This is a genomic window from Paraburkholderia nemoris, from assembly GCF_905221015.1.
Classification (GTDB): domain Bacteria; phylum Pseudomonadota; class Gammaproteobacteria; order Burkholderiales; family Burkholderiaceae; genus Paraburkholderia; species Paraburkholderia nemoris.
On sequence record NZ_CAJNBO010000029.1, the window covers coordinates 1 to 57671 of the forward strand.

Annotated in this window: 50 protein-coding genes (1 of these 50 running past the window's edge); 36 read left to right on the top strand and 14 right to left on the bottom strand. The window is 62.3% G+C overall.

Annotation, left to right across the window (positions count from 1 at the left end; all coding sequences use genetic code 11):
- Positions 1 to 983: 983 nt before the first annotated feature.
- The 7 genes from KHO33_RS33150 (at position 984) to KHO33_RS33180 (ending at position 8622) form a co-directional block, all read left to right on the top strand.
- A complete protein-coding gene (locus KHO33_RS33150) occupies positions 984 to 1502 on the top strand; it encodes a (2Fe-2S)-binding protein (protein ID WP_200566989.1) in 519 nt (172 codons plus the stop codon).
- A gap of 10 nt (positions 1503 to 1512) precedes the next feature.
- Entirely contained in the window at positions 1513 to 3891 is a 2379-nt protein-coding gene (locus tag KHO33_RS33155) for a xanthine dehydrogenase family protein molybdopterin-binding subunit (RefSeq protein WP_200566990.1), read from the top strand.
- A 22-nt stretch (positions 3892 to 3913) separates the two neighbouring features.
- Entirely contained in the window at positions 3914 to 4711 is a 798-nt protein-coding gene (locus tag KHO33_RS33160) for an FAD binding domain-containing protein (RefSeq protein ID WP_200566991.1), read from the top strand.
- Positions 4712 to 4881: 170 nt separating this feature from the next.
- Positions 4882 to 5769, top strand: coding sequence for an AAA family ATPase (locus tag KHO33_RS33165; protein WP_054037965.1), 888 nt, complete (start codon positions 4882 to 4884; stop codon positions 5767 to 5769).
- Positions 5770 to 5774: 5 nt separating this feature from the next.
- Positions 5775 to 7037 (top strand): vWA domain-containing protein, encoded by a 1263-nt coding sequence (locus KHO33_RS33170; RefSeq protein ID WP_200566992.1) that lies wholly within the window; start codon positions 5775 to 5777, stop codon positions 7035 to 7037.
- The gene (locus tag KHO33_RS33175) at positions 7028 to 7624 is read left to right on the top strand and encodes a CoxG family protein (protein WP_200566993.1); all 597 of its coding nucleotides are present in this window, start codon (positions 7028 to 7030) and stop codon (positions 7622 to 7624) included. Before KHO33_RS33170 ends, KHO33_RS33175 begins: the two co-directional genes overlap by 10 nt.
- Entirely contained in the window at positions 7597 to 8622 is a 1026-nt protein-coding gene (locus KHO33_RS33180; protein WP_200566994.1) for an XdhC family protein, read from the top strand. Before KHO33_RS33175 ends, KHO33_RS33180 begins: the two co-directional genes overlap by 28 nt.
- 816 nt (positions 8623 to 9438) lie before the next feature.
- On the opposite strand, the gene KHO33_RS33185 is transcribed toward KHO33_RS33180, so the two are convergent.
- Positions 9439 to 10179 carry a PepSY-associated TM helix domain-containing protein gene (locus KHO33_RS33185; protein WP_200566995.1) on the bottom strand — a complete coding sequence of 247 codons (741 nt, stop codon included), beginning with the start codon at positions 10177 to 10179 and terminating at the stop codon, positions 9439 to 9441.
- Positions 10180 to 10511: 332 nt separating this feature from the next.
- On the opposite strand from KHO33_RS33185, the gene KHO33_RS33190 reads away from it, so the two are divergent.
- Positions 10512 to 12413, top strand: a complete 1902-nt coding sequence (locus KHO33_RS33190; protein WP_200566996.1) for a DUF3857 domain-containing transglutaminase family protein — start codon at positions 10512 to 10514, stop codon at positions 12411 to 12413.
- Between the two features lie 12 nt (positions 12414 to 12425).
- Here the strand turns inward: KHO33_RS33190 and KHO33_RS33195 are convergent, their stop codons facing one another.
- Together KHO33_RS33195 and KHO33_RS33200 are read right to left on the bottom strand one after the other, a co-directional pair.
- Positions 12426 to 13454, bottom strand: coding sequence for a serine/threonine protein kinase (locus KHO33_RS33195; RefSeq protein WP_200566997.1), 1029 nt, complete (start codon positions 13452 to 13454; stop codon positions 12426 to 12428).
- Between the two features lie 100 nt (positions 13455 to 13554).
- On the bottom strand, positions 13555 to 13767 hold the full coding sequence (locus KHO33_RS33200) for a hypothetical protein (protein ID WP_035554043.1): 213 nt from the start codon (positions 13765 to 13767) through the stop codon (positions 13555 to 13557).
- 415 nt (positions 13768 to 14182) lie between these two features.
- On the opposite strand from KHO33_RS33200, the gene KHO33_RS33205 reads away from it, so the two are divergent.
- The 5 genes from KHO33_RS33205 (at position 14183) to KHO33_RS33225 (ending at position 22151) form a co-directional block, all read left to right on the top strand.
- Positions 14183 to 17365, top strand: coding sequence for an efflux RND transporter permease subunit (locus KHO33_RS33205; protein WP_200566998.1), 3183 nt, complete (start codon positions 14183 to 14185; stop codon positions 17363 to 17365).
- Between the two features lie 76 nt (positions 17366 to 17441).
- Complete coding sequence (locus tag KHO33_RS33210) at positions 17442 to 18749, top strand: efflux RND transporter periplasmic adaptor subunit (RefSeq protein WP_200566999.1); 1308 nt, start codon at positions 17442 to 17444, stop codon at positions 18747 to 18749.
- Positions 18746 to 20266, top strand: coding sequence for an efflux transporter outer membrane subunit (locus KHO33_RS33215; protein WP_407946209.1), 1521 nt, complete (start codon positions 18746 to 18748; stop codon positions 20264 to 20266). The genes KHO33_RS33210 and KHO33_RS33215 overlap by 4 nt, the downstream gene beginning before the upstream one ends.
- 137 nt (positions 20267 to 20403) lie before the next feature.
- Complete coding sequence (locus KHO33_RS33220) at positions 20404 to 21615, top strand: MFS transporter (RefSeq protein WP_236074746.1); 1212 nt, start codon at positions 20404 to 20406, stop codon at positions 21613 to 21615.
- Between the two features lie 350 nt (positions 21616 to 21965).
- Positions 21966 to 22151, top strand: a complete 186-nt coding sequence (locus KHO33_RS33225; protein ID WP_007179669.1) for a hypothetical protein — start codon at positions 21966 to 21968, stop codon at positions 22149 to 22151.
- A 175-nt stretch (positions 22152 to 22326) separates the two neighbouring features.
- Here the strand turns inward: KHO33_RS33225 and mgrA are convergent, their stop codons facing one another.
- The gene (gene mgrA, locus KHO33_RS33230; protein ID WP_054037171.1) at positions 22327 to 23370 is read right to left on the bottom strand and encodes an L-glyceraldehyde 3-phosphate reductase; all 1044 of its coding nucleotides are present in this window, start codon (positions 23368 to 23370) and stop codon (positions 22327 to 22329) included.
- Between the two features lie 219 nt (positions 23371 to 23589).
- Here mgrA and KHO33_RS33235 point away from each other — a divergent pair, with 219 nt between their 5' ends.
- Positions 23590 to 23796 (top strand): DUF3185 family protein, encoded by a 207-nt coding sequence (locus KHO33_RS33235; RefSeq protein ID WP_054037169.1) that lies wholly within the window; start codon positions 23590 to 23592, stop codon positions 23794 to 23796.
- Between the two features lie 61 nt (positions 23797 to 23857).
- Here the strand turns inward: KHO33_RS33235 and KHO33_RS33240 are convergent, their stop codons facing one another.
- Complete coding sequence (locus KHO33_RS33240; RefSeq protein ID WP_200567001.1) at positions 23858 to 24619, bottom strand: phytanoyl-CoA dioxygenase family protein; 762 nt, start codon at positions 24617 to 24619, stop codon at positions 23858 to 23860.
- 463 nt (positions 24620 to 25082) lie between these two features.
- On the opposite strand from KHO33_RS33240, the gene KHO33_RS33245 reads away from it, so the two are divergent.
- Positions 25083 to 25451, top strand: a complete 369-nt coding sequence (locus KHO33_RS33245; RefSeq protein WP_200567002.1) for a hypothetical protein — start codon at positions 25083 to 25085, stop codon at positions 25449 to 25451.
- 202 nt (positions 25452 to 25653) lie between these two features.
- On the opposite strand, the gene metK is transcribed toward KHO33_RS33245, so the two are convergent.
- Complete coding sequence (gene metK / locus KHO33_RS33250; protein WP_054037192.1) at positions 25654 to 26844, bottom strand: methionine adenosyltransferase; 1191 nt, start codon at positions 26842 to 26844, stop codon at positions 25654 to 25656.
- A 278-nt stretch (positions 26845 to 27122) separates the two neighbouring features.
- On the opposite strand from metK, the gene KHO33_RS33255 reads away from it, so the two are divergent.
- The 9 genes from KHO33_RS33255 (at position 27123) to hslU (ending at position 36725) form a co-directional block, all read left to right on the top strand.
- Positions 27123 to 28007, top strand: a complete 885-nt coding sequence (locus KHO33_RS33255) for a lipid A biosynthesis lauroyl acyltransferase (protein ID WP_200567003.1) — start codon at positions 27123 to 27125, stop codon at positions 28005 to 28007.
- A gap of 81 nt (positions 28008 to 28088) precedes the next feature.
- Complete coding sequence (dapF, locus tag KHO33_RS33260; protein WP_200567004.1) at positions 28089 to 28952, top strand: diaminopimelate epimerase; 864 nt, start codon at positions 28089 to 28091, stop codon at positions 28950 to 28952.
- A 198-nt stretch (positions 28953 to 29150) separates the two neighbouring features.
- On the top strand, positions 29151 to 29870 hold the full coding sequence (locus tag KHO33_RS33265) for a DUF484 family protein (RefSeq protein WP_200567005.1): 720 nt from the start codon (positions 29151 to 29153) through the stop codon (positions 29868 to 29870).
- Between the two features lie 34 nt (positions 29871 to 29904).
- On the top strand, positions 29905 to 30828 hold the full coding sequence (gene xerC, locus KHO33_RS33270) for a tyrosine recombinase XerC (RefSeq protein ID WP_054037162.1): 924 nt from the start codon (positions 29905 to 29907) through the stop codon (positions 30826 to 30828).
- Between the two features lie 109 nt (positions 30829 to 30937).
- Positions 30938 to 32140, top strand: a complete 1203-nt coding sequence (locus KHO33_RS33275; protein WP_200567006.1) for a class I SAM-dependent rRNA methyltransferase — start codon at positions 30938 to 30940, stop codon at positions 32138 to 32140.
- Between the two features lie 199 nt (positions 32141 to 32339).
- A complete protein-coding gene (locus KHO33_RS33280) occupies positions 32340 to 33437 on the top strand; it encodes a CobW family GTP-binding protein (RefSeq protein WP_093634649.1) in 1098 nt (365 codons plus the stop codon).
- 659 nt (positions 33438 to 34096) lie between these two features.
- Entirely contained in the window at positions 34097 to 34516 is a 420-nt protein-coding gene (dksA, locus tag KHO33_RS33285) for an RNA polymerase-binding protein DksA (protein WP_054037155.1), read from the top strand.
- 316 nt (positions 34517 to 34832) lie between these two features.
- A complete protein-coding gene (gene hslV, locus KHO33_RS33290; RefSeq protein ID WP_028197737.1) occupies positions 34833 to 35369 on the top strand; it encodes an ATP-dependent protease subunit HslV in 537 nt (178 codons plus the stop codon).
- 9 nt (positions 35370 to 35378) lie between these two features.
- The gene (gene hslU, locus KHO33_RS33295) at positions 35379 to 36725 is read left to right on the top strand and encodes an ATP-dependent protease ATPase subunit HslU (RefSeq protein WP_054037153.1); all 1347 of its coding nucleotides are present in this window, start codon (positions 35379 to 35381) and stop codon (positions 36723 to 36725) included.
- A 162-nt stretch (positions 36726 to 36887) separates the two neighbouring features.
- On the opposite strand, the gene KHO33_RS33300 is transcribed toward hslU, so the two are convergent.
- The gene (locus KHO33_RS33300) at positions 36888 to 37430 is read right to left on the bottom strand and encodes a response regulator transcription factor (RefSeq protein ID WP_200567007.1); all 543 of its coding nucleotides are present in this window, start codon (positions 37428 to 37430) and stop codon (positions 36888 to 36890) included.
- Positions 37427 to 38737: an ATP-binding protein gene (locus tag KHO33_RS33305; protein WP_054037151.1), complete on the bottom strand. Its 1311-nt coding sequence runs from the start codon at positions 38735 to 38737 to the stop codon at positions 37427 to 37429. Before KHO33_RS33305 ends, KHO33_RS33300 begins: the two co-directional genes overlap by 4 nt.
- Before the next feature lie 128 nt (positions 38738 to 38865).
- On the opposite strand from KHO33_RS33305, the gene KHO33_RS33310 reads away from it, so the two are divergent.
- The gene (locus KHO33_RS33310; RefSeq protein ID WP_200567008.1) at positions 38866 to 40503 is read left to right on the top strand and encodes a tetratricopeptide repeat protein; all 1638 of its coding nucleotides are present in this window, start codon (positions 38866 to 38868) and stop codon (positions 40501 to 40503) included.
- Positions 40504 to 40546: 43 nt separating this feature from the next.
- Here KHO33_RS33310 and KHO33_RS33315 read toward each other — a convergent pair whose 3' ends face one another.
- Complete coding sequence (locus KHO33_RS33315; protein ID WP_200567009.1) at positions 40547 to 40768, bottom strand: cysteine-rich CWC family protein; 222 nt, start codon at positions 40766 to 40768, stop codon at positions 40547 to 40549.
- A gap of 264 nt (positions 40769 to 41032) precedes the next feature.
- On the opposite strand from KHO33_RS33315, the gene argB reads away from it, so the two are divergent.
- The 7 genes from argB (at position 41033) to KHO33_RS42300 (ending at position 48384) form a co-directional block, all read left to right on the top strand.
- Positions 41033 to 41932, top strand: coding sequence for an acetylglutamate kinase (gene argB / locus KHO33_RS33320; RefSeq protein ID WP_054037147.1), 900 nt, complete (start codon positions 41033 to 41035; stop codon positions 41930 to 41932).
- Between the two features lie 209 nt (positions 41933 to 42141).
- A complete protein-coding gene (locus tag KHO33_RS33325; RefSeq protein ID WP_054037146.1) occupies positions 42142 to 42894 on the top strand; it encodes a pyrimidine 5'-nucleotidase in 753 nt (250 codons plus the stop codon).
- A 17-nt stretch (positions 42895 to 42911) separates the two neighbouring features.
- Complete coding sequence (slmA, locus tag KHO33_RS33330) at positions 42912 to 43616, top strand: nucleoid occlusion factor SlmA (RefSeq protein WP_200567010.1); 705 nt, start codon at positions 42912 to 42914, stop codon at positions 43614 to 43616.
- Between the two features lie 301 nt (positions 43617 to 43917).
- On the top strand, positions 43918 to 45063 hold the full coding sequence (gene metX / locus KHO33_RS33335) for a homoserine O-succinyltransferase MetX (RefSeq protein ID WP_054037139.1): 1146 nt from the start codon (positions 43918 to 43920) through the stop codon (positions 45061 to 45063).
- Positions 45060 to 45668 (top strand): methionine biosynthesis protein MetW, encoded by a 609-nt coding sequence (gene metW / locus KHO33_RS33340; RefSeq protein ID WP_054037137.1) that lies wholly within the window; start codon positions 45060 to 45062, stop codon positions 45666 to 45668. The genes metX and metW overlap by 4 nt, the downstream gene beginning before the upstream one ends.
- Before the next feature lie 14 nt (positions 45669 to 45682).
- Positions 45683 to 47077, top strand: a complete 1395-nt coding sequence (locus KHO33_RS33345; protein ID WP_054037135.1) for an AmpG family muropeptide MFS transporter — start codon at positions 45683 to 45685, stop codon at positions 47075 to 47077.
- 50 nt (positions 47078 to 47127) lie between these two features.
- Positions 47128 to 48384 (top strand): M48 family metallopeptidase, encoded by a 1257-nt coding sequence (locus KHO33_RS42300; protein WP_234480748.1) that lies wholly within the window; start codon positions 47128 to 47130, stop codon positions 48382 to 48384.
- A gap of 60 nt (positions 48385 to 48444) precedes the next feature.
- Here KHO33_RS42300 and KHO33_RS33355 read toward each other — a convergent pair whose 3' ends face one another.
- From KHO33_RS33355 to gatC, 5 genes are all read right to left on the bottom strand, one after another.
- On the bottom strand, positions 48445 to 49224 hold the full coding sequence (locus tag KHO33_RS33355; protein ID WP_200567011.1) for an exodeoxyribonuclease III: 780 nt from the start codon (positions 49222 to 49224) through the stop codon (positions 48445 to 48447).
- A gap of 54 nt (positions 49225 to 49278) precedes the next feature.
- A complete protein-coding gene (locus KHO33_RS33360) occupies positions 49279 to 50118 on the bottom strand; it encodes a PPK2 family polyphosphate kinase (protein WP_200567012.1) in 840 nt (279 codons plus the stop codon).
- 121 nt (positions 50119 to 50239) lie between these two features.
- On the bottom strand, positions 50240 to 51715 hold the full coding sequence (gene gatB / locus KHO33_RS33365; RefSeq protein ID WP_200567013.1) for an Asp-tRNA(Asn)/Glu-tRNA(Gln) amidotransferase subunit GatB: 1476 nt from the start codon (positions 51713 to 51715) through the stop codon (positions 50240 to 50242).
- Between the two features lie 5 nt (positions 51716 to 51720).
- Positions 51721 to 53208, bottom strand: coding sequence for an Asp-tRNA(Asn)/Glu-tRNA(Gln) amidotransferase subunit GatA (gatA, locus tag KHO33_RS33370; RefSeq protein ID WP_054037128.1), 1488 nt, complete (start codon positions 53206 to 53208; stop codon positions 51721 to 51723).
- A gap of 43 nt (positions 53209 to 53251) precedes the next feature.
- Positions 53252 to 53551 (bottom strand): Asp-tRNA(Asn)/Glu-tRNA(Gln) amidotransferase subunit GatC, encoded by a 300-nt coding sequence (gene gatC / locus KHO33_RS33375; RefSeq protein ID WP_097390900.1) that lies wholly within the window; start codon positions 53549 to 53551, stop codon positions 53252 to 53254.
- 380 nt (positions 53552 to 53931) lie between these two features.
- Between gatC and KHO33_RS33380 the strand changes: the two genes are divergently transcribed.
- From KHO33_RS33380 to mrdA, 4 genes are all read left to right on the top strand, one after another.
- Positions 53932 to 54975 carry a rod shape-determining protein gene (locus KHO33_RS33380; protein ID WP_004189550.1) on the top strand — a complete coding sequence of 348 codons (1044 nt, stop codon included), beginning with the start codon at positions 53932 to 53934 and terminating at the stop codon, positions 54973 to 54975.
- A 153-nt stretch (positions 54976 to 55128) separates the two neighbouring features.
- Complete coding sequence (gene mreC, locus KHO33_RS33385) at positions 55129 to 56229, top strand: rod shape-determining protein MreC (protein ID WP_054037126.1); 1101 nt, start codon at positions 55129 to 55131, stop codon at positions 56227 to 56229.
- Positions 56226 to 56738, top strand: a complete 513-nt coding sequence (gene mreD / locus KHO33_RS33390; RefSeq protein WP_054037125.1) for a rod shape-determining protein MreD — start codon at positions 56226 to 56228, stop codon at positions 56736 to 56738. The genes mreC and mreD overlap by 4 nt, the downstream gene beginning before the upstream one ends.
- A gap of 141 nt (positions 56739 to 56879) precedes the next feature.
- Positions 56880 to 57671 carry the start of a penicillin-binding protein 2 gene (gene mrdA / locus KHO33_RS33395; RefSeq protein WP_054037123.1) on the top strand. Its footprint extends 1539 nt past the window's final position, so 792 of the gene's 2331 nt are visible here — the first part of the coding sequence; it begins with the start codon at positions 56880 to 56882; its stop codon lies beyond the right edge, outside the window.

Genomic DNA, 57671 nt, shown 5'->3' on the forward strand with positions numbered 1-57671 from the left:
TGCCCATTCCCGGGTTTCCGCTGAATAGCGTTTCATCTTCCACTCGCTGTCCGCCCCCCATCTTTACATCAATCGGTTCGGGTGAGGCGACAACTAGCCTGACATGGAGGGGCCGCCGCAAAGAGAAGTAAGCAAGAGAAAGCGGCTCAAACCGCTAATGCTAAGTGGGCACCGTGGTCTGCTACCGGTAGTGGTGCATCTGGAATCTGTGTTCGTGCACGTTCAAGCGTCAGTGACAAGGGCGTCATACTTCCGGCGGCGCTGCGCGCGCCGAAGAGTAATTCATAAAACCGATCGCTGCGTTTTGGCGCTCGCGTCTCGCCACTGAACCGTGCCTCGTCATTGCACCGCCGCCACCGCAGCTGCGACTGCGGCGGTGATTGCGGCACACCAAAAAATCATTTGAAGTGGGGTTTCCGGGTGAGTGCAGAGGCGCCTCGCCGAGGCGAAGCCGACGGCCTCCAAACCTCAACCGAAGCCGGTGGTTTCCCCTGCAGACCCGTCCGCGACGCACGCAGTGCGGAGTGGGAGCTGATGACTCCTTTGTCACTAACGCGGAGTGTGCGAGAACACGGATTCCAGTCGCACCACTACCCCTGGCAAAGCACGAGACCCGCTTAGCAGGGGCTTCTAGCCGCTTTCTCTTGCTTACTTCTCTTTGCGGCGGCAAAGAGAAGTAAGTGCCGCCCCGCACAGGGGCAACGCTAATAGACCACTAACAAAACAAGGAAAGGCCAAAGCCCCAGGAACACTGACAAACAAGCGCCGCGCAGGCAATCCCCCAGCTCAAACGGGCAAAAACCACCCCAAAACCCGCCGAGCAGGCACACAACCCAATAGCGCCCCCACCCGATTTGTGCTTTACTTTTCGGCAGACCCATAAAAAAAAGTAAACCCGCAGCACCCTAATCGGACCCCACGAGCAGGCAGCTGAAAGCAGGAAAAAACAAAGGTCCGGTTTCACCCCATAAGGAGACAACTTCATGGCGATCAGCATCAGTCTGACGGTGAACGGCGCGCCCATCAGCGCCTCAATCGACCCGAACACCCTGCTTGTCCAGTTCCTGCGCGATCAACTTCGCTTAACAGGAACGCACATCGGCTGCGACACAGCCCAGTGCGGCGCATGCACGGTCCACCTGAACGGCCGCGCAGTCAAATCCTGCAACATCCTCGCGGTCCAGGCCGAAGGCGCAACCATCACCACCATCGAAGGACTCGCCAAAGACGGCGCCCTGCACCCGATGCAAGCCGCCTTCAAACACTGCCACGGCCTGCAGTGCGGTTTCTGTACGCCCGGCATGGTGATGAGCGCGGTCTCGCTCGTCGAGCGCCAACCCAATCTCACCGGCGACGACGTGCGCGCCCAGCTCGACGGAAATCTCTGCCGCTGTACGGGCTATCACAACATCGTCAAAGCAGTGCTCGAAGGCGCCGAAGGCATGAAGTCCGCCGGCACGGCCAACGCCACCGCCGCGGCCACTGCGCCAGCCACCGCCTGAGGAGCCGACGATGAACGCACCCGACACCCACCTCATCGGCACTTCCGTCGAACGTAAGGAAGACTATCGTTTCCTCACCGGCAACGGTCAGTACACCGACGACATCGTCCTGCCGCAGCAAACCTACGCGATTTTCCTGCGCTCGCCGCACGCACACGCAAAAATCAACAGCATCGACACCACCGCGGCCAAACAATCGCCCGGCGTCGTCGCGATCTTCACCGGCGCGGACATGGCCGCGGACAACGTCGGCGGACTGCCGTGCGGCTGGCTGATCCACAGCACCGACGGCAAGCCGATGAACGAGCCGCCGCATCCGATCATCGCGCACACGAAAGCACGCCACGTCGGCGATCAGGTCGCGCTCGTCATCGCCGATTCGATCAAGGCCGCGAAAGACGCCGCCGAACTGATCGAGGTCGATTACGACGTGCTGCCGGCCGTGGTCGACACGGCGCACGCGTCCGATCCGGGCCAGGCCGCAGTGCACGACGACGTGCCGGACAACGTCTGCTACAACTGGGGCCACGGCGACAAAGCCGCGACCGACGCCGCCTTCGCCAAAGCCGCGCACGTCACCACGCTCGACATCGTCAACAACCGCCTGATCCCGAACGCGATCGAACCGCGCGCGGTCAACGCAAGCTACTCAGTGCAGGATGACAGCTACACGCTCTACGTCGCGAACCAGAATCCGCACGTGGAACGCCTGTTGATGGCCGCGTTCGTGCTGTCGCTGCCGGAATCGAAACTGCGCGTGATCGCGCCGGATGTCGGCGGCGGCTTCGGGTCGAAGATCTTTCTGTACGCCGAAGACGTTGCGCTGACGTGGGCATCAAAGAAGATTCGCCGTCCGGTCAAATGGACCGCCGAGCGCTCGGAAGCCTTCGTGTCCGACGCGCATGGCCGCGATCACGTGACCAAAGCCGAACTGGCCATGGACGCCGACGGCAAGTTCCTCGCGATGCGCATCCACACGATCGCCAACATGGGCGCGTATCTGTCGACCTTCGCCTCGAGCGTGCCGACCATTTTGTACGCGACGCTGCTCGCCGGTCAGTACGCGACGCCCGCCATTTACGCGGAGGTGAAAGCGGTCTTCACCAACACCGTCCCGGTCGACGCGTACCGCGGTGCCGGCCGTCCGGAAGCGACGTACGTGGTCGAGCGTCTGGTCGAAACCGCCGCACGCGAGATGAAGATCGATCCGGCCGAAATCCGCCGTCGCAACTTCATCCGCGAGTTTCCGTACGCGACGCCGGTCGGCCTCACCTACGATACCGGCGACTACGAGGCCACGCTGAGCCGTGCGCTCGAACTAGCGGACGTGAAGGGCTTCGCCGCGCGCAAGCAGGAATCCGAAAAGAACGGCAAGCTGCGCGGCCTCGGCTACTCGTGCTACATCGAAGCCTGCGGTTTGGCGCCGTCGAACATTGCCGGTGCATTGGGCGCACGCGCCGGACTCTTCGAAGTCGGCCAGATTCGCGTGCATCCGACAGGTTCGGTCACCGTGTTCACCGGCTCTCACAGCCATGGCCAGGGGCATGAGACAACCTTCGCGCAAGTGGTCGCGGACCGGCTCGGCATCGCGCTGGAAAGCGTGGAGATTGTTCACGGCGACACCGGCCGCATTCCGTTCGGCATGGGCACGTACGGCTCGCGCTCGATCGCAGTCGGCGGCTCGGCGATCATGAAGGCGCTCGACAAGATCGAAACCAAGGCGAAGAAAATCGCCGCGCACCTGCTCGAAGCCGCGGCCGAAGACATCGAGTTCAAGGACGGCGTGTTTCGCGTCGCGGGCACCGATCGCACCAAAGCGTTTGCCGAGATATCGCTCGCCGCCTACGTGCCGCACAACTATCCGCTCAACGTGCTCGAACCGGGTCTCGAAGAAAGCGCGTTCTACGATCCGACCAACTTCACGTATCCGGCCGGCTCGTACATCTGCGAAATCGAGATCGATCCGGAGACCGGTGTCTGCCGTATCCAGCAGTTCACCGCGGTCGACGATTTCGGCAATGTGATCAATCCGATGATCGTCGAAGGCCAGGTGCATGGCGGGCTCGCTCAGGGCATTGGGCAGGCGATGCTGGAGCGCTGCGTGTACGACAACGAGAGCGGCCAGTTGCTGTCCGGCTCCTATATGGACTACGCGATGCCGCATGCGTCCGATCTGCCGAACTTCACCGTCGAAACCGCGAAGGGCACACCGTGCACGCACAATCCGCTCGGCGTGAAAGGCTGCGGCGAGGCAGGCGCAATCGGCTCTCCGCCGGCCGTGATCAACGCGATCCTCGATGCACTCGCACCGCTCGGCGTGACCGATCTGCAAATGCCGGCAACGCCGCATCGCGTATGGTCCGCGATCCACGCAGCCAAACCCCACTAAGATCCTGAGCGGAGCATTCGACATGTATTCATTCGAGTATCAACGCGCGACGGATCCGAAAGCGGCCGCCGCAGCCATCGCCGCCGACAGTGACGCAAAGTTCATCGCCGGCGGACAAAGCCTGTTACCCACCATGCGTCTGCGGCTCGCGCAGCCGTCGCAACTGATCGACGTGACGCGAATTCCCGCGCTCAAATCGATCACCGTCGATGCCGGCAAGGTGACGATCGGCGCAGCCGTATGCCATGCGGACGTCGCGGACCATGCGGAGCTTCGGCGCGTGCTGCCGGCGCTCGCGGACCTCGCCGGGCACATCGGCGATCGCCAGGTGCGCGCGCTCGGCACCATCGGCGGTTCGCTCGCGAACAACGATCCGGCCGCCTGCTATCCGGCTGCTGCGATGGCCTTGGACGCGACCATCGTCACCGATCGGCGACGAATCTCATCACGCGACTTCTTCGTCGGCATGTATGAGACCGCACTGGCGCCCGACGAGTTGATCGTGGCCGTCGAGTTTCCCGTGCCCGAGCGCGCCGCTTACGAGAAATTCCGTAACCCGGCGTCGCACTTTGCAATGGTCGGCGTGTTCGTCGCGAAGTTCGCGAGCGGCGTGCGTGTCGCAGTGACAGGAGCGGCGTCTTCGGTATTTCGCGTGCCGGAACTGGAAAGCGCACTGACGGCGAATTTCACGCCCGAGGCCGCGCGAGGGGTAACCGTATCCGACGCCGACCTGAACACCGATATGCACGCGAGCGCCGAATATCGCGCGCATCTGATCCCTGTGTTAGCCGGGCGAGCGGTGACGAAGGCAAACGGTTAGCGATCCTTGCAGTTTGCGGCTGGCGTGTCTCGGCGGAGCGCGTCAGCCGTGTTCGATCACGCACGCGGTGTGGCGCGACGCTCGCGTTCATCCGCTCCGTTCCGCCGACGGTATGAGTGACACGGACGAGCGCGCCGTTTTGCTCTTCACCATGCAGAGTCAGGAACACCATGCAGCCTGCTTCCATCGACGACACTCTCGCGCAACTCGCCGCCCAAAACTACTTCGCCAGTCGCGAACTCGCGACCGCGTTGTATCTCGCCCTGCGCATGGAGCGGCCGTTGTTCGTCGAAGGCGAGCCGGGCGTCGGCAAGACCGAACTCGCCAAAGCCGCGGCGGGGATGCTCGGCACGTCGATGCTGCGGCTGCAATGCTACGAAGGACTCGACACCGCCAGCGCGCTCTATGAGTGGGACTACCCGCGCCAGATCATGGCGCTGCGTCTGGCCGAAGCTGCCGGCGAACGACCCGGCAACGACACGCTGTATCGCAGTGAATTCCTGTTGAAGCGTCCGCTGCTGCAAGCGCTGATGCCCGACGAAAATCATCCGGGCGCGCGGCGCGTGCTGCTGATCGACGAGATCGACCGCGCCGACGAACCGTTCGAGGCGTTTCTGCTGGAACTACTGTCGGACTTCCAGGTATCGATTCCCGAATACGGCACGGTGCGCGCGGAACAGCCACCGCTCGTCGTGATGACGTCGAATCGGACACGCGAAGTGCACGACGCGTTGAAACGCCGGTGCCTGTATCAATGGATCGGCTATCCCGAGCGCGATCGTGAACTGGAGATCGTCGCCGCGCGCGCGCCGCAGACGTCGGTTGAATTGCAGCGCCGTGCGGTCGATTTCGTGCATCGGCTGCGCGGCATGGATCTGTTCAAGGCGCCCGGCATAGCCGAAACGATCGACTGGTGCCGCGCTTTGGAAGCGTTATCGGTAACGGAGCTCGATCCGCAATCGGTACAGAACACCCTTGGTGTGCTGCTCAAGTATCAGGACGATCTGGCGCGCATCGACGCCGCGCAGATCGCGCAATGTCTCGCGACGCCGGGATAACGGCGATGACCACCTTCGCCGATACTTCGAGCGCCTCGGCCGCACCGATCGATACGCCCACGCTCGCCCACAACGTCGTCCACTTTGTGCGCGTGCTGCGCGGCGCGGGCTTGCCGATGTCACCGGCGCAAGCCGTCGATACACTCGCTGCGTTGCACTGGATCGACCTCGGCCGCCGCGACGATGTGCGCGCCGCGCTCGCCACGTTATTGGTCTCCGCGCCGGACGAACGCGACCTCTTCAACGCCGCCTTCGATCTGTTCTGGCGCGACCCGGATTGGGAAGGCAAGCTGCGCGCGCTGCTGCTGCCAAAAGTCCGCGATGGCTTGCCGCCCCCCAAACGCAACAACCGTCTCGCCGACGCGCTTGCCGTGCGCACGCCGCCCTCGCCGCACAGCAAGGCGCCACAGGAAACCGAACAACACGAACTACGCGCGCACGTTACCTTTAGTGCGGAAGAGCGGTTACGTCATCGCGATTTCGAAACGCTTTCCGCTGACGAATGGCGGACGTTGCGGCATCTGATTCGCGGCCAGCGTCTGCCGCTTGCCACCGAGCCGACGCGCCGCCTGAAGGCCGCGTCGCACGGCACACATGCCGATTTGCGCGCGAGCGCACGACAAGCGGTGCGCGCCGGTGGCGACTGGACAGTGTGGAAGTATCGCGCGGTGGTGGAACGCAAACCGCCGCTCGTGCTGCTGCTGGATATCTCCGGCTCGATGAGCAGCTATTCGCGCGCGGTCCTGTACTTCTGCCACGCGCTTCTGCAATCGCGTGAGCGCCTGCAGGTGTTCCTTTTTGGCACGCGCCTGACCAACGCGACGCGCGCGCTGCGCGAGCGCGATCCCGACGTGGCGATCGCGACGCTCACCGATCAGGTGGTCGACTGGTCGGGTGGCACACGGATCGGCGCGGCGCTCGCCGAATTCAACCGGCGCTGGGCACGTCGCGTGCTGACCGGCAGAGCCACGGTGCTGCTCGTCACCGACGGTCTCGATCACGAAGCGATCGACGTGCTCGATACCGAAATGGCCCGCTTGCGCCGCTTCGCACACCGTATCGTGTGGCTCAATCCGCTGTTGCGTTTCAGCGGTTTTTCACCGAAAGCGCGCGGCGTGCAGGCTATTCTGCCGTACGTCGACGCACATCGCCCGGTTCATAATCTGGACAGTCTCACGGCGTTCGGCCGCGACCTCGCGCAACTCACACGCGCGCCTCGTTCGACCGTCTCCGCGACGACACCTGCAGGAGCAACGCCATGGAATTAAGTGAAACCCATACGCTGCCGGTTTCCCAGCAGCGCGCGTGGGATGCGCTAAACGATACCGAAATCTTGCGCGCGTGCATTCCCGGCTGCGAAAGCATCGACCCGGATGGCGAAAACGCGTATGCGGTGGTGTTGAGCGCATCGGTCGGTCCGGTGAAGGCGCGCTTCAAAGGGCGTATGCTGCTGACCGATATCGAGGCGCCGAACAGCTACACCATCGTTTTCGAAGGTCAAGGTGGTGCGGCGGGCTTCGGCAAGGGCAATACGCACGTCACGCTCGAACCCGAGGGCGACACCGCGACGAAGCTTTCGTACACGGCGACGGCACAGGTCGGCGGCAAGCTCGCGCAGATCGGTTCACGGCTGGTCGACGGTGCTGCACGTAAAATCGCGGGCGAATTTTTCAAGCGCTTCGGCGCGCAGGTCGGCGGCGACGCTGACGGCGCGACGGCCCCGGATGTCGGCGACGCTGCAGCCGGCGACGCGGCGGTGCAGAATACAGAATCGAATGAGGCCGCGGACACCGAGTCCGGCGGCGACGGAACGAAAAGGAAGAAATCATGGACAGCGTGGATCTCGAAGTCCTGAAGTCCAGCGCACGTTGGCTGGAAGAGGGACATCGCGCGCTACTGGTGACGGTGGTGAAGACGTGGGGTTCGTCGCCGCGTCCCGAGGGCGCGATGCTCGCGGTGCGTGACGACGGCCTTGTGGTGGGTTCGGTCTCGGGTGGTTGCATCGAAGACGACCTGATCGACCGCGTGCGGCAAAAGGGGATTGAGCAGACCCGCCCGGAGGCGGTGAAATACGGCATTACCGCGGAAGAAGCGCACCGCTTCGGCCTGCCTTGCGGCGGCACGATCCAGTTGGTGCTGGAGCCTTTGACGCCGCAAAGCGGCATAGCCGATCTGTGCCATGCGGTGGAGGACGGCCGCCTGGTGGCGCGCGAAGTCGACATGGTGACGGGCGCGGTACGGCTCGACGCGGCGCTGGCAACCGACGGCGTGCATTTCGACGGCGAGCGTCTGCTGACGATTCACGGCCCGCGCTACCGGATGCTGGTGATCGGTGCGGGGCAGTTGTCGCGGTATCTGTGCAACATCGCGGTTGGGCTCGATTACCAGGTGACCGTATGCGATCCGCGCGAGGAGTACACCGAGGAGTGGAGTATTCCCGGCACGAAGATCGTGCGGACGATGCCGGACGATACGGTGATCGAGATGAAGCTCGACGAGCGGTGTGCGGTGATTGCACTGACGCATGATCCTAAGCTGGATGATCTCGCGCTGATGGAGGCGTTGAAGACGCCGGCTTTTTATGTGGGCGCTTTGGGGTCGAGAAGGAATAATCAGGCGCGGCGCGAGCGGTTGAAGGAGTTTGATCTGAACGATACTGAATTGGCCCGGTTGCATGGGCCGGTTGGGATTTATATTGGCAGCCGGACGCCGCCTGAGATTGCTGTTTCTATTCTTGCTGAGGTTACTGCGGCTAAGAATGGGGTTTCGTTGCCGACTCTATTACAGGTTGAGGGCGCTAAGGCCGCGCGGGAGATTGCTGCTTCTGGTGGTGGGGCTGCTTGTAGTGTTTAGGTTTTTTGCCTTCGCGGCGCTTGTTGTTCGTGTTCTTGGCGCTTTGACCTTTCCTTGAATTGTTAGTGGTCTATTAGCGTTGCCCCTGTGCGGGGGCGGCACTTACTTCTCTTTGCCGGCTGCAAAGAGAAGTAAGCAAGAGAAAGCAGCTCAAACCGCTAATGCTAAGCGGGCACCGTGGTCTGCTACGGGTAGTGGTGCATCTGGAATCCGTGCTCTCGCACATTCGGCGCTAGTGACAAAGGTGTCATCAGCTCCCACTCCGCACTGCGTGCGTCGCGGACGGGTCTGCAGGGGAAACCACCCGCTTCGGTTCAAGTCTGTGGGAGCCATCGGCTTCGCCTCGGCGAGGCGCCTCTCCACTCACCCGGAGACCCCCACTTAAAAATAATATTTCGGTGTGCTGCAATCACCGTCGCGGTCGCAGTTGCCGTTCCAATCAAAATCGCGGTAGCCGTGGACATGCAATGACGAGCCGCAACCCGTTAGCGAGGCGGGAGCGTCAAAACGTAGCGATTGGTTTCATGAACGGCTCTTCGGCGCGCGCAGCGCCGCCGGAAGTATGACGCCCTTGTCACAAGTGCATGCAGGTGCACGAACACAGATTCCAGTCGCACCACTACCCCTGGCAAACCGCGAGACCCGCTTAGCAGGGGCTTCTAGCCGCTTTCTTTTGCCTACTTTTCTTTGCGGCGGCAAAGAAAAGTAGGTGCCGCCCCGCACAGGGGCAACGCTAATAAACCACTAACAATTCAAGGAAAGGCCAAAGCCCCAAGAACACTGACAATAAGCGCCGCGCAGGCAAAAAAACCCAAGTCACATTAACCCACAAACCACAGCGGCAACCACCGAGCCGCCAACCAACAAAACCCCGACAATCCGCCGCTTATTCAACTCAGTCCACAACAAGACCCCGGTCAGGGACAGCAGGATCATCCCCCCAGCAATCGTATCGATCAACAAAACCCACCCAACACTCAACCCCACACCACGATGCAAATTATTCATCGTAGTAAGAAACGAATTCTGCGTGCGTTTCACCGCCACAAACCCATTCCCAACCCAATACTCGGCCTGCACATTCTGACCAGGCCCAAAAATCCCGACTTGCCAGAATTCCGGCTGCATCGCGCTGCGATCGCCCCACGCCACCGCATGCGCCGGCTCGCGTTTCACCCGCCCCGGCTTGCCGTCGATCTTTAATTCGCCCTTGAGCCACTTCGCCATCTCCATCGGCGAACCCAGCTTCTTCTGCGGCACAGGAATCTGCATCTCCTCGACCTGCGGCTCACCCGACGACACCTTCAACGGCCCGCCCCGATGATTCAGCAAAAACCCAGTCGCGCCAAACATCAACCCCAACACCGCGCCCCACAGCCCAACCCAGCCGTGCACCTTGCGCAACCACTTGATGAAATTCGCCCGCCGCGAACGCTGGCGCCGCGCCGCCTGCTCGGCGTCGTCCATCAGATGATGACCGCGCTCCGGCCTATGTGCCGTGTATTGCGTACCGGCACCAGCAGCAGGTTTCATATCGATCGATTCAGGCGCGTTCACATCCATGCTCCAGGCGCAGCAAGTTAAACCCCCGCCGACAGGCAGCGCCAAGGCGCTCGCTCTCACCAGCGGTAACGGAAAGTTCGAAAAGAAGGGCCGGACAGACCCGGCTTGCGGTCCAGGCCGTCCGGCTGAGAGGCTTGGCTGGCAGTCACAGAGGAGGAGAAATGTGACAGAAAGCTGGCGATGCCTTTCAATTGAGAATGGCTATCATTACACAATTAGGGCATTTGCTCAATCGCAATGCTCGGTATCCGCTTGACATCCGGGCGGCGCAAACCGACTCTAACTGGCGATCCCGTCAACGTTGCCGTTCCGGATACCTGCCCGCCATGCGCCTCACCTCTTTGGTCTGTCTTGCCTCTCTCGGCTGGCTTGCCGGTGTCCATGGCGCGAGCGCGAGCATCTCGGCCAAGCTGGACGATCCCTATACCAACGAAGGCGAAACGCAGACCTTCACCGTCAACGCCGACGGCTCCTTCTCGAAGCTCGATTCGATGACGCTGCACGTGAACAACGAAGCAGGCGTCGCGCGCGTGGCGCAGCAATACGTCTGGTTCAACCGCAATATGGCGGACGTGCAGATCATCGAGGCCTACACGACCACCGCCGACGGCGTGCGTCACGACGTGCAGCCCGATCAGATCCGCGACGTGCAGGAAGCCCGCTCGTTCGACGCGCCGATGTTCCAGGACATCCAGGAAAAGGTGATCGTGTTCCCCGCTGTGGAACCCGGCTCGCGCGTGCATCTCACCTATCGCAAGACGCAAAAGCAGCCGATCGATCCGGGCGAATTCAGCGACTTCACGCCACCCGATCTCGCGCCGACCCATAACTTTCACCTCATCTACGACCTGCCCGCCGGCAAGGCGCTTTACGCCGATGCACGCGGCTTCACCGCGCTTCAACCGGTTACGCGCGACGGCCGCACACGCTACGAATACCATTACGACAAGGCGCATTTCAGCCGGCTGGAGCGCGGCTCAATTGCGTACGTGTCGTACGGCGACCGGCTCATGGTCTCGACCTTTCCGGACTACGCCGCTTTCGCCGCCAGCTACAGGGCGTCCGCCGCCGACCCGAGCGCGCGCGACACCGCCGTCACGCGTCTTGCGCAAAATCTCACCGCGCGCGACCACACCCCGCACGACAAAGCCAAAACGTTGTACGACTGGGTGCGCCGCAACGTCCGCTATGTGGCGATCTACGTTGGGCGCGGTTCGGTGGTGCCGCACAGTGCAAGCGCGATCCTCGCGAACCGTTATGGCGACTGCAAGGATCACGTGGCGCTGTACGGCGCGATGCTCGACGCCGTCGGCGTTCGCAATGAGCCAGCCTTGATCAGCAGTGGCTCGATTTACACGTTGCCCAACGTGCCGGGCTACGGCGTCATCAATCACGTGATCACGTGGCTGCCGGATTTGCAGCAATACGCGGACTCGACCGCGTCGAATGTCGAATTCGGATTTTTGCCGTCGTCCGATATGAACCGGCCTACCGTCCTCGTCAATCAGGGGGTGGTCGCGCAAACGCCGGCCACCGAGTTGATGACGCGCAGCACCGACCTGTCGATCAAGGTCGAGCCGGATGGCTCGGCGAGCTTCACCTATCGGCTGGAAGCATCGGGTGCCACGGCCGAACAGGCGCGCGCGATGTTGCGCACGCAGACGCCCGCGCAACGTGAGGAGTCGATCCAGGCGGAACTGCGCAGCGCCAACCTGCGCGGCACCGCCACGCTGACCACCAGCGACCTAACCGTTGCCGACGGCCCGCTGACGATCACAATGAAAGGCACGCTGGAAAGTCTGGTGGTGCCGGGCGCCGCGGCATCGATCCCGGCGTTGACGAGTATGGCCGGCGGCTTCGAGGCAGATACCCGCTACTGGCTCGGCGAACGGCAGCGCACGCAGCCATTCGTCTGCCACAACCTGGCATTGCATGAACGCGCGCGCATTGAATTGCCCGCGAACTTCCACGTGCTGGAAATGCCGGAGGCGAAACGGACCCAGGACCGCTTCGTCGATTTTCAGTCGCAGTACACGTTCGATCCGCTCAGCAACGTCGTAACGATGACGCGCGACGGCGCCACCCATTTCGACAGCGAGGTCTGCACGCCCGACGACTTCGCGAAAATGCGTCCCGCGATCGAAGCGATCGGGCGCGACGTGCGCGCCGAAGTGATCGTCAAATCGACGCTGGTGGAATCGTCGAGCGTGGCGTCGCAGGCGCCGTAGAACCGCGACCGCTCAAACCGGCCAGAGCGGTCCTTCCTCCATCGCGCCGAGCTGCTCGCGCAGTTCGAGGATGCGGTCTTCCCAATAGCGCTGCGTGTTGAACCACGGAAACGCCGCCGGAAACGCCGGGTCGTCCCAACGGCGCGCGAGCCACGCCTGATAGTGAATCAGTCGCAGCGTGCGCAACGCTTCGACGAGATACAGTTCGCGCGGCTCGAAGTCGCAGAAGTCTTCGTAACCCGCGAGCAGATCCGCCAGCGCACGCGAAGCCTCCACGCGATCGCCGGGCAGCAGCAGCCATAAATCCTGCACGGCCGGACCCATGCGGCTATCGTCGAAGTCGACGAAATGCGGACCCGCGTCGGTCCACAACACATTGCTCGGATGACAATCGCCGTGCATTCGCAACATGCGAATATCGCCGGCCCGCTCGAAGGCGCGCTCGACGGCTTCAAGTGCGAGATTCACCACGGTCTGCCAGGCGGTGCGTACATCGTCGGGCACGAAGTTGTGCGACAGCAGGAAATCGCGCGGCTCGTAGCCGAACGTGTTGATGTCGAGCGTCGGGCGTTCGGTGTAGTTCTGTGTCTGTCCAACCGCATGGATGCGGCCGATGAAACGCCCCAGCCATTCGAGCGTATCGCGCCGGTCCAGATCGGGCGCACGGCCGCCGCGGCGTTCGAAGATCGAGAAACGGAAACCGTCGAAGGTATGCAGCGTGCGGCCTTCGAAAACACGCGCGGGCACGGCCGGAATCTCACGCGCGGCGAGATCGGCAACAAAGGCGTGTTCTTCGAGAATGGCAGCGTCGGTCCAACGCTCGGGACGATAGAACTTGGCGACCACCGGCGGCCCGTCTTCTACGCCCACCTGGTACACGCGGTTCTCGTAGCTGTTGAGCGGCAGCATGCGGCCGTCGGTGTACACACCGACGCTGCTGAGCACGCTGTCGAGCGCGTCAAGCACGATTTCCGGCTTGAGCCGGGCGAAAGGTACGGCGCTATCGGCGCCGTCCTGTGGGTCGAAATTGTCGTCGTTCATGTCCGCATTGTGCGCCGCGCCGCCGTCAAAGACGAGGGCGTCGGCTCACCGTGCGGCTAACAGCCATCTGCAACCACCATGAATCGGACTCAAACCAGCTTCAATGCACCTGTGCGCTCGACGGGCGAACCTGCTCGCCCGTATCGATCAGATCTTCAAGGAAAAAGGGTTCAGTATTGAGATGCTCCGATGTGCCGGGTTCGCCGGCATACCAGGCCACCATAGCCATGTCGCCGAGAATGCGCATGACAATCCCGCGTGCGCCCTGCGGCACCGCGATATGCACCGATCGGACAATGGAACCGATTTGCATGATGTTTCCCCGTTTCTCCCATAGCCGGCTTTATGGTTTCCGCGCCGGTCAAGGTGATGATAAAAGCGCCGCTTCGCCGATAACGTTGCGTACGCACCCAATCTGCTGCGCGTAAGACGCGTGAGAGGTTCGAGTCATTGTTCCCGTTTTGCGGGGCCATGGAAAGCGCGAACTCAGGGCTCTTCACCCGTCGTTTCGCCCTATTCCCATTACAGCGCGCCGGGCCGATGATCTGGGCGTAAAGCGTCGTAACGAGACCATCATAAACCCAGCCGGGGCGATATATCAAAATCATGCACCGCCAGAACGATCCGCTTAATCCGCCCGTTGCGACTGCTGGCCGCCGTCGCGGCATGCCTCATGGCCGCTGTGCGCGCCACACCGGCGCCGCGGCCTTTCATCCCCCTCACTAGTCATGTGGATCGTCCGCCTGGCGCTGCGGCGCCCCTATACCTTCGTCGTGCTGGCCCTGCTTTTGCTGATCGTCGGCCCGCTGACAATCCTGCGCACGCCCACCGACATTTTCCCAAATATCGACATTCCGGTGCTGTCGGTGATCTGGTCGTACAACGGCCTGCCCGCCGACGAAATGGAAAAACGCATCGTGCTCAACTACGAGCGCGGGCTGTCGGTGGCTGTCAACGATATCGAGCACACCGAGTCGACCTCGCTGAACGGTATCGCGGTGATCAAGATCTTTTTTCAACCGCACGCGAATATCGATGAAGCGCTCGCCGAAGTCACTGCGCTGTCACAGACGCAATTGCGCTCGCTGCCGCCGGGCATCACACCGCCGAATATCCTGCGCTACAACGCCTCGACGGTGCCGATCCTGCGCCTCGCGCTGTCGTCCGCCTCGCTCACCGAGCAGGAGCTGTATGACTTCGGCAATAACTTCCTGAAGACGCAACTCGCCACCGTGCCGGGCGCATCGGCACCGTTGCCGTATGGCGGCAAGCAGCGGCAGATCATGGTCGATATCGATTCGCGCAAGCTGCAGGAGCGCAATCTGTCGCCGATGGACGTGGTCAACGCCGTCACCGCGCAGAATCTGATCCTGCCCTCCGGCACCGCGAAAATCGGCTCGACGGAATATTCGGTGGAAATGAACGGCAGCCCGGATTCGCTCGCCGGCCTCAATAACATTCCGATCAAATCCACTGCGAACGGCACCGTCTATATCCGCGACGTTGCTCATGTGCGTGACGGCTTCCAGCCGCAAACCAACATCGTGCGCGTGAACGGCCAGCGCGCCGCCTTGCTGACCATCAACAAAAGCGGCAATACGTCCACGCTCGAAATCGTCGACCGTATCAAGAAGATGATGCCGACGCTGCGCAACCTCGTGCCGGCGTCGCTGAATATCGATCCCGTGGCCGATCAGTCACTGTTCGTGCGCGCCTCGGTGCAGGGCGTGTTGCGTGAAGCGCTGATCGCCGCATGTCTCACCGGTCTGATGATTCTTCTGTTCCTCGGCAACTGGCGCGCGACGTTGATCATTGCCGTGTCGATTCCGCTGTCGATGATCACCTCGATCATCGCCCTGTCGATGCTCGGCGAAACCATCAACATCATGACGCTTGGTGGGCTCGCGCTCGCGGTCGGTATTCTGGTCGACGACGCGACGGTGGCGATCGAAAACATCAGCCATCAACTCGAGCAAGGCAAAACGCTGGAGCAGGCGATTCTCGACGGCGCGCATCAGATCGCGATTCCGACACTGGTCTCGACCTTATCGATCTGCATCGTGTTCGTGCCGATGTTTCTGCTAACGGGCGTCGCGCACTACCTCTTCATTCCGCTCGCCGAAGCAGTGGTGTTCGCGATGCTGGCCTCGTATTTCTTCTCGCGTACGCTCGTGCCGACCATGGCGAAGTATCTGCTGCGCCATCACCACAAGCCGGCGGACCTGCATCACGCGCCTGAGCAGACGCGCAATCCGTTCATGCGCGTGCACTATGCCTTCGAGCGCGGCTTCGCGCGTTTTCGCGATCGCTATCGCGTGTTTCTCGAGGCGCGGGTTGCACGACCGGGTCTGTTCGTGACGCTGTTTCTCGTCTGCTGTGGCGCGTCGATGCTGCTGATGCCGTTTCTCGGCCGCGACTTTTTCCCGCAAGTCGATGCGGGCACCATCGCGCTGCATCTGCGCGCGAAAACCGGCATGCGGGTCGAGGAAACCGCGGTGGTGACCGATCGGGTCGATACGCGGATTCGTCAGTTGATACCGTCGGGCGAGTTGCATTCACTCATCGACAATATCGGCTTGCCGGTCTCGGGCATTAACCTCTCGTACAGCAACAACGGCACGATCGGCACCTCGGATTCGGACGTGCTCATCACGCTGAATCCCGATCATCATCCGAGCGCCGACTACGTACGCACGCTGCGCCGCACGCTCACCGATGAATTTCCCGGCGTGCAGTTCGCCTTCCTGCCTGCGGATATCGTCAGTCAGACGCTTAACTTCGGCATGCCCTCGCCGATCGACATTCAGATCGTCGGGCGCGACGTCGCCGGCAATCGCGCGTTCGCCGCGCAGTTGCTGAACCGGCTGCGCACCGTGCCAGGTCTTGCCGATGCGCGCATCCAGCAGCCCGCCGATTTGCCGCGCATCTTTATCGATGTGGACCGCACGCGCGCACAGCAAGCCGGCTTCTCGCAACGCGACATTGCGAGCGATTTGCTGATTACGCTGTCCGGCAGCCAGCAGACCACGCCGACGTTCTGGCTCAATCCGCGCAACGGCGTCAGCTACAACGTGATCACGGAAGCGCCGCAATACACGATCGATTCGCTGCAATCGCTCGCGAACATTCCGCTGAATGCCAACGGCCGCAGCAATATCCTCGGCTCGCTCGCCACGATGAAACGCGAAGCGGGCAACGCGGTACTCACGCACTACAACGCGCAGACCACCATCGATATTTTCGGCACCGCCGACGGCCGCGATCTCGGCGGCGTCTCCGACGACATCAGTAAGATCATCGACAGCGCCAAAGCCGATCTCCCCAAAAGCTCGAGCATCGAAGTACGCGGCCAGGTGCAGACCATGAACGATTCGTTCTCGGGCCTGTTCGCCGGTTTGGTATTTGCGATCCTGCTGGTGTATCTGCTGATCGTGGTGAATTTCCAGTCGTGGCTCGATCCCTTCATCATCATCACGGCGCTGCCGGGTGCGCTCGCGGGCATCGTGTGGATGCTGTTTCTCACGCACACCACGCTGTCGATTCCGGCGCTGACGGGCGCGATCATGTGTATCGGCATCGCCACCGCGAACTCGATTCTCGTGATCAGCTTCGCACGCGAACAGTTGCTCGAACACGGCGACGCGACGCGCGCGGCGATCGAGGCGGGCTTCACGCGTTTCCGTCCGGTGCTGATGACGGCGCTCGCAATGGTGATCGGCATGGTGCCGATGGCGACCGGTCTTGGCGAAGGCGGCGAGCAGAATGCGCCGCTCGGGCGCGCGGTGATCGGCGGTTTGACGGTCGGCACTTTAGCTACGCTGATCTTCGTGCCCGTTGTCTTTTCGATGATTTACCGGCGGCTCGCGGCACGGCGTCAGCGTGCGGCCGAGCATGTGGTGCAAAAACCATGACGACTCGCACGACATACACAACACGAAGCACAAGAGGCAGCTTCGACTGCCCATGCATTCTGATAGGGGAAGCTTGATGGAAGGAAAACGTCCAGGCGAATCCAACGCCGCGCCCGAGCCAGCGAAAGGGAAACGCGCACGCTGGGTAATCGTGGCGGTGGTCGTGGCGATCGTTCTGCTCGCCGCGCAAGGTATCTGGTCGCGCCACGATGCGCATGCGGCACTCGAACGCGATGCCGAGCACGCCAGTCAGACGAGCGTCGAAGTCGTGCGTCCGCAGAAGTCGAACGCGGGACTCGACCTTGTGCTGCCCGGCAACGTGCAGGCGTTTCTCGACACGCCGATTTACGCACGCACCAACGGCTATCTGAAGAAGTGGTACGCGGACATCGGCGCGCACGTCAAGAACGGCCAGTTGCTCGCGGAGATCGACACACCGGAAGTCGACGATCAACTACGCGCCGCCCGCGCCGACCTCGCGAATGCCAACGCCAACTACGCGCTCGCGAAAAGCACCGCCGACCGCTGGACTGACATGCTAAAAAGCAAATCGGTATCGAAGCAGGAAACCGACGAGAAAGTCGGTGACATGCTCGCGAAGAAAGGCACACTGGACGCCGCTCGCTTCAACATGGCGCGCCTCGAAAAAACGCAGTCGTTCCAGAAGGTCTACGCGCCGTTCGACGGCATCGTGACGGCGCGTAATGTCGATGTCGGTGCATTGATCGATGCGGGCAGTTCCGGCGGTCCGGCGAAGGAACTGTTCCATGTCGCGCAGGCGGACAGATTGCGTGTGTATGTGAACGTGCCGCAGGCCTATGCACAACAGGTCCGCGCGCAACAGACGGCGTTTCTGACGCTGACCGAGACGCCGTCCAAACATTATCCGGGGACCGTGGCGCGCACCTCGGGCGCCGTCGATCCGCAACAGCGAACCATGCTCGTCGAAGTCGATGTCGACAATCGCAATGGCGACCTGCTGCCGGGCGCATACGCGCAGGTGCATTTCGCTTTAGGCGCCGGCGCCGCGCCGTTTACGCTACCTGGCAACGCGCTGCTGTTTCGCCCGGACGGCGTGAAAGTGGCCACCGTGGATCCACAGCACAAGGTGAAGCTGCTGCCGGTTTCGCTCGGAACGGACTTCGGCACGCGCGTGGCAATCGCATCCGGTTTGCAAGGCGATGAACAGGTGATTCTGAATCCGCAGGATTCGATCATCGATGGCGCGCCGGTGCGGATCGTGCCGGCAAAGGCGGGGGCTAGTGCGGGCAGCGCAGCGGGTGCTTCAGGTGCGGAGGGCGCTGCGGGTGCCTCTGGTGCAGCGGCCGCAAGTGCGCCCATTGCGCACGTCGCCAGCCTGCAATCAGCGAGGATGTCCTTGTGAGCGCGCCAGTATCACGTCGCCATGACGGGCCGCCGTTTGCACACGGCGCGCTGCTTGCCGTAGCGTCCGTCTTTGTCTTCGCGCTCACCGCCTGCACTGTGGGCCCCGACTACGTCAAACCACCGGCCACCACCGCTGCCACCTACAAGGAACTCGAAGGCACCGGCTGGAAGCCCGCGCAACCCGCCGACACTTTCACGCGCGGTGCATGGTGGAGCGTCTACGCGGACCCATCGCTCGATGCGCTCGAGCAGCAGGTCGCGAGCGCGAACCAGAACGTGCAGGCCGCCGAGGCGCGCTTTCGCGCCGCTCGCGCGACAGTTGCGCAATACCGCTCGAACTTCTTCCCTGTCGTCAGCGCGAATGGCGACTATTCACGCGCGCGGAGCTCCGCGAATGTGCTGCATAAATCGACTGCCGGTCTCACGCTGAACGATTACCTCGTGCAAGCCGACGCGTCGTGGGAACCGGACTTATGGGGCCGCGTGTCGCGTAGCGTCGAAGGCGCGAAAGCGGAAGCGCAGGCGAGCGCCGCCGATGCGCAAGCGGCGCTCCTCTCGATGCAGGCCGAACTGGCAACGGACTACTTCGAACTCCGTGGTCTCGATCAGGAGCGCAAACTTCTCGACGACACGATCAAGGCCTACAAGGAAGCACTCGATCTGACACAACACCGCTACGCAGGCGGCATCGCCACCGATGCCGACGTCGCGCAGGCGCAGACGCAGTTGCAAACCACTCAGGCGCAAGCGCTCGACCTCGGCGTGCAACGCGCGCAACTCGAACATGCGATCGCGATCCTGATCGGGCAGACGCCCTCGACCTTTTCCCTGCCGGTTGCACCGCTCACTGCCGTGCCGGTGGTCGCGGCGGCCGGCGTGCCATCCGCGTTGCTCGAACGACGGCCCGACATCGCGTCGGAAGAACGGCACGTCGCCGATATGAACGCGCAGATCGGCGTGGCGACGGCGGCATTTTTTCCGAACCTGATTTTGTCGGTGACAGGCGGGCTCGAAGCGACCAACTACAGCCAATGGCTGATGGCGCCGAGCCGTCTGTGGTCGCTCGGGCCGACACTGGCCGGTACGCTGCTCGACTTCGGCGGACGTGCATCGGTGAAAGAGCAGGCCCGTGCGCACTACGACGAAAGCGTCGCGCAGTACCGCCAAACGGTGCTGACGGCGTTCGGCCAGGTCGAAGACAACCTCGCCGCCTTACGCGTGCTGGAACAGGAAGCCGCCGCACAGGACGACGCCGTGGCCGCCGCGCAGCGTTCGCTGGCGGTCGTGTCGAATCGCTATAAAAACGGCGCGATCACGTATCTCGACGTCGTGGTCGCGCAAACCACGGCGCTCACTAATGAGCGGACGGCGGTGTCGATCGCGCGCCGCCGCATGGCCGCGAGCGTCGCGTTGATCAAGGCGCTAGGCGGCGGTTGGGACACGTCCGCCTTGCCGACCGACGAACAGATCGTGCATCCCGCAGCACCCGCGAGCGATGCTGCGGCGCACGGTTAAGTTTTTCAGCGTATCCTTAACTTCTTTGAGTACTCTGCGCTGCCCAAGGAGATTTTTTCGTGACCGCATCGCCGGATTCCCACCGGACTGCTGCTTCGGCTGTTCCCCTTTCGTCTGCTTCTCTCACCTCCGCTTCTGTGTCTGGCGTCTCTGACCTTCCCTATCTCGAACGTGGCACGCGCGCCTATTGGCGCGCCAGCATCGCACTGCTGTTCGCGGGTTACGCCACCTTCTCATTGCTGTATTGCGTACAGCCATTGCTGCCTGCGTTCTCTACGGCGTTCAACGTGACGCCGGCACAAAGCAGCTTGTCGCTCTCACTGACAACCGCCGCGCTCGCGCTCGCCATCTTCATAGCCGGTTTCGTATCGGAAGGCTGGAGTCGTCACAAGCTGATGACGGCATCGCTCACGCTGTCGGCGCTGCTGACGATCGGCGTGTCGATCGCACCGCACTGGCATCAATTGCTCGTGTTGCGCACGCTCGAGGGCCTCGCGCTTGGTGGCGTGCCCGCCGTCGCGATGGCTTACCTCGCGGAAGAAGTGCATCCGGATGGACTCGGTCTGGCGATGGGGCTGTATGTGGGTGGCACGGCGATCGGCGGGATGGCCGGGCGTGTGATCACCGGCGTGGTCGCGGATCTGTTTTCGTGGCGCGTGGCAATCGGAACGATCGGCGTGCTCGGCATTCTGTCGATGCTCGCGTTTCGCGCCTTGCTGCCGCCGTCGCGCCATTTCGTACCGCGTCGCGGGCTCGGCTTTTCCCATCACCGCACTGCGCTGCTCAAGCAATTCACGCGACCCGGCTTGCCTCTGCTGTTTCTGCTCGGCTTCGTGCTGATGGGCAGCTTCGTTACGCTGTACAACTACATCGGTTACCGGCTGCTCGCGCCGCCGTACCTGCTGAGCCAGACGGAGATCGGCGCGATTTTCGTCGTCTATCTGACGGGCGTGGTTGCCTCGCCGTGGTCGGGCCGCATGGCCGACACCTTCGGCCGGGCGCGCGTGCTGACCGCCAGCTTGCTGCTGATGGCATTTGGACTCGCACTCACGATGCTGCATCCGCTGGCAACCATTGCAACCGGCATTGCTTTCGTGACGTTCGGCTTTTTCGCCGGACACTCGGTGGCAAGCGGCTGGGTTGGACGCCTCGCCAAAGAAGCCAAAGGCCAGGCGGCCGCTCTGTATCTGCTCGCGTATTACATCGGTTCGAGCGTGATCGGTTCTTATGGTGGGCGCGTATGGGCGGGTTATGGCTGGAACGGTGTCGCCGGCCTGGTCGGCGTGCTGCTTGTCGCAGGCCTCGTTGCGGCCATGCGTTTGCGGCAGCGCGAACGGATCACGGCTTGAGGGAACACTGCTGATCGGCTTTGAGGAAACCTGGCCTCGACTCAGCGTGAATCAGGGCCTGCGTGTAGTGCGCCCCGATTACGCAAGAACCATCCGCCGCGCATCAAACAAGCTCTAGAAGTAAGGCCTGTGTAAGCAAACACTTCATTTTTTACGGGCTTTTTGCTGCATCGCGCCAATCGCGGCTGCCCTTGCGGTATTGGGTTCAGCAGCCTGCGAAGACGCGCTGCAGCGCCGCAATACGTTGTTATGTTGATCTAAGCGTCGCCTATACTCGAATCGACCGCTGGCAGTGCATGACTCCAGAAATCGAGCCGCTGCCCGCGTTGGCATTACATAAGGAGACGGGTATGACGACCTACTTTACGATCGGCGATTTCATCCTGGTCATTCCGATGGCACTGGCCGGCGCCCTGTTTGTCGGCGCGCTCCCCTGCAAGACGGAATTTCGGCACAACGCTTTACGCGTGCTTGGCGCGCTCATCGGCGTGGTGTTCGCGGTCGTGCTGGTCGAAGGCTTGCCTGCGCTAGTGTAGCGGGGTCCGGCGAACGCGGTCTGTGCGCTTCGCCGATGGTTCGGTCGACTCAACGCAGTCGCTTCGGCCATTGCGCGGGAAGCGTGTGTGCTTGAACTGAGTTGAAAAAAAGCCGCCTCACGGGCGGCTTTCTTCGTTTCTACGGCGTGTCTCTACGACATGAAACTCTACGGGATCAGATCGCCTGATCCGTCGACGGTTTTTCCCACAGGTTGATGCCGCCTTCGGTCGCGTAGTGATCGATCTCCGCCAGCTCTTCCTTCGAGAACGCGAGATTTTTCAGCGCACCGACGTTCTCACGCACCTGTTCCGCGCGGCTTGCGCCGATCAATACCGACGTGACACGCGGATCGCGCAGCGCCCAGGCGAGCGCCATCTGCGCGAGGCTTTGTCCGCGACGCTGTGCGATGTCGTTGAGCTTGCGCACGTGCTCGATGTTTTGCGGGCTCAGATGCTCCTGCTTCAACGAACCGCCGCCCGGCTTGTTGACGCGCGCGTCTTCCGGCACGCCGTTCAGATACTTGCCGGTGAGCAAACCCTGCGCGAGCGGCGTGAACGCGATGGCGCCCGCGCCGACTTTCTCGAGCGTGTCCAGCAATTCCTGTTCGATCCAGCGGTTGAGCATGTTGTACGCCGGCTGATGGATCAGCAGCGGCACCTTGTACTCGGCGAGCAGCTTCGCCATTTCGAGCGTCTTGGTGGCCGAGTACGACGAAATACCGATATACAGCGCCTTGCCCTGCTGCACGGCAGTTGCCAATGCACCGGCAGTTTCTTCGAGCGGCGTATCGGCATCGAAACGATGCGAATAGAAGATATCGACGTAGTCGAGGCCCATGCGCTGCAGGCTCTGATCGAGACTCGCGAGCACGTATTTACGCGAACCGCCGCCCTGACCGTACGGACCCGGCCACATGTCCCAACCTGCCTTCGACGAAATCAGCAGTTCGTCGCGATACGGCTTGAAGTCGTCCTTGAAGAGCCGGCCGAAATTGGTTTCGGCGCTGCCGTACGGAGGGCCGTAGTTATTGGCGAGGTCGAAGTGCGTGATGCCCAGATCGAAGGCCGTGCGCAGGATGTCGCGCTGCGTGGAGATCGGCGTGGTATCGCCGAAGTTGTGCCACAGGCCCAGTGACAGCGCCGGCAGTTTGAGACCCGACTTGCCGCAGACGCGGTATTTCATGTCCGAATAGCGTTCTGAAGCTGCTTCGTAAGCCATTGCTAGTGTCCTTGATGTTGAAGTCGCCCGGCGATCACGGGCGTGAGGAAATCACATGCTGCGGGAGGCGTGCAGGTTTTATATTCAGGTATGGGTGAGGCCAGACCGCTATGGTAGCCAATCGCCGTGATGTGTGCAGGCGCCCAGTATGCGGGATGGACGATGGCTTGCGGCTCCCCTACACTTTGGCCGACCAAAGCTTAACGGAGGGATGAGTTCATGACGAAGGCGATTTCAATCGCGCTGATTGTCGGCGGTATCGTGCTGTTGTATTTCGGCGGGCAGGCGTTCAACTCGGTCAGTAGCGAGGTGTCCCGCGTATTCACCGGATCGCCCACCAACAAGGCGATCATGCTGATTGTGGGCGGCGTTATCGCGACGATTGCCGGCCTGACCGGGGTGGCTGTTTCCGGGCGCAAGCGGTAGAGCGTGAATTGCCTGCACGGCGTGGGACCAAAGGGCCTCCGCGCCGCGCAAGGCAAAAAAACTAAAAGGCAATTTCGGGCTTGGCCGCCGAGCGGGATCCCGGCAGGGGCACATTGCTCGCCCCGTGATAGGTGAACACCAAAGAAAATTTCACCTGATCGCTGAGATTCTTGCCGGCCGAATGCAGCGTGTTGCAATGAAAGAACACCACGTCGCCTGCCTTGAGTTCGGGCGAAACCGCGGTGCGAATCAACGCCTGGTTCTCTTCCAGATCGGAGCGGAAAAACTTGGCCTCGTCGAAGCGGTCGGATGTGAAAGCCGCGCTGTGCGACTTCGGCACCAGCCACAACGCCCCGTTATCGACCGTCTCCGACCCCACCGCGAGCCACACCGACACCAGGTCGTCACGCTCGAACGACCAATACCTCACGTCACGATGCCAGCCGGTCAAGCTGCCGTAAGCAGGATGCTTGGTCATCATGCAATTGTGATGCGCCCGCGATAAGCGCGGCTCCTCACCGAAGTACAACTCCATCCAGCCGCGAATTTCCGGCGCGGTCGCCCATTGCGCAAAATGCGGATGGCGCCCGTACGCATCCAGCAGGCGGCGAACCGTATGCCCACCCGGCGCATGTTTGGATTCCGGTGCGCCCGGATAGCGCAGATCCGCTTCGAATTCGATTGGCGTGGCCGCTTCCTGCAGCTGGCGCTCTGCAATCTGCTTCAGTTCAGCGCAACGCTCGGGCGAAACCAGTCCCGGCACGACGACAAATCCCTGCTCCCGCAACGTTTGAATCTGCTCTTTCTTCGAGTGAAGTGACATGGTGTTCCGTTACTTTCGACTGACCGATCCTCGATTGTAAAACGGGCGCGATCGGACTGCGCGCTGTTTCACCTGCCGGGAAGCCGAGGCCTTACGCACTACTTTCACGCGAATGGGCAATTTCCATGGCACGCTGTCTGGGCACGCACGCACGAAAATCGATCGCAAAGGGCGCGACCCCGCAAACTCGCGCATCGCGTTCATCCCCGTAAAAACCCGTATTCGCAGGGTAAAAACCGACTTTCTGACGTCATGAATCGCGTGTAGCCTGCACACATGTTGATCGTTCTTCCCGCACTTTTACGGCACGCACAGGCCGCCAAGGCCGATTCCGCCGTCCTCCGTGTCCTTTCCAGTCGAATTCCGGGCTTTCGCGCCGTCCATCGCGACACCGCCGTTGGCACATTTGGTGCTCATTCTGGCGCACACTCCGTCGCGCGACACGTTGCCTACTTGTGAAGCCATGCATACTCTTCTGAGCACCCGTCTTACCCGCGCCGCATTGAAAGCGGCGCGTCCGGCGCGCCGCCATGTCGTGCGTGCACTGCGTCACCATGCCACCCGCACTCGCGCATTAGGCGAACAATGGCGCGAAGCCAAAGCGGTCGACGGCATTCGCACGTGGTTCCACACCTTCTTCTCCGCACTACGCCTGCAAGGCAGTTCGCGCCGCTTTTCGCTGCGCACGCTGCTGCGCAAACCGACGCCGCTGCGTCTCACCACCACACGCAATGCGCCGGCCGTCGCCCCGCAAAGTACGAGCCGCCGCCCGCGCCGGATGTCGACGAGCGGTAGCAGCGGCTGGTTCGCGTTCGCGTTTGCGAGCCGCTGAATCAGCAGATGAATGAGCCGTTGAGCGAGGCACCAATTTAGCCTCGAACGGCCCCACGTCCGCATTCCAGCTACAGCGAGCACATCCCGTTGCGGTGTTGACGCCGTCATCGCCCCGCCGTACAGCGTATTCGAAGGCAATAAAAAAACCCCGCCCGGCTTGGCGCCTGGCGGGGTTTTTTGCTGAAGCGGACTGCGTGCGCTTATTCGGCGAGCGCGACAACCGGTTCGGTGCCGGCAGCTTCGGCGAGCACCAGAGCCTTGTCCGTGGCTTCCCACGTGAATTCCGGCTCTTCGCGGCCGAAGTGACCATAGGCCGCGCTCTTCTCGTAGATCGGGCGCAGCAGGTCGAGCATCTGGATGATGCCCTTCGGACGCAGGTCGAAATGTTCCTGCACCAGACGCGTGATCGTTGCATCCGACACGCGGCCCGTGCCGAACGTGTTGACCATGACCGAAGTCGGCTGCGCAACGCCGATCGCGTACGACACCTGAATCAGGCAGCGCGACGCCAAACCAGCCGCCACGATGTTCTTCGCGACATAACGGCCGGCATAAGCCGCCGAACGGTCGACCTTCGACGGATCCTTACCTGAGAACGCGCCGCCGCCGTGCGGAGCCGCGCCGCCGTACGTATCGACGATGATCTTGCGGCCCGTCAGACCGCAATCGCCTTGCGGGCCGCCAATCACGAACCGGCCGGTCGGGTTCACCAGGAACTTGATGTCGCCCTTGATCAGGTCAGCCGGCAGCGTCGGCTTGATGACTTCTTCGATCACGGCTTCGCGCAGCGTGGCCAGATCGATGTCCGGCGAATGCTGCGTGGACAGCACGACCGTGTCGATCGCATGCGGCTTGCCGTCAACATAACGCACGGTAACCTGCGATTTCGCGTCCGGACGCAGCCAGGGCAGGCGGCCGTCGCGGCGCAGATTCGCCTGACGCTCCACCAGACGGTGCGACAGATGGATCGGCAGCGGCATCAGTTCCGGCGTTTCTTCACACGCATAACCGAACATCAGGCCCTGGTCGCCGGCGCCTTGATCGAGGTTGTTGTCATGCGCGCGGTCCACGCCTTGGGCGATGTCCGGCGATTGCTTGTCGTACGCCACCAGCACCGCGCAGCCGCGGTAGTCGATACCGTAATCGGTGTTGTCGTAGCCGATGCGCTTGATCGTGTTGCGCGCGACCTGGATGTAATCGACGTTCGCGGTGGTGGTGATTTCACCGGCCAGCACGACGAGACCCGTGTTGCACAGCGTTTCGGCTGCGACACGCGAGTACTTGTCCTGGGTCAGGATGGCGTCGAGGATGGCGTCCGAGATCTGATCCGCGACTTTGTCGGGATGGCCTTCGGACACGGATTCGGAGGTGAAGAGATAATCGTTTGCCACGTTGCAGACTCCTGTTTTGTGGTTACGGTTGAGTTTCACGTAGCCAGCTTCGGGAGCCTTGAAGCGGCGACGCTTTAGCGGATTACCTTACCGGCAGGGGGCCTATCCCATGGATCGCACCCGCCAGCTTCGCCCCGCAAGTTGTCTATTAACTCGGCGAAGCCCTTATTATAGCGACTTCCTTTGATTGTCACAGAGTGATCACCCGTGCTGTATTTCGACCCGTCTTCAGGTTTCTTGAGCAAAGCGTCGCTCGACGCCCTAAACGGAGGGGCGGCATGCTGAGTCGTCTTGGCGCCCACCTGGCCATTGGACTGCTGAAATTTCTGGCGTTGCTGCCATACGGCTTCGTTGCGCGACTGGGCGACGGGCTGGGCTGGCTGCTCTATCAGATCCCCAGCAAGCGTAAGCGCATCGTCCACATCAATCTGAGCTTGTGTTTCCCGGAGTGGAGCGCTGAGCATCGCGAAGAGATCGCGCAAAAACACTTCCGGCACGCGATCCGCAGCTATGTCGAGCGCAGCGTTCAGTGGTTCGGGTCCGCAAAGAAGCTGGAGAAGCTCGTGCAGGTGGATAGCGAGATCGATCTACTGGATCCCGACATGCCGCCCACCCTGTTGCTCGGCGCGCATTTCGTCGGCATTGAGGCGGGCTCCGTGTTCATCAATCACGCGCTGCGCCGGCAGTGCGGCGCGCTCTATCAGCCGATGTCCAACAAGGTGCTCGACGACGTGGCGATCGCCGCGCGTGGCCGCTTCGGCGCGGACATGGCAAGCCGCGCCGACAGTGCGCGCATCGTGCTGCGCTGGTTGCGCGACCGCAAGCCGGTCATGCTCGGCGCCGATATGGACTACGGCATGCGCAACTCGACGTTCGTGCCATTCTTCGGCGTACAGACGTGCACGCTGACGGCCGTCGGGCGGCTCGCCGGGGTCGGCCATGCGCAAGTGGTGCCGTTCATCGGCGAGGTGCTGCCGAACTACAAGGGCTACCGGCTGAAGGTCTTCAAGCCGTGGGACAACTACCCCACCGGCGACGACGAAGCCGACGCGCGCCGCATGAACGCCTTCCTCGAAGAGCAGATTCCGCTGATCCCCGAGCAGTACTACTGGGTGCACAAGCGCTTCAAGACCCGGCCACCGGGCGAGCCGAGCGTCTACTGAGCGGTCTTCGAAAAAAGCGCCTGAACGCTTAAATGAAACGGCGTTCGGCCCACCTGCGGGCGCGTCACTTACAATAGCGCGATGAAACTGAAATTCACCAAAATGCACGGCGCGGGCAACGACTTCGTCGTGCTCGACGGCTACACCCAACCGGTCAACCTGACGCCGGCGCAGGTGCGCGCGCTCGCGGACCGGCATTTCGGCGTCGGCGCCGACCAGTTGCTGCTGGTCGAAAAGCCCACGGTGGACGGTGTCGATTTCAGATATCGCATCTTCAATTGCGACGGCGGCGAGGTCGAGCACTGCGGCAATGGCGCGCGCTGCTTCGTCAAGTTCGTGCGCGACAACCGCCTGACCGACAAGCGCAGCGTGCGCGTGCAAGTGCAGAACGGCACCATCCAGCTGACCATGCAAGAGAACGGCGAAGTGCTGGTCGACATGGGCGCCCCCGTGTTCGAACCGGAGCGCGTACCGTTCGCCACCAAGGGCCTCGAAGGCCGCCGCGAGGGTGCGGACACGCTTTGGCCGCTCGACGTGAACGGCGTGACGCGCTGGATTTCGGTGGTGTCGATGGGCAATCCCCACGCGGTACAAGTGGTCGACGACGTCGAAGATTTTCCGGTTCTCGTCGAAGGTCCTGTGATCGAACGGCATGCACGGTTCCCGCAGCGAGTGAACGCGGGTTTCATGCAGATCGTCAGCCGTAGCGAGATCAAGCTGCGGGTCTACGAGCGCGGCGCCGGCGAAACACTGGCGTGCGGCACGGGCGCGTGCGCGGCCGTCGCGGCCGGTATTCGCCGCGGGCTGCTGGATGCGCCGGTGCAGGTGCACACGCACGGCGGCAAGCTGACCATTACGTGGGATAGCACGCAAGACGGCGCGCCGCTGCTGATGGCCGGCCCCGCAGCAACCGTCTTCGAAGGCGAGATCGAACTGGCCGACTGACCCGCGCCAGCGCACTACCCGATTCAGCGGCCGAGCGATCGGCCCAGGAAGTACCAGACAAGCGGCCTCGAACAGGCCGACTAAGAAGCCAACGACAGCCGATGAAAAGCCGGACGAAACAGCGCTTTCACCGGCTGACCGAACTCATGACCGATACGCCGCCCAACGGCGTCGTCCCGTAGTCCTTTAGCCGAAACCATGAACGATCGCGAAGTCGCCGAATATCTGCTCGCCAACCCCGAATTCTTCGCCGAACACGCGGAAATGCTCGCGACGATCCGGCTTGCGAACCCGCACGGCAAAGCCGCGGTGTCGCTGCAGGAACGGCAGATGGAAATGCTGCGCGACAAGAACAAGCATCTCGAGCGGCGTCTGGCCGAGCTGCTGCGCTACGGTCACGAAAACGACAGCATTGCCTCGAAATTCAATCGCTGGACCATCCGCGTGATGGCCGAGCGCGATCCGTACGCGCTGCCGCGCACGATCTCCAACGGCTTGCGCGATATTTTCGACGTGCCGCAAGCCGCGCTGCGCGTGTGGGACGTCTCCGAGCCGTTTGCACAGGCCGAGTTCGCGCGCCATGTCGGCGAGGAAGTGCGAATCTTCGCGAATAGCCTCACCACGCCGTACTGTGGCGCGAACACTGGCTTCGAAGCGGCGCAGTGGTTGGTGCCGGCGGTGTCGGCGGTGAGCGACGACGGGTCCGCAGGCGGTGCAGGCGAGTCCGCGCACGCCACCGAGTCGATTGCACTGCTCGCACTGCGCGACCCCGAAGGCAAGGAAGAAGCACCGACCTTCGGCCTGCTGGTGATGGGTTCCGCCGACGCCCGCCGCTTCCACGACGGCATGGCGACCGATTTCCTGACGCAGATCGGCGCGTTGGCGAGCGCGGCGCTGAGCCGTCTGCTGCCGCGCTAAAGCCGCTGATCCGCCGATCCCGCCAAAGGCCATCGTGACCGAAGCCGACCCGATTGCCGCCTATCTGTCGAATCTCGAACATGAGCGGCGGCTGTCGGCGCACACGCTGCGCGGCTACACCCACGAACTCGAAGAGCTCAAGCTGCTGGCCAAAGGCCGGCCGCTCGAAAGCCTCACCGCTGTCGATATTCGCGGCGCGGTTTCGCGGGCGCACGCCGGCGGACTGACGGCGCGCTCGATCAGCCATCGGCTGTCGTGCTGGCGAGCGTTTTACCGCTGGTTCGCGGGCCGCGTCGATTTGCCGGCCAACCCGGTCGCCACCGTGCGGGCGCCGAAGCAGGCCAAATCACTGCCGAAGGCGCTTTCCGTCGACGACGCCACGCGTCTGATGGAGAGCCCGCCCGCCGCGACGCCCGAAGGTTTGCGCGACCACGCGATGCTCGAACTGTTCTACTCGTCAGGCCTGCGTCTGTCCGAACTGGTTGGTCTCGACGCCCGTTTTGCCGACGCCGGCGGTTACCGCTCCGCGGGCTGGCTCAAGCTCGATTCGGCCGAAGTCGAAGTGCTCGGCAAGGGCAACCGGCGCCGCATCGTGCCAGTCGGCAGCAAGGCGCTCGACGCCTTGAACGCGTGGCTCGCCGTGCGTGATCAGATGGTGAAACACGATCCGCATCCGCTGTTTCTGTCGGCGCGCGGCAACCGGCTGTCGCCGAATGTCGTGCGTGATCGCGTGAAGCGCGCGGCGCTGGTCGCCGGCATTCCGGCCAATGTGCATCCGCACGTACTGCGGCATTCGTTCGCGACGCACGTGCTGCAATCGAGCGGCGATCTGCGGGCCGTGCAGGAACTGCTCGGGCACGCCAGCATCACCGCCACGCAGGTCTACACCGCGCTCGATTTCCAGCATCTCGCGCACGTCTACGATCAGGCGCATCCGCGCGCCAAAAAACGCGACTGATTCCGCTCTTTGCTGTTTGTTTGCTTTTAACGGCTTGCGGTCTCCGCCTTCGCTTCACCTGCCGTGTGCCTCTTTGTCCACGCGGCCTACTGCTCCTGCTGACACCCTGATGAATACCGTTACGCTCAAACCGTCGAAAGAAAAATCGCTTCTGCGCCGCCATCCGTGGGTCTACGCCAACGTGATCGATCGCGTCGACGGCAATCCCGCGCCCGGCGCGACCGTGCTGGTGCGCGCGCACGACGGCCGCTTCCTCGCTCGCGCGGCCTACAGCCCGCATTCGCAGATTCGCGCACGCGTGTGGAGCTTCGACGAAATGGAGCCGATCGATCACGCGTTCTTCAAGCGCCGCGTGCAGCGCGCGCTCGCGCATCGTCAAACGATGGTGCACAACACCGGCGCAGTACGGCTGATTTTCGGCGAAGCGGACGGCCTGCCTGGCCTGATCGTCGATCATTACGTCGCCAAAGATGAAGGCCAGCGCAGCCAGCTGGTGTGCCAGTTCATGGCGACGGGCGTCGAAGCATGGAAGGAAGCGATCGTCGCGGCGCTGGTCGATGCGACCGGCTGCCCGAACGTCTACGAGCGCTCGGATGTGTCGATTCGCCAGAAAGAAGGGCTCGAGCAGATCACCGGCGTGCTGGCAGGCGAGGCGCCATCTGAAGCGCTGATTGCAAGCGAAAACGGTGTGCGCTATCACGTCGACGTGCGCAACGGCCACAAAACCGGCTTCTACGTCGACCAGCGCGACAACCGCTTGCTGGTGCAGGAACTGGCAAAAGATCGCGACGTACTGAATTGCTTCTGCTACACCGGCGGCTTCTCGCTGGCAGCATTGAAAGGCGGGGCGAAGCGCGTGGTGTCGATCGATTCTTCCGGCGACGCGCTCGCGATCGCACAACAGAACGTGGCCACTAACGGTTTCGACGCCGAACGCGCCACCTGGCTCGACGCCGACGCGTTCAAAACCCTGCGCCGTCTCTACGACGAAGGCGAACGCTTCGACCTGATCGTGCTCGATCCGCCGAAATTCGCGCCGTCGCGTGAACACGTGGACCGCGCCTCGCGCGCCTACAAGGACATCAACCTGACCGGCCTGAAGCTGTTGCGCCCGGGCGGCCTGTTGTTCACCTACTCCTGCTCCGGCGCAATCGACTCCGAACTGTTCCAGAAGATCGTGTCCGGCGCGGCGGCCGATGCGCGTGTGGATGCGCGGATTCTCAAGCGCCTCGGCGCCGGGGTCGACCACCCGCTGCTCACCGCCTTCCCGGAAGGCGAATACCTGAAAGGCCTGCTGTTGCAAATTGCCTGATCGCCCATAGCTTCAGGGTTATTTCCCGCGTGCCGCGGAGGGGTTCGCCCCCGCGGCCAGCGCCGGCTTGACAGATATGTTTCAATATCCGGCTAGATCGGGTCGCGCGCCATCAGGCTGCCGCGCCCGGCAAACCGGATCCGCAGACGCATTCGCTGCACATTCGATTCCGCACAGACTCACGTACAAGGCGACCAACATGATCCCAGTCACCATCCTGACCGGCTTTCTCGGCAGCGGCAAAACCACCCTGCTCAAGCGCATCCTGAACGAAAAGCACGGCATGAAGATCGCCGTGATCGAGAACGAGTTCGGCGAAGAGAACATCGACAACGAAATCCTCGTGCAGGACACGAGCGAGCAGATCATCCAGATGAGCAACGGCTGCATCTGCTGCACGATCCGCGGCGACCTGTCGCGCGTACTCGGCGATCTGGCTGCGAAGAAGCAGTCCGGCGAACTGGATTTCGACCGTGTCGTGATCGAAACCACCGGCCTCGCCAATCCGGGCCCGGTCGCGCAGACGTTCTTCATGGACGACCAGATCGCCAACGAATTCCTGCTCGACGCGATCATCACGCTGGTCGACGCCAAGCACGCGAACCACCAACTGGACGAGCATGAAGTAGTGCAACGCCAGGTCGGCTTCGCCGATCGTCTGTTCATCACCAAGTCCGATCTGGTCGACGAAAAGCATCTGGACGATCTGCGCCATCGCCTGCTGCACATGAACCCGCGGGCAGCGATCAAGGTCGTCAATTTCGGCGAAGCGGACATCAAGGAAATCTTCGACCTGCGCGGCTTCAACCTCAATTCGAAGCTCGAAATCGATCCGGACTTCCTCGCTGAAGACGAACATGCGCACAGCCACGCTCACGCGCATGACGAGCACGGCCACACCCATGCCGATCACGACGATCACGAAAACTGCGATCACGACCACGGCAAGTGCGACCACGAAGGCCACGACCACGCACACCACCATCACGCGCACCATGACGACAAGATCAAATCGTTCGTCTACCGCAGCGACCGTCCGTTCGATCCGAATAAGCTCGAGGACTTCCTCGGCGGCATCCTGCAGATCTACGGCGAGCGCCTGCTGCGCTACAAGGGCGTGCTGTATATGAAGGGCGTCGACCGGAAGGTGGTGTTCCAGGGCGTGCACCAGATGATGGGCAGCGACCTTGCCGCGAAATGGCAGCCGATCGAGAAGAAGACCAACAAGATGGTGTTCATCGGCATCGAACTGCCGCAAGACCTGATCACCGACGGTCTGGACGCCTGCCTGGCGTAAGCGTCACGTGTGCCGCGCCGTGCTGGGTCAGCCAAATGGCGCGGCACGCTGCATGCTAAAACGCGCTTATTACGAACGGGTGTCCGGCGGGCATCGCGGTAATTGTCTGCAGAATGCCGGGAGGAGCACCCCGAAAGCCTGCTGAAATGTCGGCCGTGTGAAAAGCACGTGAAAACCCTGCTGTATTAAAGCGTGCACGACCATCGCTTTTTGACCGTGCGCGCGTTATATTTTCGGGATATCAGTGCGCCGCCGGGGTATTTTCACCAGTTGCGGTGCCGGATTGTGATTCAGTTACAATACGTGCCCACTGGAGAATGACAACGAATTGCCCGGTCAGCGCGTAATCCGCGCCGGGCCTGAAACGGCGCCGGAAAATCTTATCCGGAACTCACGCCGACAATGCCGGCTGGCACAGCAGACAATGCTCGCTGCCGGCAAGCAATGCCTCAGGAGCATTTGAGAAACGGTTTCCAGAGGAGTTCGGCCCCGCATTGGCGTAGCGACGCCCGGCGCGTGGGCGCAAGGCGCTTCGGCGTCACCGACAGCCCATCGTCCGTGCCCGCCCAGCGCTCAGCGTCCTCGTGGCGCCTTTGCGGGCAATACGAAAGTGCGGGCACTATGTAAGAGTTTTGCCTCACATTGAAGAAGCAAGCCAGATGACGACGAAACGACTCTTGACTGAAGCCGAAATCCTGAAGATGAGCGACAAGGATTACATGAATGAGGATCAGCTCGCTTTCTTCAAGAACAAGCTCGAACAGCTGCAGGCGGACATTCTCCGCAATGCCGGCCAGACGACCGAGAACCTGCGCGAAACAGTAATCGTGCCGGACCCGGCCGACCGTGCAACGATCGAAGAAGAGCATGCGCTGGAACTGCGCACGCGCGACCGCGAACGCAAGCTGCTGAAGAAGGTGCAGCAATCGATCGCGCGCATCGATTCGGGTGATTACGGCTGGTGCGAAGAAACCGGCGAGCCGATTGGTGTTCCGCGTCTGCTCGCACGGCCCACGGCAACCCTGTCGCTCGAAGCGCAGGAACGCCGCGAACTGCGCCAGAAGCTGTTCGGCGACTGAACGCCAACGGCGCGGCTTCGGCTCCGCGCCCTTTTAAGCTGCTTCGTCGGGAGGCGCACGGTGATCTGTGCGCCTTTTTTCTTTTGTGTGCCCCTGCGCACAGTCCTCGGCTCCGAATCCCGTGTTTTTGTCTTATGCCGTTTGCCGGCTCTTGATATGACCGCGCACGCCCTAAAATAAGCCGGACATGCGTTGCACGAGCGCGCGCCGGCCAGTTGATCGTTTCAGCGTTGCGCGCCGTCCGCTTTCAGGATTCATGCGGTGGTGCATTCCATTGTGCTGCCGTGTCCTACCCGTTTTGCAAAGAGGAACGCATATGGAGCAATTTCACGGCACAACGATCGTTTCCGTGCGCCGCGGCGACAAGGTCGCGCTTGGCGGCGACGGCCAGGTGACACTGGGGAACATCGTCATGAAAGGCGGTGCGAAGAAAGTCCGGCGCATCTATAACGGCAAGGTGATGGTCGGCTTCGCCGGCGGCACGGCCGACGCCTTCTCGCTGCTCGACCGCTTCGAAGCGAAGCTGGAAAAACATCAGGGCAATCTGACCCGCGCCGCCGTCGAACTCGCCAAAGACTGGCGCACCGACCGCATGCTGCGCCGCCTCGAGGCCATGCTGATCGCAGCGGACGCCACCACCACCCTCGTCATTACCGGTAATGGCGATGTGCTCGATCCAGAAGGCGGCATCTGCGCGATCGGTTCGGGCGGCGCTTACGCGCAAGCCGCCGCGAAGGCGCTCGTTGACAACACTGAGCTGTCGCCGCGCGAGATCGTGGAGAAGTCGCTGGAGATTGCCGGCGACATGTGCATCTATACGAACCATAACCGCGTCATCGAGACGATCGAGTAAGGACCCACGATGAGCACCATGACCCCTGCCGAGATCGTCTCGGAACTCGACAAACACATCATCGGCCAAGGCCGCGCGAAGAAAGCAGTTGCCGTGGCGCTGCGCAACCGTTGGCGCCGTCAGCAGGTTGAAGACCCGCTGCGCCAGGAAATCACGCCGAAGAACATTCTGATGATCGGACCGACCGGTGTCGGCAAAACCGAAATCGCGCGGCGTCTGGCGAAACTGGCCGATGCGCCGTTCATCAAGATCGAAGCCACCAAGTTCACCGAAGTCGGTTACGTGGGCCGCGACGTCGATAGCATCGTGCGCGATCTGATGGAGATCTCAATCAAGCAGACGCGCGAAACGGAAATGCGCAAAGTGCGGACCAAGGCTGAAGATCAGGCTGAAGACCGCATTCTCGACATTCTGTTGCCGAGTGCCCGCCCGGTTGGTTTCGGTGCGAGCTCGAGCGCGGCGGATACTGCCGACGAAGGGAGCACCACGCGCCAGACCTTCCGCAAGCGTCTGCGCGAAGGCCTGCTCGACGACAAGGAAATCGAACTCGACGTCGAACAGCCGCAAGTGGGTATGGACATCATGGGGCCGCCGGGCATGGAAGACATGACCGAGCAGATCCGTTCGATGTTCGCGAACATCGGCGGCGGCAAGAAAACGCGCCGCAAGCTGAAGGTGAAGGAAGCGCTGAAGGTCCTCACCGACGAAGAAGCCGGCAAGATGCTCAACGACGAAGAGGTGAAAGCCAAGGCGGTGCAGAACGTCGAGCAGAACGGTATCGTGTTCCTCGACGAAATCGACAAAATCGCGTCGCGCAATGAAGCAGGCGGTGGCGAAGTGTCGCGTCAGGGCGTGCAGCGCGATCTGCTGCCGCTCGTCGAAGGCACCACGATCAACACCAAGTACGGCATGGTGAAGACCGACCACATTCTGTTCATCGCAAGCGGCGCGTTTCATCTGTCCAAGCCGAGCGATCTGATTCCGGAACTGCAAGGCCGCTTCCCGATTCGGGTCGAACTGGATTCGCTGTCGGTGGGCGATTTCGAATCGATCCTGGTTTCAACCGATGCGAGCCTCGTGAAGCAATACCAGGCATTGCTGGCCACCGAAGACGTGCACCTCGAATTCGCTGACGACGGCATTCGCCGTATGGCCGAAATTGCGTACTCGGTCAACGAGAAGACTGAAAACATCGGCGCACGCCGTCTGTACACTGTGATTGAAAAACTGCTCGAAGATGTCTCATTCGCAGCAGGCAATCATTCGGGCAAGACGGTGCAGATCGATGCGGCGTATGTCGATCGCGCGCTGAACGAAGTGGCGGAAGATGAGGATCTGTCGCGCTACGTGCTGTGATGTTGATATGTTGATGCTGATGCTGGCGTCGACACTGACGCCGCATTAAAGCCGCGCGTCTTGCATGCAGTCGATCACGTGTGAGGCGTAAAAAAACGGGCTGTCTTGTGAAAGACAGCCCGTTTTGCTTTCCGGCCCGCAAAGGCGAGCACGCCCCAGCGCTTACTGCTTGACCGGCCGCTTCGCCAACTTCCGCTGCAGCGTTCGACGATGCATGTTCAAGGCGCGCGCAGTAGCCGAAATATTGCCGCCGTGCTCCGCGAGCACACGTTGAATATGCTCCCACTCCAGGCGCGCAACCGACAACGGCGTGGGATGCTCAATCGCCTCTTCAGCTTGCAGCGCACTCGCTTCGCTTTGCAGCGCCGACAAGATCGTCTCGACGTTGGCGGGCTTCGCAAGATAATTATCGGCGCCGTCTTTCACCGCCTGCACCGCCGTAGCGATGCTTGCATAACCGGTCAACACCAGCATGCGCGCATCAGGCTGCAAATCACGCAAGGGAGCAACGAGCGTGAGACCGGAATCATTGCCGAGATGCAGGTCTACCGTGATCTGGCTGAACTTCTGCTGGTTCGCCAACTTGATCGCCTCATCCGTGTTGTGCGCTTCGGCCACTGTATAACCGCGCCGCGTCAAACCGCGGGCGAGGATGCCGGAGAACACCTCATCGTCGTCGATCACCAGAAAATTCATGTCGCTCATGCCTGTTTCTCCGTGTTGGATGGCGTAGTGCCTTGACGGCCCGCACCTGATAATTTGCGCGCCGCAAGCGGCAGTCTCAACACTGCGCGCGTGCCACGCGGCTTGATCTCGCTGACATCGGCCAACTCGATCGATCCCTTCAGACGTGCCGCCGCTGAAAACGCCAGATACAGGCCCACGCCGTGCCCACCCTGTGTGCTGTCGACCGGCATCGCGCCGAGTGAGCCGCGCAACGCAGCGGGAATGCCTGGGCCCGCGTCGCATACCTCGAATGCGATCTGGTCGCCGCGAGCGGTGAGCGTGCACGATAGCGTGACGTGATCGCGGCTCGCACGCGCGGCGTTGTCGAGCAGAATCGTGAGAATCTGACTGACGGCAACCGTGTCGTCAAGACTGACGTCCGCAGGCGGCACGCCGATCCGCTCGAACTTCACATGCGGGTGACGCAAGCGCCATTGCTCGCCAAACGACTCGAGCCATTCGCTAACCGTTTGCCGGTTGGTCGCGGTCGACGCACGACTGCGCAGCCGTGCAAGCGCCGAAGTACACAGCGCCATTTGCTGTTCGAGCAGCTCCAGATCGGCACTGTATGGCGCGAGCCCCTTGTCGGTTCGCGCGGCATCGCGTAACTCTTCGGACAACATCGCAATTGTAGACAGCGGCGTGCCGATTTCGTGCGCGACAGTGGCGGCCTGGACGCCGAGCGCGACGGCGCGTTCATCGTGAAGCAAGCGCTGCTGCGCCTCTCCGAGCGCTGCGTCACGTAGTCGCAGAGCGCGTGACATACGCGCGACGAACCACGCAATCAGGCCAACACTGACCATGAAGTTTACCCACATGCCGGCGCGAAAATAGTCGAACAGGTTGGCGGGGTTGTCGAGATTGAGCGGGACGGAATCAAAACCGAGCACGGCGTAGCAGGCCACGGCGAACGCGGCGAGCCACGCCATCAGATGCCATGGCAACACGGCCGCGGCAATGGCGAGCGATGGCAGGTACAGCGAAACGAATGGATTGGTGGTGCCGCCGGAGAGGAACAGCAGTGCCGACAACGCGCCGAGATCGACCCAGATCTGACCGAACAGTTCGAGATTGGACTCGGGGCGCTGCTGCGAGACACGCCACCATGTGAGCCCGTTGAAGATCACCTCGAGGGCGATCACGAGTAACATAGCGGGCAACGGCAGGTGCACGCCGAAGAAGGTCTGCACAAACGCGATCGTCACCAGTTGGCCAATGATGGCGAGGCTGCGCAGCCAGAACAGATGGCCGAGGTTGACGCGGCCGGTATTAGTTATACGGTGCATGACTTTAGTTTAACTGTTCGGACCAGTCTGACTTACCTCGCGGCCTTGCGCCGGTAACATGGAATTTTGCGACAACGTTGCGCGAACCGGTTGCCTAACATCGGTTCTCGCGCCATCCAAACTCAACCATGCTGCCAATCTCTGATAGCGAGACCCCTGCCTCATCAGCTTTCCTGACTTTCCTGCGGCATGCCGTCGCAGCCCGGCAAAACGGCACCGCAGAAGCAGAGGCCACGTGGCTCGATGCCGCTGCACAACGCCATCCGCTCGGCGACGAGTCCATCGACTCGCTCATCATCACTTTGCTCGAGCAACATCGTCATGACGACGCGGTCGAACTCGCCGCCATTATTGCTCAACTCGATCCCCACCGCGCGCTTGCACACTTCCGTTTCGGCTACGCGCTGCAAATGGCAAACCGGCATAGCGAGGCAATCGCGCCATATCGTCGCGCACTCGCCATCGATCCGAAACTGCCGCAACTGCGCAACAATCTCGCGGGCGCCCTCGCGCTCACTGGCGGCGACCTCAACGAGCAGGTCGCACTACTGGAGGGTGCCGTTCATGACGAACCCAGTAACAGCGACGCATGGACCAATCTCACCCAGGCAAGCCGCGCCAACCTGAATCTGCCACGCGCTCTCGAAGCCGGCGCAAGGGCCGTTCAATGCGCGCCGGATAGCCCTCTGGCGCATAACAACTATGCGCTGGCGCTACGTGAAGCGCAACGCTGGGACGAAGCGGAGCACGCCGCAAGAACCGCCTGCGCATTAGCACCCAACGACGCGAGCATGCGCTCCAATCTCAGCATGTTGCAACTGATGCGCGGCGATTACGCGCATGGCTGGCAAACCCACGAAGCGCGTTGGGATGGCTCATTTGAATTGGGTGGCAACCGCCCAGCCATGCCGGCACCGACCTGGCGAGGCGAACCGCTAACCGGCAAAACATTGCTGGTGTGGGGCGAACAGGGCATGGGCGATGTCTTGCAGTTCAGCCGCTATATCCCGCTGCTGGCCGAGCGTGTTCATCGCGAGGGCGGCCGCCTCGTCTGGAATTCATTTCCGCAGATGGGTGCGTTGCTCGCGCGCAGCCTCGGCGATCACGTGGACGATTTCTCGGCCGGTGGTGGCGTCGAATCTTTACCGCCGTTCGACTACGAAATCCCGTTACTCAGTCTGCCTTTAATATTCGACACGCGCGAAGAGACGATCCCCGCTGCGACTCCGTATTTGCGTGCGGACGCTGCAGCGCGTGCGTCGTGGCAACAGAGGCTTGCCGGCGAAACAAGGCTCAAAGTCGGGCTGACATGGACCGGCAGCCTTGGCCATCAGCGCAACCCGTTCCGACGGGTGGGTTGGGAGCGCTATGCAAAACATTTCGGCGGTATGCATGACGTGGCGTTCTATTCGCTGCAACCAGGCGCCGGGGTGGACGTCGCGGCGGCCCGGGCTGCAGGCCTGCCCATGTTGGATCACACCGCCGAATTCGCCACCTTCGACGACACGGCGGCATTTGTCAGCGCGCTCGATCTCGTCATTACGGTTTGCACGTCCGTGGCGCACCTGAGCGGCGCGCTCGGCCAGCGCACATGGGTGCTGCTCGACGTCAATCCGCATTGGGTCTGGCTGCTCGACCGGCCCGACAGCCCGTGGTATCCAAGCGCGACACTCTACCGGCAGCCGCAGTTCGGCCAATGGGATCCCGCGCTGGCGGCTGTTGCACGTGATCTGAGTGCACTTGCAGCCCGGCACCACGCGGCATAGGCCGCCATTGACCGGCAAAACGACCGCCAGGGCCGCGCCGCGTTCAAAGTGACCCGGCTCCCGGCCCCGGTTGCACGGCTCGCGCAATCTCCGCCGCAAGACATTCAGGACACAGGCAGCGGCCGGACGGATCGAGCCGGTTCGCCGGCAGGGCCGGCATCTCACGGCACCAGCAGTCGAATGGCACCCCATGCATGGCGCAATCGAATGCATGGCCGCAGCGCGGGCAAAGCGCGCTTGAAGAGCGGGAAGCTGACGGTTTCATGAGGGGCCGGATGATCTCGCTTCAGCCTGGATCAGGAAATGATGCCACGACTGGCGCGCCGCCGTGAATCGGCCGTTCGGCCAATTCACGGCGGTTCTGAACGGCGCTAAGCTTGATTGTCGGCCGCCGCTTCGGGCCGCTCATTGCGCAGTGCGCAAAACCGGCGCCGCCCGTCTCCGGCGCCGCTATCGAAAACCCTGTTGCGGCGCGCCAGTCCTGTACAATTCGCCCTGTTTTAACTGTTCCGTGCCTGAGCCTGCCGCCATGTCCGAGATCCCTGACCTTTCGCAGATCGCGCCCACCCTGAAGGCTGAAATCCTGGCCGAGGCGCTGCCTTACATTCGCCAGTATCACGGTAAGACCGTGGTCATCAAATACGGCGGCAACGCCATGACCGAGGAGCGGCTCAAGCAAGGCTTCGCGCGCGACGTCATTCTGCTGAAACTGGTTGGTATCAATCCGGTCATCGTGCACGGCGGCGGTCCGCAAATCGACCAGGCGCTGAAGAAAATCGGCAAGCAAGGCACGTTCATTCAGGGCATGCGCGTCACCGACGAAGAGACGATGGAAGTCGTCGAATGGGTGCTCGGCGGCGAAGTGCAGCAGGACATCGTCACGCTGATCAACCATTTCGGCGGCCATGCGGTCGGTCTGACGGGTAAAGACGGCGGCCTGATCCACGCGCGCAAGATGCAGATGCCGGATCGCGACAATCCTGGCCAATACCTGGATATCGGCCAGGTGGGCGAAGTCGAGGCGATCAATCCCGCGGTTGTGAAAGCGCTGCAGGACGACGCCTTCATTCCGGTGATCTCGCCCATCGGCTTCGGCGAAGACGGCCTGTCGTACAACATCAATGCGGATCTGGTCGCGGGCAAACTGGCGGTCGTGCTGAACGCCGAAAAGCTCGTCATCATGACCAATATCCCGGGCGTGATGGATAAGGAAGGCAATCTGCTGACCGATCTGTCGGCACGCGAAATCGACGGCCTGTTCGCAGACGGCACGATCTCCGGCGGCATGCTGCCGAAAATCTCGTCGGCGCTGGATGCGGCGAAGAGCGGCGTGCGTTCGGTACACATCATCGACGGCCGCATCGAGCACTCGGTGCTGCTGGAAATTCTCACCGAACAGCCGTTCGGCACGATGATCCGCTCGCATTGATTCCTGCCTCAAACCCGGCCCACACGGTACGCCAGTCGGGCGTGCCATGTGGGCCGTGCAGTTGCGCCGCCGCTGCACCTAGCGGTGCACCACGCGCCACCCTCTGGCGCAAAAACACTCCTCCTTCTTTTATCGCCTTCCGCATCGCGAAGCGTCATGCGCGTTCGCCGCGTGAAGCGACTTCCCACGCCTGAACGACGCCCTCCATCATGCGCACCCCCACTTCCCGACGCCGTCGTCCGCACATCGCAGGCGGCAGTCCGGTCTGGCTGTTCGATCTCGACAACACGCTGCATCACGCCTCGCACGCGATCTTTCCGGCGATCAATCAGGGCATGACGCAGTACATCATCGACTCGCTGGGAGTCGACATCGATGAAGCCAACCGCCTGCGCACCGGCTACACGCAACGCTACGGCGCAACGCTGCTCGGTCTGGCACGCCACCATCCACTCGACCCGAACGACTTTCTGAAAGTCGTTCACACGTTCTCCGATCTCGGCTCGATGATCCGTCACGAACGCGGCGTTGCACGCCTCGTTGCGTCGCTGCCCGGCCGCAAGATCGTGCTGACCAACGCGCCCGAGACCTACGCGCGCGCGGTGCTCCAAAAGCTGCGCATCGAGCGTCTGTTCGAGCAGGTGATTGCGATCGAACATATGCGCGATCGCCGCAGCTGGCGCGCCAAACCCGACCATTCGATGCTGCGCAAGGCGATGCGCGACGCGCACGTCTCGCTCAAGGACGTGATCCTCGTGGAAGATACGCGCTCGCATCTGAAGAACTACCGGCGGCTCGGCATCCGCACCGTGTGGATCACCGGCCATCTGCCGCGCAAACCACACGCGGACGGCGTGCCGACGCGTCTGCCGGGCACCGGTCGGCCGCACTATGTCGATCGATGCATTCGTTCGTTAAAATCGCTACGACTGGGCAACCGCTCGGTTCGTTTGAAGAGATAGCAGACGGGGCGACAGCCATGCAGCCGATCGACAAGCCGGACGAAGCCGTAGCCGAACACGAACCCGCCCCGTCGGGCGTCCCGCGCGCGCCGCGCCTGAAGCCGGGCGAGCGCCGCGTGCACATCCTGCAGACGCTTGCCGCGATGCTGGAGGCGCCGAAGAGCGAAAAGATCACCACGGCGGCGCTCGCCGCCCGGCTCGGCGTCTCGGAAGCGGCGCTGTACCGCCATTTCGCCAGCAAGGCGCAAATGTTCGAAGGGCTCATCGAGTTCATCGAGCAGACCATCTTCGGCCTGATCAACCAGATTGCCGACAAGGAAAGCAACGGCGTGCTGCAAGCCCGCGCGATTGCGCTGATGCTGCTCAACTTCCCCGCGAAAAATCCTGGCATGACGCGCGTGCTGACCTGCGAGGCGCTGGTCGGCGAGCACGAACGGCTGACCGAGCGGGTCAATCAGATGCTGGAGCGAGTCGAGGCGTCGTTAAAGCAGTGTTTGCGGCTGGCTCAGACAGAAGCAAACGCAAGCGCGGGCGCGGGCGAAACCACAGGTCCGAGCGCAAATGCACACGCCGCCCCGCTGCCCGCCGGCTACGATCCTGCGATCCGTGCGAGCCTGCTGCTGAGCTACATCATCGGCCGCTGGCATCGGTATGTACGCAGCGGCTTTGCGCGGCCGCCCGCCGAACACGCCGACGCGCAACTGCTGCTGATTCTTCAGTAATCCGCGCGGCAGGCGCAGTGGCGCGGTAGCGCCCGCGACGCTGCCGCATGAAATTTTCCGCTATACTTTGCGCCTGACTGCGGCTCGCCGAATTACCTGAGACCGCTGTCGATAGCACCCTGAACACCTATCACGCGCCGATTTGCTGACTCGATTGCGGGCGCGCGAACCAGCGGGAACATACGATCCCGCGGTTCACTATAAATGCGGCTAAAGAGGTCGTCAGCCGCGCACACCGCCTCTCCTCCGTGCTTCGCCGACGCCAATCTAGCCGCCCAGTATTTGTTAAATGGCGGAATGAATGGAATCGATCGGTATCGTCGCTCCCCAAAAAATGCATTTCACCGAGCCGCTGCTGCTGCAGAACGGCAGCTCGCTGGCCGGTTACGACCTGATGGTCGAGACCTACGGCACGCTCAACGCCGCGCGCAGCAATGCCGTGCTGGTGTGCCACGCGCTCAACGCGTCGCACCACGTGGCGGGCGTGTACGCCGACGATCCGAAGGACATCGGCTGGTGGGACAACATGGTCGGGCCGGGCAAGCCGCTCGACACCAACCGGTTCTTCGTGATCGGCGTGAATAATCTGGGTTCGTGCTTCGGCTCGACCGGGCCGATGAGCATCGATGCGGCGACCGGCAAGCCGTACGGCGCGGCCTTTCCTGTCGTCACGGTTGAAGACTGGGTGAACGCGCAGGCGCGCGTCGCCGATGAATTCGGCATCACGCGTTTTGCGGCGGTCATGGGCGGCAGCCTCGGCGGCATGCAGGCGCTCGCCTGGAGCATGATGTATCCGGAGCGCGTGGGCCATTGCATCGTGGTTGCGTCCACGCCGAAGCTGTCCGCGCAGAACATCGCGTTCAACGAGGTGGCGCGCTCGGCGATCCTGTCGGACCCCGACTTCCACGGCGGCAACTACTACGCGCACAACGTGAAGCCGAAACGCGGCCTGCGCGTCGCGCGCATGATCGGCCACATCACCTATCTGTCGGACGACGACATGGCCGAGAAATTCGGCCGCTCGTTGCGGCGCGCGGAAGGCGCGGTGGACGCGTACAACTTCAACTTCGACGTGGAATTCGAGGTGGAGTCGTATCTGCGCTACCAGGGCGACAAATTCGCCGACTATTTCGACGCGAACACGTATCTGCTGATCACCCGCGCGCTCGACTATTTCGATCCGGCCAAGGCCTTCGACGGCGATCTGACCGCCGCTGTCGCCCACACCACGGCGAAATACCTGATCGCCAGTTTCTCGACCGACTGGCGTTTCGCGCCGGCCCGCTCGCGCGAACTGGTGAAGGCGCTGCTCGACCATAAGCGCACGGTGACCTACGCGGAAATCGACGCGCCGCACGGCCACGACGCCTTTCTGCTCGACGACGCGCGCTATCACAACCTGATGCGCGCCTATTACGAACGTATTGCGAACGAGGTGAACGCATGAACCAGCGAGCACTCGATTACCTTGCGCTGCGCCCGGACTTCCGCGCGATCGCCCGCTGGGTCGAACCGCGCGCCACCGTGCTCGATCTGGGTTGCGGCGACGGCTCGCTGCTGTCGCTCCTGACCGAAGAACTGGACGTGCAGGGCTACGGCATTGAAATCAACGACGCCGGCGTGCTGGCGTCGACGCAGAACGGCGTCAACGTGATCCAGCAGAATCTGGAAGACGGCCTGCGCCTGTTCGAAGACGGGAGTTTCGATTTTGCGGTTCTGTCGCAAACGCTGCAAACCATTCATCAGACGGCCGCGATCCTGCGCGAGACGGTGCGGGTGGGCAAGGAATGCATCGTCTCGTTCCCGAATTTCGGCTACTGGGCGCATCGGCTGTCCGTACTGCAAGGCCGCATGCCGGTGTCGAAGTCGCTGCCTTTCCAGTGGCACAACACGCCGAACGTGCGGGTGCTGACGATCAAGGATTTCGAGGCGCTGGCGCCGGAAGTCGGCATCGAGATCCTCGACCGTGTGGTGCTTCACGAAGGCCAGGTGGTGCGATGGGGCGTGAACTGGCGTGGTAGTCTTGCGGTCTATCGCGTCAAGAAAAGCTAACACCACTTATCCACATGTCGAACCCGCCGCACGAGGCGCCTGCACTTACCGCTCACGAAGAACATCCCGGCTGGCGTGCGTTTCTGAATACGCGCATGCTGATCTGCGTCTTTCTCGGCTTTACGTCGGGACTGCCGCTGTTCACGCTCGTCTATCTGGTGCAGGCGTGGCTACGCTCCGAAGGCGTCAATCTGAAGGAAATCGGCCTTTTTGCGCTGATTCAGTTCCCGTACACCTGGAAATTCATCTGGGCGCCGCTGATGGACCGCTACGTGCCGCGTTTTCCGGGCTGGCGTCCGGGCAGACGGCGCGGCTGGATGCTGGTCACGCAGATTCTGGTGGCGGGCGCGATTGGCACACTCGGTTTCGTGTCACCGAAGGATTCGATCTGGACGGTAGCGGCTTTGACGGCGCTGGTCGCCTTGTTCGGCGCGAGCCAGGACATCGTGATCGACGCCTACCGGCGTGAGTTGCTGAGCGACACGCAGCAGGGTCTTGGCAATGCGGTGCATGTAAATGCCTACAAGATCGCGGCGCTGGTGCCGGGTTCGCTGGCACTGATTCTGTCTGACCATCTGCCGTGGACTACCGTTTTCATCGTCACCGCCGCCTTCATGCTGCCCGGCATGATCATGACGCTGGTGGTCCGCGAGCCTGAGATACACGGCGCGCCACCGAAAAACCTGCGCGATGCGATCGTGCTGCCGTTCCGCGAATTTATCCAGCGCGACGGTTGGCGCGGCGCGCTCTTCGTGCTGGCGTTCATCTTCCTGTACAAACTCGGCGACACGATGGCCACCACGCTATCGACGTCATTCTTTCTCGACATCGGTTTCTCGCGCACGCAAATCGGTGTGATCGCCAAGACCACTGCGTTCGGCGCGAGTCTCGCGGGTGGGATCGTCGGCGGGATCTGGCTGATGCGTATCGGCATCGGCCGTGGGCTGTGGATTTTCGGCGTCCTGCAGATGGTGTCGACGCTCGGCTTCGCGTGGCTCGCGCATATTGGCCCAGCCTCGCCTGGATTGGCTGTCGTCTATGACATCGCGGTTGGGCTGAGCCAGGGTACGACGAAGCTGCTGTCGGTGTTCGGCATCGACTGGACAGTCCAACTCGATCCGCGCTCGGTGGCGCTCGCGCTCGTCTACGGCCTTGAAACCTTTGCGACCGGCCTGACGATGTCTGCCTTCGTCGCCTATATCGCCAGCACCACTGATCCGCGCTACACGGCCACGCAGTTCGCACTCTTCACGAGCCTGGCTTCGGTGCCGCGCACGTTGGCATCGGCGGCAAGCGGCTATGTGGTCGCACAGATCGGCTGGTTCGACTATTTCATCGTGTGTACCGCGCTGGGGCTGCCCGGCATGTTGCTTCTGCTGCGCATCGCGCCCTGGAGAACCCGGTCGTGACGATGCGTCAGTCAAAGCGCGTGGCGCGCCCGGTTTCGGATGCCTTCGGGATGTCTTCGCTCAAGGCCGGACGCGTGGTGCGGCTTACGGTGTTGGCGCTCGTTTGCGCGAGCCTGACGTTGGCGGCGCCGTTGGGCGCCTACGCGACAGCGATGCCTGCGGTCGCCTCCAGTGCAGCGGCGGCGGCCACCACCACACCGGCTCCGGCAGCAGCGCCAACGCCGGCACCGGCACCGTCGGCAAAATCGGCACCGAACACTTCAAGCCCGGAAAACGCGACATCGGCCGCGACCGGCGCGTCCAGCGCCACGAACGCCGGCAGCGCACCTGCGGCCGCCACGCCGCCCGCTTCAATACAGCCGCCACCGGTACCCGTAACGGCCAAAACGCCGGCAGCCACCCCGACACCCGCTACGGCCGCAAAAGCGCCCGCCGCAACGTCATCGCCCGCCGCAGCCGCCAACACTGCCACGCCGCCGACTTACAGTGCGCCGAACACGCAGTTGCGCTACGGCGGCTACCTCGTGTTCCGCAACCTGATCCCATCGCCGATGCTCGAGGCGCAAGCGGCCGAAGAGTTCAACCAGATCACGTACGGCGCAGAACACGCGAACCGCCTGTACGGCGACACCGACGCCCACGTCACGCGGGTGCGGTCGATCGTCGACAAGATGATTCCCTACTCGCTGAAGTGGAACGAGCGGGCCAAGGGCTGGAAGTGGGATGTAGCGGTGGTGCGCTCGCCCGACATCCGAATGTACTGCCTGCCGGGCGGCAAGATCGTGGTGTATAGCGGCCTGCTCGACCGCACGCATCTGAACGACAACGAACTCGGCATGCTGATCGGTCACGAGATCGCACACGCTCTGCGCGAGCATGCACGTGAGCGGCTCGGCGAACTGCAGTCGAGCCAGCTCGACTCGTCCGGCACGATCCCTCAGCTCTTCGGGCTCGCCGATCTGGGCGCGGTGCCGCTCGGCATCGGTTCGCGCTTGCTCGAGATGAAGTACGAGGGCACCGACGAAACCGAGGCCGACGTGATCGGCAGCGATATCGCGTCACGCGCAGGATTCGATCCGCGCGCCGCCGTCACGCTGTGGGACAAGTTGGCCACGGCGACGCGCGGCAATCGCGATCAGGGCTATATCTACGTGCACCCGTACACGCCGGCGCGGCGTCAGGATATCATCAAGCGTTTGCCGGATATGTTGCCGCTCTATGCAAAGGCGATCGGCAAGACCGTCGACGCGCTGCCGGACTATGCCGGCATGGGCCGCCCGCGCCGCAAACCCATTAGTAGCGAGTGAGGCGCGCAAGCCGCAGCGCTTGCGGCTTGCACGGTTCCTTGCGGCTCGGGCTAGCCGTGCTTACTTCTTGACTTTGTGATCGTAATCGACCGTCAGCGGCGCATGGTCGCTGAACTTGATATCGCGGAACACGTCGGTGCGTTTCGCCTTGCTGGCGATGCCCTGCGTCGCGATCTGATAATCGATCCGCCACCCTACGTTCTTCGCGTACGCCTGACCGCGATTGCTCCACCACGTGTATTGCTCGGGCCGCTGATCGAGCGTGCGAAATACGTCGACGTACCCCACTTCGTCAAACAGCTTGGTGAGCCACTCACGCTCTTCCGGAAGGCAGCCTGAGTTCTTCTGGTTGCTCTTCCAGTTCTTGATGTCGATCTCTTTGTGGACGATGTTCACGTCGCCGCACACGATTACTTCGCGCTCCTTGGCCAGTTCCGCGAGATGCGGCATGAACTCGTCCATGAAGCGGAACTTGGCCTGCTGGCGATCTTCACCACTCGATCCCGACGGCACATACACCGAAATCACCGAGAGTTTGCCGAAGCGCAATTCGACATAGCGCCCTTCCGGATCGAATTCTTCGCTGCCGAAGCCGATCACCACTTCATCCGGTTCATGGCGCGTGTACACACCCGCGCCGCTATAACCCTTCTTCACGGCATGCTGGAAATAGCCGGTGAAGCCGTGCGGCGACATAAACTCCGGCGTCAGATCGTCCTGTGAGCATTTGATTTCCTGCACGCACACCACGTCGGCTTTCTGTTCGCCGAACCAGTCGAAAAAACCCTTCTTTGCCGCTGAGCGGATGCCGTTCAGGTTAGCGGTAATCACACGCAACATGTCGTTTCCCTTATGTTCAATTCGTTTCTGGAGCACATGGCGGAAGGCGCAGGGTCATTCGACCTTGATGCCCTTCAGCGATTCTTTGGCCGGCGGATATTCGAGCTTTAACGCTTCGAACGTGCGCAGCAACAATTCGGCGACCATCACATTGCGATGGGTTTTCGAGTCGGCGGGCACCACGTACCACGGCGCGTATTCGGTCGACGTCACGGCCAGCATATCGCGGTATGCCGCCTGATATTGGTCCCATTGCTTGCGGGCTTCGAGATCGGCGACGTCGAATTTCCAGTGTTTGTTCGGATCGTCGATGCGAGCCTGCAGACGCTCACGCTGCTCGTCTTTCGAAATATGCAGCATGCACTTGACGATGGCAGTACCGCTGTCGGCCAGCAGTTTCTCGAACTGGCGAATGTGGCCACACCGCTGCTCGAATGCTTCGGCATCCAGATTGCCGAGCACGGTCGGCACCAGCAAATCTTCGTAGTGGCTACGGTTGAAGATGGTCAACTCGCCGGCAGCAGGCGCCTGCGCGTGCACGCGCCAGAGAAAATCGTGCGCCAACTCCACAGGCGTGGGTGCCTTGAACGGCACGATGCGCAAACCAAGCGGGTCGACCTCATGAAACACCGCGCGGATCGTGCCGTCCTTGCCGCTCGTGTCCATGCCTTGCAACACCAGCAACACCCGGCGTTTCTGCTGCGCGTGCAGGCACTCCTGCTGCGTGTCGAGGATCGCGCCGATCTCCGACAAGCGCGCCCGGTCGGCATCTTTCGAACCGCTCGAAAAAGGCTTCGCAGCCGGGTCGAAAGCGTCGAGTGAGAATTTGCTGCTCTTCTTGCCGTCATCGACATACGGCACGCGGAAATCGTCGAGTTCGGGTTGCTTCGCCATTCACACTCCGTGATCTGCGTTAAAACATTGCCCGCAAAATGAAACGGGCCGTTGCCCCACTTTCGTTTCCGGCAACAGCCCGCGATGACCGGCGCACTCGCACCGGTCACATTGCTTCAACTCAGGACAGCTTCTTCTTCAGCAGTTCGTTCACCTGCGCCGGATTGGCCTTGCCCTTGGTCGCTTTCATCGCCTGACCGATCAGCGCGTTGAACGCCTTTTCCTTGCCGGCGCGGAATTCCTCAACCGACTTCGGGTTCGCGGCGAGCACTTCGTCGATGATCGCTTCCAGCGCGCCGGTATCCGAAATCTGCTTCAAACCCTTCGCTTCGATGATGCGATCGGCAGCGGCTTCGTCCGTGGCTTTCTCTTCCCAGATTGCGAGGAAAATTTCCTTGGCGATCTTGTTCGAGATCGTGCCGTCGGCGATACGTTGCAGCAACAACGCGAGTTGCGCGGACGAAACCGGGCTGTCAGCGACGTCCAGGCCTTCGCGATTCAGTTGCGACGACACCTCGCCCATCAGCCAGTTTGCCGCAACCTTCGCGTTCGACGGACCGACTTTGAGGACGACCGCTTCGTAGTACGCGGCCATGGCCTTGCTCGACGTCAGCACGTTCGCGTCGTACGGTGTCAGGCCGTATTGCGTGACGAAGCGCTGTTGAATCGCGACCGGCAGTTCCGGCATTTCACCCTTCACGCGTTCGACCCACGCTGCGTCGATCACCAGTGGCATCAGATCAGGATCGGGGAAATAGCGGTAATCGTGCGCGTCTTCCTTGCTGCGCATCGAGCGCGTTTCGCGCTTGTCCGGATCGTACAGACGCGTTTCCTGCACCACCGTGCCGCCGTCTTCGATCAATTCGATCTGCCGGCGCACTTCGTACTGGATCGCTTCTTCGAGGAAGCGGAACGAGTTCAGGTTCTTGATCTCGGCACGCGTGCCGAATTCCGCCTGACCGACCGGCCGCACCGACACGTTCGCGTCGCAACGGAACGAACCTTCCTGCATGTTGCCATCGCAGATGCCGAGCCATGTGACCAGCGTATGCAGCGTCTTGGCATACGCGACCGCTTCGGCCGCGCTGCGCATTTCCGGCTCGGTGACGATTTCGAGCAGCGGCGTGCCGGCGCGATTCAGGTCGATGCCGGTCATGCCCGCGAAGTCTTCGTGCAACGACTTGCCCGCGTCTTCTTCGAGGTGAGCGCGCGTCAGGTTGACGACCTTCTCGTACGCTGGATTGCCTGCCTTTTCGTTAGCCGGGACTTGAATCGTCACCTGGCCGCCCTGCACGACGGGAATTTCGTACTGGCTGATCTGATAGCCCTTCGGCAGATCGGGGTAGAAATAATTCTTGCGCGCGAAGATGCTGCGCGGCGCAATCGTAGAACCGATCGCGAGGCCGAACTGAATCGCACGCTCCACGGCGCCGCGGTTCATCACCGGCAGCGTGCCCGGCAATGCCAGATCAACGGGGCTGGCCTGCGTGTTCGGCGCAGCACCGAACTGCGTGGCCGTGCCCGAGAAAATCTTCGATTGGGTCGACAGTTGCGCGTGGGTCTCCAGACCGATCACGACTTCCCATTGCTTGGTCATGGTGCTCACACTCCTGCCGGCGCTTTGCGGTGCCAGTCGGTCGCGCGCTGGAACGCGTCGGCCACTTGCAGCATCCGGGCTTCATTGAAATAGTTGCCGATGATCTGCAGACCCACCGGGCGCTGCGCATTCGCGCCCGCGCCGAAGCCGCACGGCACGCTCATGCCCGGCAAACCGGCGAGGCTCACCGACAACGTGTAGATGTCGGCCAGATACATCTGCACCGGATCGTCACCCTTCGCGCCGAGGTCCCACGCCACCGAGGGCGCCACCGGGCCCATGATCACGTCGCACTGCTTGAACGCTTCCTGGAAGTCCTGCGCGATGATGCGGCGGATCTTTTGCGCCTGCAGGTAGTACGCGTCGTAATAGCCGTGCGACAGCACATAGGCGCCCACCAGAATGCGGCGCTTCACTTCCGGACCGAAGCCTTCGGCACGCGACTTCTTGTACATGTCGAGCAGATCGCGGTATTCCGCGGCGCGATGGCCAAAGCGCACGCCGTCGAAACGCGACAGGTTCGACGAGGCTTCCGCCGGCGCGATCACGTAGTACACCGGGATCGACAGTTCGGTTTTCGGCAGCGAGACTTCCACCAGCGTCGCACCCAAAGCTTCGTATTGCTTCAATGCCGCGTCGATCGAAGCGCGCACGTCATCGGCAAGGCCTGCGCCGAAATACTCTTTGGGCAGGCCGATGCGCAGACCGGCGAGCGGTTTGTCCGCGCCGTCTTCTTTCCACGTCTTGCCGATGTAGCGCGTGAAGTCTTCATCTTCGCGCGTGAGACTGGTCGAATCGCGTTCGTCGAAACCGGCCATGGCGTTGAGCAGCGTGGCGCAATCCGCGGCTGTTTGGGCCAACGGACCGCCCTGATCCAGCGACGATGCAAACGCGATCATCCCGTAACGCGATACGCGGCCATACGTCGGTTTGATGCCGGTGATGCCGGAAAACGACGCCGGCTGACGAATCGAGCCGCCGGTATCCGTGCCGGTGGCAGCGGGCGCAAGACGCGCCGCCACTGCAGCAGCCGAACCGCCGGATGAGCCGCCCGGCACAGCCAGACGATCCCACGGATTCTGCACGGGGCCAAAGTACGAATTCTCGTTGGACGAGCCCATCGCGAACTCGTCCATGTTGGTTTTGCCCACGCACACCATGCCGGCGTTCTGCAGACGCGCGACCACGGTGGCGTCGAACGGGCTTTCGTAGTTCGACAGCATCTTCGAGCCGGCCGTGGAGCGCCAACCCTTGGTGACGAACACGTCTTTATGCGCGATCGGCAGGCCGACCAGCGGGCCGGCGTGGCCGGTGTGAAGCAGCGCGTCGGCCGCTTTCGCCTGCGCGAGCGTCAGGTCGGCGTCGACCTGAATGAAGGCGTTCAGGCTGTTGGCCGCGTCGATCCGCTTCAGATAGAGCTGCGCCAGTTCGACTGCGGAGCATTCCTTGGCTGCCAGTGCGGCGCGCAGTTCGGTCAAGCTTTTTTCATGCATTGCGTTTTATCCTGGGCTTGATTCGCGAGTCTTGGTCGATCACTTACTCGATCACCTTCGGCACGAGGTACAGGCCGTCCTGAACGGCCGGCGCCGGGCGCTGGAAGGCTTCACGGTCGACCGTTTCGGTCACTGCGTCGTTACGCAGACGCAGCGCGACGTCTTCGATCTGCTCGATCGGATGGGCAAGCGGGGCGATGCCGGTGGTATCGACCGCCTGCATTTGCTCGACTAAGCCGAAGAAATCGTTGAGCTGGGCAAGCGTGTGCTCAGCTTCGGCGTCAGCCAGTTCGAGCCGCGCGAGGTGCGCGATGCGTTTAACATCGGTCAGGGTCAGAGCCATGCAGTCACCGGAAAATGTGGTGGACCGCCGCAGCGCGGGAAAAACGATGCTGCGACAGCGGGTTACGACACTGGAGGAAGACCTCGAAAAAGGGGCCAGCGGCGGCAAAAAGTGCCGTCCGTTTCCTTCAAAACATCCAAAATTATAAGGTATCATTACGCGTTCGACCCAAACCCGGACCGACTTACCAAGGCCTTTCTGAACAATTCCCAAAGATAGTTCGGATTTTTCTGACTGGGCCTTGCACCGGCCTCCGGTAGACTCCCTCGCAGCTTCAAGTTCCTGTGGCGCCGCTTCCGCCCGGTTGAAGCTGTTATTTTTTCCGCTGCCGCCCTGCGCATACGTTGCGAGGGCTGGCCCCAAGCGAGACAGGATTTTGAATGTTCGGTTTTCTGCGCAGCTACTTCTCCAACGACCTGGCGATTGACCTCGGCACTGCCAACACGCTCATTTACATGCGTGGCAAGGGTATCGTTCTTGATGAACCGTCGGTGGTCTCGATCCGCCAGGAAGGCGGTCCCAACGGTAAGAAAACCATTCAGGCAGTCGGCAAGGAAGCCAAGCAGATGCTTGGCAAGGTGCCGGGCAACATCGAGGCGATCCGCCCGATGAAAGACGGCGTGATCGCCGACTTCACCGTCACCGAACAGATGATCAAGCAGTTCATCAAAACTGCTCACGAATCGCGCATGTTCTCGCCGTCGCCGCGCATCATCATCTGCGTGCCGTGCGGTTCGACCCAGGTCGAGCGTCGCGCGATTAAAGAAGCCGCTCACGGTGCGGGCGCTTCACAGGTTTACCTCATTGAAGAACCCATGGCAGCGGCAATCGGTGCGGGCCTGCCGGTGTCGGAAGCGACCGGCTCGATGGTCGTCGATATCGGTGGTGGCACGACCGAAGTCGGCGTGATCTCGCTCGGCGGCATCGTGTACAAGGGTTCGGTCCGCGTAGGCGGCGACAAGTTCGACGAAGCCATCGTCAACTACATCCGCCGCAACTACGGCATGCTGATCGGCGAACAAACCGCCGAAGCCATCAAGAAAGAAATCGGCTCCGCGTTCCCGGGTTCCGAAGTCAAGGAAATGGAAGTGAAGGGCCGCAATCTGTCGGAAGGCATTCCGCGCAGCTTCACGATCTCCAGCAACGAAATCCTCGAAGCCCTCACCGATCCGCTGAACCAGATCGTCTCGTCGGTGAAGATCGCGCTCGAACAAACGCCGCCGGAACTGGGCGCCGACATCGCCGAGCGCGGCATGATGCTCACCGGCGGTGGCGCACTGCTGCGCGATCTGGACCGCCTGCTCGCCGAAGAAACCGGCCTGCCGGTGCTCGTCGCCGAAGACCCGCTGACCTGTGTTGTGCGCGGCTCGGGCATGGCGCTCGAACGCATGGACAAGCTGGGCAGCATCTTCTCGTACGAGTAAGCGAGCCCGTCTCCATGTCAGTAGCGCGGATCTGGCAAACGGCCCCTTGCGGGCCGGTTTGCCGTTGGCTGGGCCTGCCAGCCTCCGCGCGCTGAGCGCGCGTCCCTCGCGCGCCGCCGTCTCACCCAACCGCTCACGCCCCCGGCGCCGACCATGGAATACAGTCCGCCGCCCCTGTTCAAGCAAGGCCCGTCCGCCCTCGCACGGCTGGTGTTTTTCGTCGTGCTGGCGCTCGCCCTGCTGATCTCCGATGCACGCTTCAAGACGCTCGAAATCGTTCGCGGCGTGCTCGGCGCGGGTCTTTATCCGTTGCAACGCGCAGCCCTCGTGCCGCGCGACGTTTTCATGGGCGCGGCCGACCTGGCCGTGACCAGCGCCACCTTGCGCAGCGAGAACGACAAACTGCGCACCAAAGATCTCCAGCTCTCGCAGCAAGCCAATACGGCCGCCGAACTGGCTGCCGAAAACACGCATTTGCGCGCGCTGCTGCAACTCTCGCAGCGCTCCACCACGCAATCGCTGCCGGCTGAAATCCAGTACGACACGCGCGACCCGTTTACGCAGAAGGTCGTGATCGGCCGCGGCGCCCAGCAAGGCGTCCAGGACGGTTCACCGGTCGTCAACGAAGACGGCGTGATCGGTCAGGTCACGCGTGTGTTCCCGCTGCAAGCCGAAGTGACGCTGCTCACCGACAAGGATCAGGCGGTGCCCGTGCAGATCGTGCGCACCGGCTTGCGCAGCGTGATCTACGGCACACCGAAGGGCGACACGCTCGACCTGCGCTTCGTGCCGATCAGCGCCGACGTGCAAACCGGCGACGAACTCGTCACGAGCGGGCTCGACGGCGTTTATCCGCCGGGGCTGCCGGTCGCGAAGGTCGTGCGGGTCGACAAACAGGCCGATACGGCGTTCGCGCGCGTGATCTGCTTGCCCGTTGCGCCCGTGCGCGGCGCGCGTCAGTTGCTGGTGCTGCACTATCTGAACAACGTGCCGCCGCGTCCGGCCGAAGAGCCCGATGCCGCCACGACCGCCAAGGACGCGAAAGCGAAGAAGGGCAGCAAGCCCGCGGACAACAAGGCCGTAGCGGATAAATCCGCTGCCAAACCTGCCGAAAAGCCCGCCGCCGCCGCTGCCAAGCCCGCTGAAAAACCGTCGGCCAAAGCCACGGCCGCGGAGAAGAAAGCCGCCACCGAAAAGAAACCGGCCGCTGACAAGAGCGCGAAGCCGCAAGCCACGCCGGGGGCCCAGCCATGAACCGTCCGCAATACATCCTGCAGCCGGTCAATCCCTACTTCATCTCGTTCAGCCTCGCCGCTGCGTTCCTGCTGAACCTGATGCCGTGGGGGCGCCTCGCCGGCGTGCCGGACTTCGTGGCGCTCGTACTGCTGTTCTGGAACGTGCACCAGCCGCGCAAAGTCGGCATGGGTATCGCGTTCTTTCTCGGCTTGTTGATGGACGTACATAACGCCAGCCTGCTCGGTGAGCACGCGCTGGCGTATACGTTGTTGTCGTATGGCGCGATTACGATCCACCGCCGGGTGCTATGGATGTCGCTCGGCGTGCAGACTTTCGCGGTGATGCCGCTCCTGGTCGTCGCGCAACTGGTGCCGTTCGTGATCCGTCTGCTGACGGGCGCGGCGTTTCCGGGCTGGAGTTACCTGATCGACGGCTTCGTCGAAGCCGCGCTGTGGCCGGTCGCCAGCATGCTGCTGCTGATGCCGCAGCGTCGCCCGGCCGATCCGGACGATACGCGGCCGATTTAATCACGCATCGAGCCCGCCGGCCGTTCCGATGGAATCCACGCTCCCGGCCCGCTCGACGCGCATCGCTGTTCATGCCTCCCGGTTCCGGCCGGTTTGGGCGCACACTCATGATGGCCGTCACGCGGCCTTTTGCAGAATCGCATGACCGAATTCAAGGACACTCAGCAACAGCTCTCGAAGTTCCGCCTGCGCGTAGCGGCGGCGGGCGTGTTCGTGTTCGTCTGCTTCGGGCTGATCGGTTTCCGTTTCCTGGTCCTGCAGGTCTGGCACTACAGCAAGTACTCGCTGCAAGCCGACGAAAACCGCATCTCGGTCGCGCCGATCGTGCCGAACCGGGGCATCATCACCGACCGTAACGGCGTGGTGCTGGCCAAGAACTACTCGGCTTACACGCTGGAAATCACCCCGTCGAAGCTGAACGACACGCTCGAAAACGTGATCGACAACCTGGCCACCGTGGTCTCGATCGACGCACGCGACCGGCGCCGCTTCAAGAAGCTGCAGGAAGACTCGAAGAACTTCGAGAGCCTGCCGATCCGCACCCGCCTCACCGACGACGAAGTCGCGCGCTTCACCGCACAACGCTTCCGCTTTCCGGGCGTGGAAGTGCGCGCGCGCCTGTTCCGCCAATATCCGCTCGGCCCCACTGCGGCACACGTGATCGGCTATATCGGCCGGATTTCGCAGCGCGATCAGGACCGCATCGACGACGCCAGCGATCAGAACGACAGCGATCCGGATCACTACGATCCGCGCCTCGACGCAAACAACTACAAGGGCACCGACTACATCGGCAAGATCGGCGTCGAACAGAGCTACGAGACGGAACTGCACGGCCAGACCGGTTTTGAGGAAGTCGAAGTCACCGCCGGTGGCCGGCCTGTACGCACGCTGTCGCGCACCCAGGCAACGCCGGGCAACAACCTCGAGCTG

Excerpts from the sequence above, each read along its gene's own strand:
- KHO33_RS33255 (WP_200567003.1), top strand. The coding sequence starts at position 27,123 with ATGCTGAGTCGTCTTGGCGCCCACCTGGCCATTGGACTGCTGAAATTT.
- KHO33_RS33245 (WP_200567002.1), top strand. The coding sequence starts at position 25,083 with ATGCATACTCTTCTGAGCACCCGTCTTACCCGCGCCGCATTGAAAGCG.
- mreD (WP_054037125.1), top strand. The coding sequence starts at position 56,226 with ATGAACCGTCCGCAATACATCCTGCAGCCGGTCAATCCCTACTTCATC.
- dapF (WP_200567004.1), top strand. The coding sequence starts at position 28,089 with ATGAAACTGAAATTCACCAAAATGCACGGCGCGGGCAACGACTTCGTC.
- KHO33_RS33190 (WP_200566996.1), top strand. The coding sequence starts at position 10,512 with ATGCGCCTCACCTCTTTGGTCTGTCTTGCCTCTCTCGGCTGGCTTGCC.
- KHO33_RS33240 (WP_200567001.1), bottom strand. The coding sequence starts at position 24,619 with ATGTCACTTCACTCGAAGAAAGAGCAGATTCAAACGTTGCGGGAGCAG.
- gatB (WP_200567013.1), bottom strand. The coding sequence starts at position 51,715 with ATGACCAAGCAATGGGAAGTCGTGATCGGTCTGGAGACCCACGCGCAA.
- KHO33_RS33280 (WP_093634649.1), top strand. The coding sequence starts at position 32,340 with ATGATCCCAGTCACCATCCTGACCGGCTTTCTCGGCAGCGGCAAAACC.
- KHO33_RS33360 (WP_200567012.1), bottom strand. The coding sequence starts at position 50,118 with ATGGCGAAGCAACCCGAACTCGACGATTTCCGCGTGCCGTATGTCGAT.
- KHO33_RS33165 (WP_054037965.1), top strand. The coding sequence starts at position 4,882 with ATGCAGCCTGCTTCCATCGACGACACTCTCGCGCAACTCGCCGCCCAA.
- metX (WP_054037139.1), top strand. The coding sequence starts at position 43,918 with ATGGAATCGATCGGTATCGTCGCTCCCCAAAAAATGCATTTCACCGAG.
- gatA (WP_054037128.1), bottom strand. The coding sequence starts at position 53,208 with ATGCATGAAAAAAGCTTGACCGAACTGCGCGCCGCACTGGCAGCCAAG.
- KHO33_RS33180 (WP_200566994.1), top strand. The coding sequence starts at position 7,597 with ATGGACAGCGTGGATCTCGAAGTCCTGAAGTCCAGCGCACGTTGGCTG.
- KHO33_RS33310 (WP_200567008.1), top strand. The coding sequence starts at position 38,866 with ATGCTGCCAATCTCTGATAGCGAGACCCCTGCCTCATCAGCTTTCCTG.
- slmA (WP_200567010.1), top strand. The coding sequence starts at position 42,912 with ATGCAGCCGATCGACAAGCCGGACGAAGCCGTAGCCGAACACGAACCC.
- KHO33_RS33210 (WP_200566999.1), top strand. The coding sequence starts at position 17,442 with ATGGAAGGAAAACGTCCAGGCGAATCCAACGCCGCGCCCGAGCCAGCG.
- KHO33_RS33175 (WP_200566993.1), top strand. The coding sequence starts at position 7,028 with ATGGAATTAAGTGAAACCCATACGCTGCCGGTTTCCCAGCAGCGCGCG.
- KHO33_RS33200 (WP_035554043.1), bottom strand. The coding sequence starts at position 13,767 with ATGCAAATCGGTTCCATTGTCCGATCGGTGCATATCGCGGTGCCGCAG.
- mgrA (WP_054037171.1), bottom strand. The coding sequence starts at position 23,370 with ATGGCTTACGAAGCAGCTTCAGAACGCTATTCGGACATGAAATACCGC.
- hslV (WP_028197737.1), top strand. The coding sequence starts at position 34,833 with ATGGAGCAATTTCACGGCACAACGATCGTTTCCGTGCGCCGCGGCGAC.
- KHO33_RS33170 (WP_200566992.1), top strand. The coding sequence starts at position 5,775 with ATGACCACCTTCGCCGATACTTCGAGCGCCTCGGCCGCACCGATCGAT.
- KHO33_RS33300 (WP_200567007.1), bottom strand. The coding sequence starts at position 37,430 with ATGAGCGACATGAATTTTCTGGTGATCGACGACGATGAGGTGTTCTCC.
- dksA (WP_054037155.1), top strand. The coding sequence starts at position 34,097 with ATGACGACGAAACGACTCTTGACTGAAGCCGAAATCCTGAAGATGAGC.
- KHO33_RS33195 (WP_200566997.1), bottom strand. The coding sequence starts at position 13,454 with ATGAACGACGACAATTTCGACCCACAGGACGGCGCCGATAGCGCCGTA.
- KHO33_RS33155 (WP_200566990.1), top strand. The coding sequence starts at position 1,513 with ATGAACGCACCCGACACCCACCTCATCGGCACTTCCGTCGAACGTAAG.
- KHO33_RS33345 (WP_054037135.1), top strand. The coding sequence starts at position 45,683 with ATGTCGAACCCGCCGCACGAGGCGCCTGCACTTACCGCTCACGAAGAA.
- KHO33_RS33265 (WP_200567005.1), top strand. The coding sequence starts at position 29,151 with ATGAACGATCGCGAAGTCGCCGAATATCTGCTCGCCAACCCCGAATTC.
- KHO33_RS33355 (WP_200567011.1), bottom strand. The coding sequence starts at position 49,224 with ATGTTGCGTGTGATTACCGCTAACCTGAACGGCATCCGCTCAGCGGCA.
- metW (WP_054037137.1), top strand. The coding sequence starts at position 45,060 with ATGAACCAGCGAGCACTCGATTACCTTGCGCTGCGCCCGGACTTCCGC.
- KHO33_RS33275 (WP_200567006.1), top strand. The coding sequence starts at position 30,938 with ATGAATACCGTTACGCTCAAACCGTCGAAAGAAAAATCGCTTCTGCGC.
- KHO33_RS33225 (WP_007179669.1), top strand. The coding sequence starts at position 21,966 with ATGACGACCTACTTTACGATCGGCGATTTCATCCTGGTCATTCCGATG.
- KHO33_RS33235 (WP_054037169.1), top strand. The coding sequence starts at position 23,590 with ATGACGAAGGCGATTTCAATCGCGCTGATTGTCGGCGGTATCGTGCTG.
- KHO33_RS33205 (WP_200566998.1), top strand. The coding sequence starts at position 14,183 with ATGTGGATCGTCCGCCTGGCGCTGCGGCGCCCCTATACCTTCGTCGTG.
- KHO33_RS33150 (WP_200566989.1), top strand. The coding sequence starts at position 984 with ATGGCGATCAGCATCAGTCTGACGGTGAACGGCGCGCCCATCAGCGCC.
- hslU (WP_054037153.1), top strand. The coding sequence starts at position 35,379 with ATGAGCACCATGACCCCTGCCGAGATCGTCTCGGAACTCGACAAACAC.
- KHO33_RS33380 (WP_004189550.1), top strand. The coding sequence starts at position 53,932 with ATGTTCGGTTTTCTGCGCAGCTACTTCTCCAACGACCTGGCGATTGAC.
- KHO33_RS42300 (WP_234480748.1), top strand. The coding sequence starts at position 47,128 with ATGTCTTCGCTCAAGGCCGGACGCGTGGTGCGGCTTACGGTGTTGGCG.
- mreC (WP_054037126.1), top strand. The coding sequence starts at position 55,129 with ATGGAATACAGTCCGCCGCCCCTGTTCAAGCAAGGCCCGTCCGCCCTC.
- KHO33_RS33315 (WP_200567009.1), bottom strand. The coding sequence starts at position 40,768 with ATGAAACCGTCAGCTTCCCGCTCTTCAAGCGCGCTTTGCCCGCGCTGC.
- KHO33_RS33325 (WP_054037146.1), top strand. The coding sequence starts at position 42,142 with ATGCGCACCCCCACTTCCCGACGCCGTCGTCCGCACATCGCAGGCGGC.
- gatC (WP_097390900.1), bottom strand. The coding sequence starts at position 53,551 with ATGGCTCTGACCCTGACCGATGTTAAACGCATCGCGCACCTCGCGCGG.
- KHO33_RS33305 (WP_054037151.1), bottom strand. The coding sequence starts at position 38,737 with ATGCACCGTATAACTAATACCGGCCGCGTCAACCTCGGCCATCTGTTC.
- KHO33_RS33160 (WP_200566991.1), top strand. The coding sequence starts at position 3,914 with ATGTATTCATTCGAGTATCAACGCGCGACGGATCCGAAAGCGGCCGCC.
- argB (WP_054037147.1), top strand. The coding sequence starts at position 41,033 with ATGTCCGAGATCCCTGACCTTTCGCAGATCGCGCCCACCCTGAAGGCT.